At 65.8% G+C, this 57,671-nt stretch carries 45 protein-coding genes and 1 tRNA gene (2 of these 46 only partly in view); 21 read left to right on the forward strand and 25 right to left on the reverse strand.

Features of this window, described 5'->3' with window-relative positions; genetic code table 11:
- Positions 1–494, reverse strand: the start of a protein-coding gene (locus tag AC5RUU_RS03280; protein ID WP_493973785.1) for an AAA family ATPase. The gene continues 634 nt to the left of window position 1, outside the view; only the first 494 of its 1,128 coding nucleotides appear in the window; it begins with the start codon at positions 492–494; its stop codon lies off the left edge, out of view.
- Positions 495–656: 162 nt separating this feature from the next.
- Between AC5RUU_RS03280 and AC5RUU_RS03285 the strand changes: the two genes are divergently transcribed.
- The 5 genes from AC5RUU_RS03285 to AC5RUU_RS03305 all read left to right on the forward strand — a co-directional run bounded on the left by AC5RUU_RS03285 (position 657) and on the right by AC5RUU_RS03305 (position 6,873).
- Positions 657–1,562 (forward strand): TatD family hydrolase, encoded by a 906-nt coding sequence (locus AC5RUU_RS03285; protein ID WP_493973786.1) that lies wholly within the window; start codon positions 657–659, stop codon positions 1,560–1,562.
- 281 nt (positions 1,563–1,843) lie between these two features.
- Positions 1,844–3,013, forward strand: coding sequence for a resuscitation-promoting factor (locus tag AC5RUU_RS03290; RefSeq protein ID WP_493973787.1), 1,170 nt, complete (start codon positions 1,844–1,846; stop codon positions 3,011–3,013).
- Positions 3,014–3,171: 158 nt separating this feature from the next.
- A complete protein-coding gene (rsmA, locus tag AC5RUU_RS03295; RefSeq protein ID WP_493973788.1) occupies positions 3,172–4,044 on the forward strand; it encodes a 16S rRNA (adenine(1518)-N(6)/adenine(1519)-N(6))-dimethyltransferase RsmA in 873 nt (290 codons plus the stop codon).
- Positions 4,041–5,003, forward strand: coding sequence for a 4-(cytidine 5'-diphospho)-2-C-methyl-D-erythritol kinase (locus AC5RUU_RS03300; protein WP_493973789.1), 963 nt, complete (start codon positions 4,041–4,043; stop codon positions 5,001–5,003). Before rsmA ends, AC5RUU_RS03300 begins: the two co-directional genes overlap by 4 nt.
- A 40-nt stretch (positions 5,004–5,043) precedes the next feature.
- The gene (locus tag AC5RUU_RS03305) at positions 5,044–6,873 is read left to right on the forward strand and encodes an ABC-F family ATP-binding cassette domain-containing protein (protein ID WP_493973790.1); all 1,830 of its coding nucleotides are present in this window, start codon (positions 5,044–5,046) and stop codon (positions 6,871–6,873) included.
- 56 nt (positions 6,874–6,929) lie between these two features.
- Here the strand turns inward: AC5RUU_RS03305 and AC5RUU_RS03310 are convergent, their stop codons facing one another.
- A complete protein-coding gene (locus tag AC5RUU_RS03310) occupies positions 6,930–7,556 on the reverse strand; it encodes a TetR/AcrR family transcriptional regulator (RefSeq protein WP_493973791.1) in 627 nt (208 codons plus the stop codon).
- A gap of 134 nt (positions 7,557–7,690) precedes the next feature.
- On the opposite strand from AC5RUU_RS03310, the gene AC5RUU_RS03315 reads away from it, so the two are divergent.
- The 7 genes from AC5RUU_RS03315 to AC5RUU_RS03345 all read left to right on the forward strand — a co-directional run bounded on the left by AC5RUU_RS03315 (position 7,691) and on the right by AC5RUU_RS03345 (position 17,388).
- Positions 7,691–7,762 (forward strand) — tRNA-Gln (locus AC5RUU_RS03315).
- 96 nt (positions 7,763–7,858) lie between these two features.
- Positions 7,859–9,337: a bifunctional UDP-N-acetylglucosamine diphosphorylase/glucosamine-1-phosphate N-acetyltransferase GlmU gene (gene glmU / locus AC5RUU_RS03320; protein WP_493974015.1), complete on the forward strand. Its 1,479-nt coding sequence runs from the start codon at positions 7,859–7,861 to the stop codon at positions 9,335–9,337.
- 2 nt (positions 9,338–9,339) lie between these two features.
- Positions 9,340–10,320 carry a ribose-phosphate diphosphokinase gene (locus tag AC5RUU_RS03325; RefSeq protein ID WP_493973792.1) on the forward strand — a complete coding sequence of 327 codons (981 nt, stop codon included), beginning with the start codon at positions 9,340–9,342 and terminating at the stop codon, positions 10,318–10,320.
- A gap of 269 nt (positions 10,321–10,589) precedes the next feature.
- Positions 10,590–11,183, forward strand: a complete 594-nt coding sequence (locus tag AC5RUU_RS03330; protein ID WP_493973793.1) for a 50S ribosomal protein L25/general stress protein Ctc — start codon at positions 10,590–10,592, stop codon at positions 11,181–11,183.
- A 111-nt stretch (positions 11,184–11,294) separates the two neighbouring features.
- On the forward strand, positions 11,295–11,885 hold the full coding sequence (gene pth, locus AC5RUU_RS03335) for an aminoacyl-tRNA hydrolase (RefSeq protein ID WP_493973794.1): 591 nt from the start codon (positions 11,295–11,297) through the stop codon (positions 11,883–11,885).
- 120 nt (positions 11,886–12,005) lie between these two features.
- Positions 12,006–14,741 (forward strand): helix-turn-helix transcriptional regulator, encoded by a 2,736-nt coding sequence (locus tag AC5RUU_RS03340; protein WP_493973795.1) that lies wholly within the window; start codon positions 12,006–12,008, stop codon positions 14,739–14,741.
- A gap of 106 nt (positions 14,742–14,847) precedes the next feature.
- A complete protein-coding gene (locus AC5RUU_RS03345) occupies positions 14,848–17,388 on the forward strand; it encodes a LuxR C-terminal-related transcriptional regulator (protein ID WP_493974016.1) in 2,541 nt (846 codons plus the stop codon).
- An 80-nt stretch (positions 17,389–17,468) separates the two neighbouring features.
- On the opposite strand, the gene ppgK is transcribed toward AC5RUU_RS03345, so the two are convergent.
- From ppgK to AC5RUU_RS03375, 6 genes are all read right to left on the reverse strand, one after another.
- Entirely contained in the window at positions 17,469–18,266 is a 798-nt protein-coding gene (ppgK, locus tag AC5RUU_RS03350) for a polyphosphate--glucose phosphotransferase (protein ID WP_493973796.1), read from the reverse strand.
- A 74-nt stretch (positions 18,267–18,340) separates the two neighbouring features.
- Complete coding sequence (locus AC5RUU_RS03355; protein WP_493973797.1) at positions 18,341–20,263, reverse strand: family 49 glycosyl hydrolase; 1,923 nt, start codon at positions 20,261–20,263, stop codon at positions 18,341–18,343.
- 106 nt (positions 20,264–20,369) lie between these two features.
- Entirely contained in the window at positions 20,370–22,097 is a 1,728-nt protein-coding gene (locus tag AC5RUU_RS03360) for an alpha-glucosidase (protein WP_493973798.1), read from the reverse strand.
- On the reverse strand, positions 22,094–23,008 hold the full coding sequence (locus AC5RUU_RS03365) for a carbohydrate ABC transporter permease (RefSeq protein WP_493973799.1): 915 nt from the start codon (positions 23,006–23,008) through the stop codon (positions 22,094–22,096). Before AC5RUU_RS03365 ends, AC5RUU_RS03360 begins: the two co-directional genes overlap by 4 nt.
- Entirely contained in the window at positions 23,005–23,979 is a 975-nt protein-coding gene (locus AC5RUU_RS03370; protein ID WP_493973800.1) for a carbohydrate ABC transporter permease, read from the reverse strand. Before AC5RUU_RS03370 ends, AC5RUU_RS03365 begins: the two co-directional genes overlap by 4 nt.
- A 64-nt stretch (positions 23,980–24,043) precedes the next feature.
- On the reverse strand, positions 24,044–25,339 hold the full coding sequence (locus AC5RUU_RS03375) for an ABC transporter substrate-binding protein (protein ID WP_493973801.1): 1,296 nt from the start codon (positions 25,337–25,339) through the stop codon (positions 24,044–24,046).
- A 159-nt stretch (positions 25,340–25,498) separates the two neighbouring features.
- On the opposite strand from AC5RUU_RS03375, the gene AC5RUU_RS03380 reads away from it, so the two are divergent.
- The 3 genes from AC5RUU_RS03380 to sufU all read left to right on the forward strand — a co-directional run bounded on the left by AC5RUU_RS03380 (position 25,499) and on the right by sufU (position 29,369).
- A complete protein-coding gene (locus tag AC5RUU_RS03380; protein ID WP_493973802.1) occupies positions 25,499–26,686 on the forward strand; it encodes an ROK family protein in 1,188 nt (395 codons plus the stop codon).
- Between the two features lie 886 nt (positions 26,687–27,572).
- Positions 27,573–28,898 carry a cysteine desulfurase gene (locus AC5RUU_RS03385; protein ID WP_493973803.1) on the forward strand — a complete coding sequence of 442 codons (1,326 nt, stop codon included), beginning with the start codon at positions 27,573–27,575 and terminating at the stop codon, positions 28,896–28,898.
- 21 nt (positions 28,899–28,919) lie between these two features.
- Entirely contained in the window at positions 28,920–29,369 is a 450-nt protein-coding gene (sufU, locus tag AC5RUU_RS03390) for a Fe-S cluster assembly sulfur transfer protein SufU (RefSeq protein WP_493973804.1), read from the forward strand.
- Between the two features lie 65 nt (positions 29,370–29,434).
- Here sufU and AC5RUU_RS03395 read toward each other — a convergent pair whose 3' ends face one another.
- From AC5RUU_RS03395 to AC5RUU_RS03405, 3 genes are read right to left on the reverse strand one after another with little or no spacing between them, the layout of a single operon-like run.
- Positions 29,435–29,656, reverse strand: a complete 222-nt coding sequence (locus AC5RUU_RS03395) for an SCO4848 family membrane protein (protein WP_493973805.1) — start codon at positions 29,654–29,656, stop codon at positions 29,435–29,437.
- A gap of 4 nt (positions 29,657–29,660) precedes the next feature.
- Positions 29,661–30,158: a DUF2505 domain-containing protein gene (locus tag AC5RUU_RS03400; RefSeq protein ID WP_493973806.1), complete on the reverse strand. Its 498-nt coding sequence runs from the start codon at positions 30,156–30,158 to the stop codon at positions 29,661–29,663.
- Between the two features lie 44 nt (positions 30,159–30,202).
- Positions 30,203–31,708, reverse strand: coding sequence for an SDR family oxidoreductase (locus AC5RUU_RS03405; protein WP_493973807.1), 1,506 nt, complete (start codon positions 31,706–31,708; stop codon positions 30,203–30,205).
- A 206-nt stretch (positions 31,709–31,914) separates the two neighbouring features.
- Here AC5RUU_RS03405 and mfd point away from each other — a divergent pair, with 206 nt between their 5' ends.
- Positions 31,915–35,592: a transcription-repair coupling factor gene (mfd, locus tag AC5RUU_RS03410; RefSeq protein WP_493973808.1), complete on the forward strand. Its 3,678-nt coding sequence runs from the start codon at positions 31,915–31,917 to the stop codon at positions 35,590–35,592.
- A gap of 6 nt (positions 35,593–35,598) precedes the next feature.
- On the forward strand, positions 35,599–36,411 hold the full coding sequence (locus AC5RUU_RS03415) for a metal-dependent hydrolase (RefSeq protein WP_493974017.1): 813 nt from the start codon (positions 35,599–35,601) through the stop codon (positions 36,409–36,411).
- A gap of 55 nt (positions 36,412–36,466) precedes the next feature.
- Here AC5RUU_RS03415 and AC5RUU_RS03420 read toward each other — a convergent pair whose 3' ends face one another.
- The 6 genes from AC5RUU_RS03420 to nirB form a co-directional block, all read right to left on the reverse strand.
- On the reverse strand, positions 36,467–36,727 hold the full coding sequence (locus tag AC5RUU_RS03420) for a hypothetical protein (protein WP_493973809.1): 261 nt from the start codon (positions 36,725–36,727) through the stop codon (positions 36,467–36,469).
- A 55-nt stretch (positions 36,728–36,782) separates the two neighbouring features.
- A complete protein-coding gene (deoC, locus tag AC5RUU_RS03425; protein ID WP_493973810.1) occupies positions 36,783–37,499 on the reverse strand; it encodes a deoxyribose-phosphate aldolase in 717 nt (238 codons plus the stop codon).
- Between the two features lie 111 nt (positions 37,500–37,610).
- Positions 37,611–38,471, reverse strand: coding sequence for an FAD-dependent oxidoreductase (locus AC5RUU_RS03430; protein ID WP_493973811.1), 861 nt, complete (start codon positions 38,469–38,471; stop codon positions 37,611–37,613).
- A gap of 225 nt (positions 38,472–38,696) precedes the next feature.
- On the reverse strand, positions 38,697–39,845 hold the full coding sequence (locus AC5RUU_RS03435; protein WP_493973812.1) for a uroporphyrinogen-III synthase: 1,149 nt from the start codon (positions 39,843–39,845) through the stop codon (positions 38,697–38,699).
- Between the two features lie 14 nt (positions 39,846–39,859).
- Positions 39,860–40,894 carry a uroporphyrinogen-III C-methyltransferase gene (gene cobA / locus AC5RUU_RS03440; protein WP_493973813.1) on the reverse strand — a complete coding sequence of 345 codons (1,035 nt, stop codon included), beginning with the start codon at positions 40,892–40,894 and terminating at the stop codon, positions 39,860–39,862.
- A 2-nt stretch (positions 40,895–40,896) separates the two neighbouring features.
- Positions 40,897–43,542 carry a nitrite reductase large subunit NirB gene (gene nirB, locus AC5RUU_RS03445; RefSeq protein ID WP_493973814.1) on the reverse strand — a complete coding sequence of 882 codons (2,646 nt, stop codon included), beginning with the start codon at positions 43,540–43,542 and terminating at the stop codon, positions 40,897–40,899.
- 268 nt (positions 43,543–43,810) lie between these two features.
- On the opposite strand from nirB, the gene nirD reads away from it, so the two are divergent.
- Entirely contained in the window at positions 43,811–44,197 is a 387-nt protein-coding gene (gene nirD, locus AC5RUU_RS03450; RefSeq protein ID WP_493973815.1) for a nitrite reductase small subunit NirD, read from the forward strand.
- Positions 44,198–44,256: 59 nt separating this feature from the next.
- Here nirD and AC5RUU_RS03455 read toward each other — a convergent pair whose 3' ends face one another.
- Complete coding sequence (locus AC5RUU_RS03455) at positions 44,257–46,008, reverse strand: phospho-sugar mutase (RefSeq protein WP_493973816.1); 1,752 nt, start codon at positions 46,006–46,008, stop codon at positions 44,257–44,259.
- A 91-nt stretch (positions 46,009–46,099) separates the two neighbouring features.
- The gene (locus tag AC5RUU_RS03460) at positions 46,100–46,918 is read right to left on the reverse strand and encodes a purine-nucleoside phosphorylase (RefSeq protein ID WP_493973817.1); all 819 of its coding nucleotides are present in this window, start codon (positions 46,916–46,918) and stop codon (positions 46,100–46,102) included.
- Between the two features lie 103 nt (positions 46,919–47,021).
- Here AC5RUU_RS03460 and AC5RUU_RS03465 point away from each other — a divergent pair, with 103 nt between their 5' ends.
- Together AC5RUU_RS03465 and AC5RUU_RS03470 are read left to right on the forward strand one after the other, a co-directional pair.
- Entirely contained in the window at positions 47,022–48,437 is a 1,416-nt protein-coding gene (locus AC5RUU_RS03465) for an NAD(P)H-quinone dehydrogenase (RefSeq protein ID WP_493973818.1), read from the forward strand.
- Positions 48,438–48,545: 108 nt separating this feature from the next.
- Positions 48,546–48,731, forward strand: a complete 186-nt coding sequence (locus AC5RUU_RS03470; protein WP_493973819.1) for a PspC domain-containing protein — start codon at positions 48,546–48,548, stop codon at positions 48,729–48,731.
- 61 nt (positions 48,732–48,792) lie between these two features.
- On the opposite strand, the gene AC5RUU_RS03475 is transcribed toward AC5RUU_RS03470, so the two are convergent.
- The 3 genes from AC5RUU_RS03475 to AC5RUU_RS03485 are packed head-to-tail and all read right to left on the reverse strand — an operon-like array spanning position 48,793 to position 54,066.
- A complete protein-coding gene (locus tag AC5RUU_RS03475; protein ID WP_493973820.1) occupies positions 48,793–50,355 on the reverse strand; it encodes an FAD-dependent oxidoreductase in 1,563 nt (520 codons plus the stop codon).
- Entirely contained in the window at positions 50,352–52,589 is a 2,238-nt protein-coding gene (locus AC5RUU_RS03480; protein ID WP_493973821.1) for a molybdopterin oxidoreductase family protein, read from the reverse strand. Before AC5RUU_RS03480 ends, AC5RUU_RS03475 begins: the two co-directional genes overlap by 4 nt.
- Position 52,590: 1 nt before the next feature.
- Entirely contained in the window at positions 52,591–54,066 is a 1,476-nt protein-coding gene (locus AC5RUU_RS03485) for an MFS transporter (protein ID WP_493973822.1), read from the reverse strand.
- A gap of 280 nt (positions 54,067–54,346) precedes the next feature.
- Here AC5RUU_RS03485 and AC5RUU_RS03490 point away from each other — a divergent pair, with 280 nt between their 5' ends.
- Positions 54,347–55,759, forward strand: coding sequence for an MFS transporter (locus AC5RUU_RS03490; RefSeq protein ID WP_493973823.1), 1,413 nt, complete (start codon positions 54,347–54,349; stop codon positions 55,757–55,759).
- 147 nt (positions 55,760–55,906) lie between these two features.
- On the opposite strand, the gene AC5RUU_RS03495 is transcribed toward AC5RUU_RS03490, so the two are convergent.
- The 3 genes in view from AC5RUU_RS03495 to AC5RUU_RS03505 are tightly spaced (at most 31 nt apart) and all read right to left on the reverse strand, a layout consistent with a single transcriptional unit that may run on beyond the window.
- Positions 55,907–56,638 (reverse strand): glutamine amidotransferase, encoded by a 732-nt coding sequence (locus AC5RUU_RS03495; RefSeq protein WP_493973824.1) that lies wholly within the window; start codon positions 56,636–56,638, stop codon positions 55,907–55,909.
- A 31-nt stretch (positions 56,639–56,669) separates the two neighbouring features.
- Positions 56,670–57,110, reverse strand: a complete 441-nt coding sequence (locus AC5RUU_RS03500) for a YybH family protein (protein WP_493973825.1) — start codon at positions 57,108–57,110, stop codon at positions 56,670–56,672.
- A 14-nt stretch (positions 57,111–57,124) separates the two neighbouring features.
- A protein-coding gene (locus tag AC5RUU_RS03505) for an acetyl/propionyl/methylcrotonyl-CoA carboxylase subunit alpha (protein WP_493973826.1) crosses the window boundary here: on the reverse strand, positions 57,125–57,671 show its 3' portion. Its footprint extends 1,262 nt past the window's final position; the window shows 547 of its 1,809 coding nt (coding positions 1,263–1,809); the start codon falls outside the window, past its right edge; the stop codon is at positions 57,125–57,127.

Below are 57,671 nucleotides of genomic sequence, written 5' to 3' on the forward strand. Positions count from 1 at the left end.
TGGTGCTCCTCCATGCACTCGAGGAGGGCTGACTGCGTCTTGGCCGAGGCACGGTTGATTTCGTCGCCGATGACGATGTTGGCAAAGACCGCACCGGGCCGGAACTCGAACAGCCTGGAGGCCTGGTTGTAGATGGACACACCGGTGACATCGGAGGGAAGGAGGTCCGGCGTGAACTGGATGCGGTTGACGGTGCAGTCGATTGACCTGGCCAGCGTCTTTGCCAGGAGCGTCTTTCCAACTCCCGGAACGTCCTCCAGCAGCAAGTGGCCCTGCGCCAGCAGGACAGTCAGCGCAAGCCGGGCAGCGTCCGACTTCCCGTCGATCACGGTATTGACTGTTGTCAGGATGCGCTGGCTTGCGGCGTGGAACGACTCGGCGTCCATCGCGGCCGCCTGGCGGTGGCCGTTCAGTTGGCTGACAGGGTCGGCGATGCCCGCGAAATTACCCGTGGCAGTGCTTCCATCAGTGGCAATACGTCGGTGGGGTTCCATCGGCAACCTTTCAGCCCGGGTTTCACCTGGACGTGACAGAAACCTGCCTTCGCCCCTCGGTGGGCGTTCGCATGTGTTCGTACCAGACTACTAACACAACTGCTTCCGCAGACAGAGAGTTCCAACAAAAATGGGGGTACCCTCCGCAGCTAGGCTGGATGGATGTGCAATTCGCTGATTCCCGACGCCTACCGCAGGGCCGCCGCCGAAGATGCCCCGGAAGACGGGGTTGGCCGGGCGCGGGACTTCCCGCCCGCGCCGGAACCGCTGCCGGTGCCCGTCATGGACAACCATACCCACCTTGATTTTCCGGACGGGAAGGCGCCCGTTGGAATCCGGGCCGCCCTGGATGCGGCGGCTGCTGTGGGAGTGCAGGGCGCCGTCCAGGTGGGCTGTGACCTTGAGTCGTCCCGGTTTACGGTCGAGGCAGTGGAGCAGGACGAGCGGCTTCTCGGTGCTGTTGCCCTGCACCCCAACGATGCTCCCCGCTATGCGGCCAGGGGCGAACTGGAGGAAGCACTCGACGAGATTGAGAGGTTGGCCGCCCATCCTCGGATCCGTGCCATCGGTGAAACCGGCCTGGACTTCTTCCGCACCAAAGGGGAGGGGCTGGCCCAGCAGAAGTACTCGTTCCGGCGCCACATAGATATCGCGAAGCGGTTGGACCTCACACTGCAAATCCACGACCGGGACGCGCACAGCGAGGTGGTGCAGGTCCTGCGCGAGGAAGGCGCACCGGAGCGTGTGGTGTTCCACTGCTTTTCCGGCGATGAAGAGCTTGCAAAGGTCTGCAACCGGGAGGGCTGGTGGATGTCCTTTGCCGGAACGTTGACCTTCAAGAATGCGGAAAACCTGCGCGCGGCGCTCGCCGTTGCAGATCCGGGCCTGGTCCTGGTGGAGACTGACGCCCCCTTCCTCACCCCCCACCCGCACCGGGGCCGGCCGAACGCGAGTTACATGGTTCCTTACACCGTGCGCGCGATGGCCCAATTGACAGGATCCGACCTCGCCGGGCTGTGTGCCGGAATCAGCGAAAACACCGTGCGGGCGTACGGATCGTGGGCCTGACAAAGAAGCCGTTCAGTTACAGGCAGCAATACCTGGTATGCAAAATTGTTGGCCCGTTTATAACGCTACGGTTACAGTGGAGAACTGTTAGCCGGGGTCGGGGAAGGCCATCGGGTAATTCACTTCAACTTGCAGCATGAGGCGGCGGGATCTGGTCCCGCCCTGACCGTTGCGCGGAGTGTGGCGGCGCAACGGTGCCCGGACTGCCTGTAATCAAGGCGGTACCGGGCATTTTATTGCGCAATCCCCGTGCCCGGAGGGTCCTAAAGTTACGGGCAAACGTGGTCAAGTTTTTCACAACGGACGGCAAGATCAGCTTTTTCAAGGTTGGCGGCCAGTTGCTGGTGCTCTGCGCGCTGGTGGTGGGGCTCGTGGCCTTCGTCGGCAATAACAAAACCGTCACGCTGAACGTCGACGGCAAGGTCTCTTCCGTGCAGACCTTCGGCGGAACTGTCGGTCAGGTGGTTAAGAGCGCCAACCTCGAGCTCAAGCCCACGGACAGGGTTTCTCCTGCGATTGACGCCACGGTCCAGAACGGTACCGTCATCAATGTGAACCAGGCCAAAGAAGTGAAGGTGAGCCTGGACGGCGCGGAAAAGACCGTTAATACCAATGCACAGGACGTGGAAGACCTGGTAACCGAACTCGGCGTCGCCAGCGCATCGTCGGTTTCCGTTCCCAAGGACGCACAACTGGCGGTCGCCGGTTCCTTTGTTTCCATCTCGACACCCAAGACCGTCAGCATCGTCGCCGACGGCAAGGTGGACACCGCCACCACCACGGCGGCCACTGTGGGGAAGGTGCTGGAAGACGCCGGCCTGACCCTCGGCGCCAATGACCGCACCTCCCAGCCCGCCAACGCCCACGTGGTGAACAACATGGTGATCAAGGTTTCCCGTGTGGACAACACCCAGACCGCCGTGACCACCGAAGATATTCCCTTCGAAACACTGACGTCCGAAAGCGCCGAGCTGCTGAAGGGCGAAAAGGAAGTTACCCAGGCCGGTTCCCCCGGCAAGGTGGAAAAGACCTACAAGCTCGTCCTGGTGGACGGCCGGGAAGCCTCTCGCACCCTGGTGTCCGAGACGGCCACTGTCCAGCCCGTGGCTGAAAAGGTCACCGTAGGCACCAAGCCGAAACCTGTCGCCAAAGCAGCACCGGCAGCTTCCACCGGCAGCAACACCGGCGCTGCCGCCCCGGCCATGATGAACGAGGCCATGTGGGACAAGATCGCCCAATGCGAGTCCGGCGGAAACTGGAGCATCAACACGGGCAACGGATACTACGGCGGCCTGCAGTTCGACATCCAGACCTGGATCGGCGCCGGCGGCGGAGCATATGCCCCGAATGCCAGCCTCGCCACCAAAGCCCAGCAGATCGATATTGCCAACCGTGTTTACGCCCAGCGCGGTCTGCAGCCCTGGGGTTGCGGCTGGGCAGCAAGCAGCTGACCTGTAACGGCCACCAGCACACCTGGCGCATGCGGCCAGGCCCGGACTTTCCGGGCCTGGCCGCAGCCGTTTAACAGCCAGGGACCACCCGTCCAGCAACTCCGGCCTGCCCGTTGGCCTGTCCCGGGCGGATTCCCCACGCGGGATAGGATACCTAGGTGACTGAACCCATCCCCGCCGCGCCCGCACCGTTGTTTGGTGCCTCCGACATACGCCGGCTGGCGGAGGAGATCGGGGTCAGGCCTACCAAGACACTGGGCCAGAACTTCGTCATCGACGGCAACACCATCCGCCGGATTGTGGCGGCAGCCGACGTGAAACCGGACGAGACGGTCCTGGAGGTGGGGCCCGGGCTCGGGTCCCTGACGCTCGGGCTGCTCGACGCCGCTGCCTCCGTGGTCGCCGTCGAAATTGATCCGGTCCTCGCCGCGAAGCTTCCGGAAACCGTGAAGGAATGGCGCCCGTCCGCCGTGGCCGCCTTCCACCTGGTGCAGGCCGACGCCATGAAGGTCACCGGGCTTCCGGTCCAGCCCACCGCGCTGGTGGCCAACCTTCCCTACAATGTGGCGGTGCCCGTTGTGCTGCATCTGCTCGAGCGGTTCCCCACCCTTCAGCATGGGCTGGTCATGGTGCAGGACGAAGTGGCGGACCGCCTGGCGGCAGGGCCGGGGTCGAAGACATACGGTGTCCCGTCCGTAAAGGCCGCCTGGTACAGCCACATGCGCAAGGCCGGTGTTATCGGCATGAACGTTTTCTGGCCCGCGCCAAAGATCCACTCCGGCCTGGTTGCCTTTACCCGCCGGGAGCCGCCGGCCACCACCGCAACCCGCGAGCAGGTGTTCGCCGTCGTGGATGCCGCCTTCGCCCAGCGGCGCAAGACCCTTCGTGCCGCCCTTGCCGGCTGGGCGGGGGGAGCCTCGGAAGCTGAACGCTGCCTGGTTGCGGCCGGCGTCGACCCCACTGCCCGTGGCGAAGTCATCGACATTGCCGCGTTTGCCCGGATCGCCGAAGCCAAGGAGACCGGCGCGTGACCGCCCGGGCGGGCCGGTTCACCACCAGGACCGTCAGGGTCAAGGCGCCTGGCAAAGTCAACGTGTCCCTTGACGTCGGACCGCTCCGGCCCGACGGCTACCACTCCGTGGCCAGCGTCTACCTCGCCGTCTCCCTCTACGAGGAAGTGGCTGCCACCAGCACCGAAACGCCCGGCATCACGGTGAGCATCAGCCCGGACAGCACCTTGGACCTGGAGGACATCGACATCCCCCTGGACGGCAACAACCTGGCCTACAAGGCTGCTGCCATCATGGCGGACGTGTCGGAGCACGCCACCGGCGTGCATCTCGAAATTACCAAGCGGGTGCCGGTCGCCGGTGGCATGGGCGGCGGGTCCGCGGACGCCGCGGCCACCCTCCTGGCCTGCGATGCGCTCTGGAACAGCGGCCTCTCCCGGGAAGAGTTGGCCCACCTGGCCGCCGAACTCGGGGCCGATGTCCCGTTCTCGCTCCTGGGCGGCACCGCCGTGGGCCTGGGCCTGGGCGACAAACTGTCCCCGGCACTGGCAAAGGCACAAACCCACTGGGTCCTGGTAACCGCCGACTACGGCCTGTCCACCCCTGAGGTGTACAGGACGCTGGACCGGCTGCGCGAAGCTGAAGGGGTGGAAGTGGCCGAGCCTACCGGCGTCGATCCCCAAATCCTGACCGCCCTGCGCAGCGGCGACGCAGAAGCGCTGAGCCGTGTCCTGGTCAACGACCTCCAGCGGGCGGCCATCGAACTTTCGCCATCGCTGCGCGATACGCTGGGTGCGGGAGAATCCCACGGGGCGGTTGCCGGCATTGTGTCCGGTTCCGGCCCTACGGTGGCCCTGCTCGCGGATGATTCCGTGGCAGCGGAGGCCCTGGCCGGGGCCCTGCGCCGCTACGGATTGTCCGCCCTGGCTGTCCACGGTCCCGTTCCAGGGGCGCGCATCATTTCCGACACCCTGATCTGACAACTTTTCCATCCGACCCAAGCAGCAGAAAGCAGTTCCCTTGGCACACCTTCTTGGCGGCGAAAACCTCACGGTTTCCTACGCAACCCGCACCGTCCTGGACGGCGTCACCCTGGGACTCGAGGAGGGTGACAGGATCGGCATGGTGGGCCGCAACGGCGACGGGAAGTCCACCCTGATGAGGCTGCTCGCGTTGCGCTCCACGCCGGATTCCGGGCGGGTTACCAAGCGCGGCGACGTCAACATCGGCTACCTGGACCAGAGCGACGTGCTCGACGGCGACCTGACGGTGGGTGCCGCGATCGTGGGGGACCAGGCGGACTATGAGTGGGCACGTAACCCGCGGATCCGCGAAATCATGGGCGGGCTGGTGTCCGACGTCGACTGGCACGCCAACGTCCACGCCCTCTCCGGCGGCCAGAAGCGGCGGGTTGCCCTCGCGAAGCTGCTCATTGAGGACCACGACGTCATCATGCTGGACGAGCCCACCAACCACCTGGACGTCGAGGGCGTCGCCTGGCTGGCCAGGCACCTGAAAACCCGCTGGCGGTCCAACCAGGGCGCCTTCCTGGTGGTGACCCACGACCGCTGGTTCCTCGACGAGGTATGCACCAGCACCTGGGAAGTGCACGATGGTATCGTCGATCCCTTCGAAGGCGGTTACGCCGCCTACGTCCTGGCACGCGCCGAGCGGGACAGGATGGCCGCCGTCGTGGAGAGCAAGCGCCAGCAGCTGGTTAAGAAGGAGCTGGCCTGGCTGCGCCGCGGCGCACCGGCCCGGACATCCAAGCCGAAATTCCGCATCGAAGCAGCCAACGCCCTGATCGAGGACGTCCCGGAGCCCCGCGATTCCATGGCGCTGAACAAAATGGCCACGGCCCGCCTTGGCAAGGATGTGCTGGACCTGGAGCACGTCTCCCTTAACTTCAGGGATGGCGACGACGGCCGGAAGCTTTTCGACAACATCACCCTCCGCCTCGCGCCGGGTGAGCGCCTGGGCCTGGTGGGCGTCAACGGTGCCGGCAAAACCACACTCCTGAAGCTGCTCAACGGAGAGGTCACGCCCGACGCCGGTAAGTTGAAGCGGGGCAAAACCGTGGTCACCGCTGTGCTCACGCAGGAAGTCAAGGAGCTCGACGACGTCGCCGACCTCCGCGTTATTGAGGTGATCGAGCGAGAAAAGCGTTCCTTCAGCGTGGGCGGCAGGGAGTTCACCGCCGGCCAGCTGGTGGAGCAGCTGGGCTTCACCAACCAAAAGCAGTGGACCCCCGTGAAAGACCTGTCCGGCGGTGAACGCCGGCGCCTGCAGCTCCTGCGGCTCCTGGTAGGGGAGCCCAACGTTCTGATGCTCGACGAGCCCACGAACGACCTCGATACAGATACCCTGGCTGCCGTGGAGGACGTGCTGGACGGCTGGCCGGGCACCCTGGTGGTGGTCAGCCACGACCGTTACCTCCTTGAGCGCGTCACGGACCACCAGATGGCACTGCTCGGCGACGGCAAGCTCCGCGGCCTGCCCGGCGGGGTGGACCAGTACCTCGAGCTTCGCGAGGCCGCCCTGGCCGGCTCCACCGTCACCGGGGGCGGCAACCCCGTCACCAGCGCCGGTTCTGCTCCCGCTGCCCCGGCGCAGTCCGGCCCGTCCGAGGCGGAAAAGCGCGAAGCCCGCAAGGCGCTCAACAGGATCGAGCGGCAGCTCAACAAGCTGGAGCAGGCGGAAAAGAAACTCCACGACCAAATGGTCAAAAGCACCGAGAAATCCGACTTCGACGCCCTCGCCGAGCAGAACAGGCAACTCAAGGAACTGGCGGACGAAAAGGACGCCCTCGAACTCGAGTGGCTGGAGGCCTCAGAGCTCCTGGGTGACTAGCTCACCTAAGTCCCGGAGCCGGCCCTTCGCCATCGCTTAGACACGCTGACCACGGCTCACCCTTCGCTCCTGAGTTCCGGGTCCTTCTTGAGGCCGGTCAGGCCGTTCCAGGCAAGGTTTACCAGGTGTGCCGCGACGGTGTGCTTGTCCGGCTGGCGGCTGTCCTGCCACCACTGGCCGGTCATGGCCACCATGCCCACCAGCATCTGGGCGTACATGGCACCGTCTTCGCCGCTGAAGCCGCGGCGGGAGAATTCGTCGGAAAGGATGTGTTCCACGCGGGCGGTGACGTGGGAGAGCAGGGTGGAGAAGGCGCCTTCAGGCTGGGACGGCGGGGCGTCGCGCATGAGGATCCGGAAGCCTTCGGTGCGGTCCTCGATGTAGGTCAGCAGTGCCAGCGCGGCGCGTTCCACCAGGACGCGCGGCTTGGCCTCCTCGGCCAGGGCTGCGCTGATGGCATCCAGCAGGATGTGGAACTCAAAATCCACCACTTCGGTGTAGAGCCCCTCCTTTGAGCCGAAGTGTTCGTAGATGACCGGCTTGGACACTCCCGCGCAGGCGGCAATTTCCTCGATCGTGGTGCCGTCCAGTCCGCGGGCGGCAAAGAGGCCGCGCCCGACGTCGATCAGCTGGCTCCGGCGCTGAAGTCCGGTCATCCGCGTCCGCGGAGGGTTGTTGCTCACATATTCATCATGCCCTACCGCCCAGCGGCGGCTTTCCGGGGCTGCGAAGGGGGCATCGCAGGCCCGTGTCGCGCGGCGCCCCGAACACATGGCAAAATAGGGACTTGTGCCCGGGCCTTGCGCCTGCGGCATGGTCCGCTCTGGTGTAACGGCAGCACCCCGGCCTTTGGAGCCGTGGAGTATAGGTTCGAATCCTATGGGCGGAACTGCTGTGCGAGGAGTTCAGTAGGATGACCACGGTGCCGCGCCGGCAGGCCGGACACCGCAAGCGCCAGCGTAACCCAAGCAAGGAGAGCCCGTACGTGATCCCCGAGAAGGCCGGCCCGGCCGCCGTAATCGTTCTGGCAGCAGGCGCCGGTACGCGGATGAAGTCACGTACCCCCAAGATCCTCCACGAGATCGGTGGCCGGTCAATGGTGGGGCACGCGCTGCTGGCAGCCCGCAGCATCAACCCCCGGCAGCTTGCCATTGTTGTCCGCCATGAACGCGACCTGGTGGCGGCGCACGTCAACCAACTGGATCCGTCGGCCCTGATCGTGGACCAGGATGACATCCCCGGCACTGGCCGCGCGGTGGAGGTGGCCCTGCAGGCCCTGGACGCCGGGCAGCAGCTCGCCGGCACCGTGGTGGTGACCTACGGTGACGTGCCGCTTCTTTCCGGCACCCTGCTGGCTGAACTCGTTGCGACCCACGAGCAGGAAGCCAACGCCGTCACGGTCCTTACCGCCGTGTTGGACGACGCCACCGGCTACGGGCGGATCCTGCGCGGTGATGACGGCACGGTCACCGGAATCAGGGAACACAAAGACTCCAGCGAAGCCGAGCGGCTCATCCGCGAAGTGAATTCCGGCATCTACGCGTTCGACGCCGCGGTGCTGCGTGAAGCGCTTGGCAAGGTCACCACCGAAAACGCACAGGGGGAGAAGTACCTCACGGACGTGCTCGGACTGGCGCGGGAGGCGGGCGGCCGCGTGGCCGCCGTCGTCACCGCGGACCGCTGGCAGGTGGAAGGCGCCAATGACCGTGTCCAGCTCGCCGCACTGGGCGCGGAACTGAACCGCCGAACAGTGGAAGCGTGGATGCGTGCCGGTGTCACCGTTGTGGACCCCTCGACCACCTGGATCGATTCCTCGGTAACCCTCGATGAGGACGTCCGGCTCCTGCCAAACACGCAGCTGCACGGTGCCACCACCGTGGCGAGGGACGCCGTCGTCGGACCCGACACCACCTTGACGGACGTCACCGTGGGTGAAGGTGCCAAGGTGGTCCGCACGCACGGTTCCGGTTCGGTGATCGGCCCAGGTGCCGCCGTCGGACCCTTCACATACCTCCGCCCAGGCACAGTCCTGGGCGAGAACGGCAAGATCGGCGCGTTCTACGAAACCAAGAACGTGACCATCGGCCGCGGCTCCAAGCTGTCCCACCTCGGCTACGCCGGGGACGCCGAAATCGGCGAGGACACCAACATTGGCTGTGGAAACATCACAGCCAACTACGACGGCGAGAAGAAGCACCGGACGGTCATCGGCTCCGGCGTGCGGACAGGTTCCAACACGGTCTTCGTTGCTCCAGTCACCGTGGGGGACGGCGCCTACAGTGGCGCCGGAGCGGTGATCCGCAAGGACGTGCCTGCCGGAGCGCTCGCGTTGAGCATCGCTGCCCAGCGCAACACGGAAGGCTGGGTGCCCGCCAACAGGCCGGGGACCCGCTCCGCCGAATTGGCCCAGGCGGCCGCCAAAGACTCCTCAAGTACCCCGGCATCTACAGAAGAGGGCAAGTAATAATGAGCGAAATTACGGCGCACGGCGAGAAGAGGCTGGTGCTCGCCACCGGGCGGGCCCACCCGGAGCTTGCCCGGGAGATCGCCAAGGAGCTCGGCACCGATCTCCTCCCGGTGGACGCCTACGACTTCGCCAACGGTGAGATCTACGTCCGCGCCGGGGAAAGCGTCCGCGGTACTGACGCTTTCGTCATCCAGGCGCACCCGGCCCCGTTGAACAACCACCTCATGGAACAGCTGATCATGATCGATTCGCTGAAGCGTGCTTCTGCCAAGCGGATCACCGTGGTTTCACCGTTCTACCCGTATTCACGCCAGGACAAGAAGGGCCGCGGCCGCGAGCCCATTTCGGCCCGCCTGGTGGCTGACATGTATAAGACCGCCGGCGCGGACCGCATCATGAGCGTGGACCTGCACACCGCCCAGATCCAGGGCTTCTTTGACGGCCCCGTCGACCACCTGATGGCCATCCCGCTGCTGGCCGACTACATCCGCACCCGGGTGGACGCGGACAACATCACCGTCGTTTCGCCGGATACCGGACGTGTCCGGGTGGCTGAGCAGTGGGCCGAGCGCCTGGGCGGGGCGCCGCTCGCATTCGTGCACAAAAGTCGCGACCTGACAGTCCCCAACCAGGCTGTGTCCAAGACAGTGGTAGGCCAGATCGAGGGGCGCACCTGCGTCCTGATCGACGACATGATCGACACCGGCGGAACCATCTCCGGTGCGGTCCAGGTGTTGAAGAACGCCGGCGCCAAGGACGTCATCATCGCCGCCACCCACGCCGTCTTTTCCGAGCCCGCCGCCCAGCGGCTTTCGGATTCCGGTGCCCGCGAAGTGGTGGTCACCAACACCCTTCCGCTTTCGGCCTCCCAGCGGTTCCCGCAGCTGACCGTGCTGTCCATCGCACCGCTGATTGCGCGCGCCGTCCGTGAAGTGTTCGACGACGGGTCCGTCACCAGCCTGTTCGACGGCAACGCCTGACGCTGGCGGGAGGCCGAGGCCGGCTGGCGGGCCGTTTTCAGAAAACCGGCCCGCCGCTGGTAGGCTTGACCCCGATACCTTGGCGAGGGAGAGCAACCGGATTAGGTGTACGCCTGACACCGGTTTGCAGGTCTCCGTTATCGACTGGGTCTGATCCGCCCTTCCGTGTGAAGGGCGCCTTCTTGAAGAGCGGCCCCGGCTGCCCGGCGTAGAAGGTCGAACCAGACCTCCGCCCTTGCTGAACACCCTTTAGTCTTCAAGGAGATTCCATGTCTGAGCAGAAGCTCGCAGCAGAACTGCGCACCGAATTCGGCAAGGGCTACGCCCGCCGCGCCCGGATGGCCAACCTGATTCCCGCCGTCATCTACGGCCACGGCGCAGAGCCCATCCACATCACCCTCCCGGCCAAGGCCACCACCCTGGCCGTCCGCACCGCCAACGCCCTGCTGTCCCTGGACATCAACGGCGAAAGCCACCTGGCCCTGGTCAAGGACATCCAGCGCGACCCGATCAAGCAGATCATCGAGCACATCGACCTCCTGACCGTCCGCCAGGGCGAGAAGGTCACCGTTGACGTCCCGGTCCACGTTGAGGGTGAGTCCGCTCCCGGCACCGGGCACAACCTCGAACTGACTGTTGTGTCCCTTGAGGCCGAGGCAACCCACCTGCCCACCGCCGTCGAGGTCAGCATCGAAGGCCGGGCTGCGGGCGAGCACATCCACGCATCCGACCTGGTCCTGCCCAAGGGTTCGATCCTGCTGACCGACGCCGAAGCGCTCGTGGTGAACATCTCCGAGGCCGTTGAGGCTGAGGAAGAAGGCGCCGAGGCTGCTTCCGGCGAAGCTCCCGCAGCAGCCGAGTAATCACCGGTATTCCTGGCAGTGGCCGGATCCCCCTGGGGTCCGGCCACTGCCATGTCTGCCGCCTCTGCCTGGCCGCAGTTCACTTCCAACAGCCCACCTTAGGATTGACCCATGACTGACACCTGGCTGATCGTCGGCCTCGGAAACCCCGGAGTCCAGTACCAAGGCAACAGGCACAACGTCGGCCAGATGGTGCTCGATGAACTTGCAGGCCGGGTCGGCGCAGGCTTCAAGACCCACAAGGCGCGGGCCCAGGTGGTGGAAGGCCGGCTCGGGATTGGCGGTCCGCGCGTGGTCCTTGCCAAACCGATGAGCTACATGAATGTTTCCGGCGGGCCGGTCTCCGCGCTGGCCAATTTTTACGGCATCGCACCGGACCATGTTGTGGCCGTCCACGACGAGATCGACATTCCCTTTAATACGGTGAAGCTCAAGATGGGCGGCGGCGAAGGCGGCCACAACGGGCTGCGGGACATCTCGAAGGCGCTGGCAACCAAGGATTACCTGCGGGTCCGCGTGGGAGTTGGGCGGCCTCCCGGCAGGATGGAAACCGCTGACTATGTGCTGCGGGACTTCGGCACCGCGGAACACAAGGAACTGCCGTTTCTGCTGGATGAAGCAGCAGATGCAGTTGAGGCGTTGCTGCGCGAAGGGCTGACGGCAGCCCAGCAAAAATTCCATCCGGCGAAGACCAACCGATAGCAACATAAAACTTAAGCCGTTTCGACCTGTTTCCCTGTGGGTGGCACAAGGTACTCTTCTAGCTATGCGGGGGAAGCAAAGGGGCTACATCCCGCTATCGGGGATGTAGGGGATAAGTTCATGTCAATCGAGCCACTCAGCTGGGGACGTGGGTCAACACCTCACGACAATGGGCTACGCACGCAGGGTTCCGCGGTGCCGGGGCAGCAATGGTCCGCGCCTGCCCGAAGTGCCAATCTTGAAACTATCCGCACGGCGCTGACCAGCGAAAACTCCCTGGGTGCCGTCATAACCGGCAGCCGGGGCGTCGGCAAATCCTCCCTCGCCCGTGCGGCTGTGGCAGATCTCGGGCCGGACGTATGGTCGCTGCAGCTCCGCAGCGGGCCCGCCGGATCCACCACGCCCTACGGCTGCCTTTCGTTCCTGCTGGCCCGGCTTCCACAGGCCTACATGGGATCGCCAACAGCCATCCTCCGCGGCATCACGTCATTGATCCGCAGCGATGCCGCAGGCAGGCCATGCGTCATCACGCTCGATACAGCCGGCAGCATCGACGACATGAGCGCCGGAGTCCTGTTGAACGTACTCCTCACCGGTACCGCCAAAATCATTGCCGTGGCACCCAGCGTCAGCGACCTCCCGGCCGACTTCCACTGGCTGCTGACCGACCGGCGCCTGACAGAGGTCCGGCTCAGCAACCTCAACGAACTGCAGACCCGCCAGGTCCTGCTGTCCCTGCTCGGCCACCGGGTTTCGGCTGCCCTGGTCAACACCTACCACCGCATGGTTGGCGGCAACCCGCTGCTGCTCAAAGCGTTGGTCACCGAACAGCAGTTGTCCGGAAACCTGGTGCTGTCCGATTCCGTCTGGACCCTGCGGGACAAGGTGGTGCTCGATGGTGCAGCCAGCCTTGATGACATCGTCCGGTCCCGCTGGTCGCGGGAAACTCCGGAAACCAAGGAAGTCATCGAGATGCTGTCGTGCGCACGGCGGGTGGAACTGTCCCGGCTGACTTCCATTTACAGCGCAAATGTTGTGGCCGACATGGAAGACGGCGGCCTGCTGGAGATTGACGACTCCGACCACCGTTGGGTGTCGCTGCGTGAAAAATACATCGGCGACGTTGTGCGCACCTGGCTGAGCATTGCCCGGCGCCGGGAACTGCGTGGCGTCCTGCTCGGCGGCCGGGAGCCGGATCCGGCCGGCATGACCGTTGACGAGCTCATGGCATTCGCGGCCTGGACGCACGAGTGCGAGGCCGAGCTGAGCCCCGCCCTCGCCCTGGCAGCCGCAGAGGCGGCCGTCCAGCTGTTCGATCCGAAGTTCGCGCTGACCTACGCCGGCATGTTGAGCAGGACGGACCCGCAGTGGGTGCCCGCCCAGCGGCAGAAAGCCGCGGCATACCTGCAACTGGACATGCCGGTCCAGGCACTCTCAGCCCTCGACGACATCTCGCGGCCGGAACTCGACGCCCTGGACGACGTCGAGGAGTACGCCCACCTGGTGGCCGCAAAGGCCCGCGTCATGATGCGGCTCCCGGAACAGGCAGGCAAGGTGCCCGCCCTCCTCGAGGAAGCCAGGAACCGGCTGTCGACCGCAGGGCATGGTGCGTCCTGGCCAGAACCGGGTGCTGCAGCATTTAACCACATTGCCCTGAGCGAGTTCGAATACCGTGCCTTCATCGGCGACTACGCCGCCCTGATTCCCGCCCTTGAGGCCGCCGCCGACGCCGCAACGAACCCTGACGCGGGGTACCGGATGCACTCGGCCATAATCCTGATGACGGCACTGGCCCTGACCGGGCGGGAAATGGATGCCCTCAGCCTGATGCGGCAGTTGGGCGGCCAGATCAGTGACGCTTCGCATGTCGTCGGACTGCGGGAGCGGTACACACGGGAGGCCTACCTTGTGCTGCTGATGGCAGGGCAGTGGCGGCGGTGCATCGACCTTCTGGGCACCCAAGGCGTTGAGGAACCCTACCGGCTGCCGTATGGCAGTGCTGCAGCAGAACTCGCCACCGGGATCGCCTATGTTTACTCCGGCCGTGGCGCCGCTGCCCTTGATCCGCTGATGTCGGCTGCCGCGCAGCTGGAACTGCAGCCGGTACAGACTGCGCTGAGGTTCGCCTACGCCGCCACGGCCCTGGCTCATGCACAAATTGGAAACGTCGTCCAGGCCCGCAAATACCTCAGCAAACTGCAAAGGATTGCCGGCACCTCCGGGTTCGCTACCGACAGTCTGATCAATTTCTGCGCCCTGGTGGCGGGGCGCTGGCTCAACGACCCCGACGCCGCCACCAGACTGAAGCAGTCGGCGCGCCGCAACGTGGAAGCCGGGCGCTACACCATCGCCGGCGTGGAACTCCTTGCCGCCACCGTGAATGGGAGCGACGCTGATTTCCGGCTCCTGGAGGAGATTGCCGGTCACCGCCAGGGACCCCTTGCGGAGGTCTCACGGTTGATTGCCGCAGGCAGCCGCACCAAGGACGCCAAGACCCTCCTCGCCGGCGGTGAGCTTGCCGCCACCCTGGAACTGGACGCCGTAGAGGCCCGATGCATGGCCCTCGCCGTGGACTTTGCGCGCCAGGACGGAGACTCGATTTCCGCCCGGACGGCGCAGGCCCGCCTGGACATACTGGCCGCCACGGTCACCAACTTGCCGATCGTGCCCAGCAGTGGCAGCCCGCTCCTCACCAGCCGGGAGCGCCAGATTGCGCGCCTGGCTGGCCGCGGGGCGTCAAACCGTGACATTGCCCTGGAAATGGGCGTGTCAGTCCGGACTGTGGAGGGGCATCTGTACCAGGTGTTCACCAAGCTCGGCGTAACTTCCAGGGGTGATCTGACTGGACTCGTCTAATGGACACAAGCCGGCAACGGCGCAGCGGGTGCTGACCGGGCGCCGAGAGCCGCTGGACCGGATTTGCAACATTGTCCGGAACCGCACCAGCCAGGCTGTCTTTGTGATGGCCGGGCCGGGCATTGGCAAGTCGTCTCTCACGGAGGCCGTTGCCGAGCGGCTTGCCGGCGAGCTGAACGTCCTTCACATCCACGGCAGTTCCGCCCTGGCCGCCGTGCCATTTGGCGTCCTTACCCCCTACACGACGGACCTGACGGCAGAGGAATCAGTGTCGCCCGTGGCGGTACTGCGGTCCATGTGGACCTACTTCGAGAAGCTGAAAACCGGGAACGGCAGCTCCGTCCTGCTGTTGGTGGACGATGCGCACCATGTGGACGAGGCCTCCGCCGGCGTGCTTGCGGACCTGATTTCAGCTGGCTGGGCAACCGTTGTGGCGGCGGCCAGGCCGCGGCCTGGGCTTCCGCAACCCCTGGACCAGTTGTGGTACGACGGCCTTGCTGAGCGCGTGGACCTGCGGCCCCTGAACCGGGAGCAGATCGAAGAGGTCCTGGAGCATGTCCTGGATGGAACCGTTCCGGCCGCCACCATTGATGCGGCCTGGAGCGCGTCCGGCGGCAACCCCCGCCTCCTGGACGCGCTTTTGCATGATGCCGCAGAGGCAGGAATCCTTTCCAAACGCAACGGCATCTGGATCCTGCTGGGCTCCCTGCCCTCCGATGGTGCCCGGCTGACGGCTGTGGTGGCCAAGGACCACCTCAGGCGGCGGCCCGAAGAACAGGAAGCCCTCAAACTGGTTGCGCTGGCGGGACCGGTGGGCCGGAAGGTCATCGAAGACATCTGTGGGGCGCCGGTGGTCCGTTCCCTGCTGGACCAGCAAATGGTGGTGGAAACATCGGGTGTCCCGGCTGAACTTTCGCTGTGGAACAGCCTTTTCGCCCACGCCATCAGGAACACCATCTCGGTGTCGCGAAGCCTCCAGCTGCAGGAAAAGATCCGTGCACACCAGGACGGCACCGTGCTCCAGGGGGAAGGCCGGCTGCGGTCTGTGGAATGGGCGCTGGAGTGCGGACTGCGGGTACCTGATACGGACATGCTTGAATCCGCCCGCGAAGCGCTGTCCCGGTACCGCAACCACAGCGCCCGCTCGATCGCGGCCCGGGTGCAGGCCCCGGACATTGCGCCGCTGGCGCGCGCTGTCCAGGCCCGCGCGTTCTACAACGAGGGTGCCTACGCGGACGCCGCCGCCCTGCTCGATGAATGCTGGCTTTCGCTGGCCGGGGATCCCCAGGGACCCGCAGTTCTCCTGCTGCGGATATCGGCGCACCAGGCAGCCGGACAACAGCTGGCCGCCCTTGCCGAGGACGTGCGGGAACACGCGGATCCATCAGCCGGCGGGACGGGGGCTTGGCAGGAGGACATCCTGCAGTTGCTGAGGGCGGGCGCCGAGGTGGACTACCGTGCGCTCACTGCCGCTGTGGAAACCATCAGGAACAGCGCTGCCATGGAAGGCAGCCATCAGCCGGTCACCGCCGTTGGCGAAGCGCTGTTGGCGCATGCGCTGACAGCGGCGGGCCGTCCGCTCGACGGTCTGGACGCGGCGATCCTGGCAGCCTCGGAACTGCCGCCGCTGGAAGACAGCCTGTTCTTTTTCCCGGAGTTTGTGCTGGGGCGGCTGGTCACCAGTTACCTCGCCATGGGCGAATGGGAATCGGCGGAGCGGGAGTTGAACAGCTACGCCGCCGAACACACTGCCGGCGCCAGGACATTCGATGGCAGCCTGCAGCTGCTGCGAGGCTATTCCCTGCTGAGGCAAGGCCGGATGGAGCGTGCGTACCAGCTGCTGCTCCCGGCGGTGGAGGCCCTCAGGCTCAATGACCCCCTCCAGCTGTTCCGCTTTGGATCTTCACTGGGCTTCTACGTTGCGGCGCGGCTGGGAGACGCCGCGCAGGCAAAGCGCCTCGAACAGGATTACAAGGACGCCGTGATGGGAGGGCCGCAGCACGACCTCCTTGCAGGTGCGTACGCCGCCGCGGCCGCCGAATACCTGTCCCGTGACGGCAAGGGCCTCGCCTCGCTGCACACCATGATGACCGCCGCCGAAGCTGCCGGAAGGGCGGGTCACCTGCTGGAGTTTCTGGCCGTGTGCTGGGATCTTGGGGATCCCTCGGTGATTCCCATGGTGCAGGACACTGCCCGCAGCGTCCAGGGACGCTGGGCGGCGTCGATGCTGACCTTGGCCACCAGCTGGGAAGCTGCGGACGGGGACGCCCTGATGGCAACCGCTGCATGGCTGGAGGAGTCCGGCTTCGTCAACCTTGCCCGCGAGGCATACGCCCGCGCCAGCACGGTGCTGGAGCAGGCCGGTGAACGCCGCCGGTCCCGGCAGGCCGTGGCGCAGCGCGAGAAGTGCGACCACGAACTGGGCGAACGGTTCCGGGAAGGCCGTTTTATCGCCGCAGCCCCGGCAGTCCACCTCACCCGCCGGGAACAGGACATCGTGGAGCTGGCAGTCCAGGGCCTCACCGACCGGGAGATAGCGCAACGGCTGATGGTTTCGGTCCGTACGGTCGAAGGGCACCTGTACCGGACCTACGTCAAACTGGGTGTGCGCAGCAGGGACGAACTGGAGTCGGCGCTGCCTAAATAGGCACACCGCCATTCGGCTGCCGCACGCTTGATTTAGGGTGGTGTCGGCCCGGCAGACTGCCAGTCCGGAGCCATAAGCCTTCACGTTGATGCTGCCTGCATGGCGGCACCGACAATGCCTGCTTCGTTTTTCAGCATGGCCGGTACTATCGGGGTCCGCAGGTTGAGGTGGGGCAGGTACTCGTCTGTTCTTTGGGAGATGCCTCCCCCGACGATGATCAGCTCGGGGGAGAAGATGAACTCGAGTTCGGAAAAGTAGCGCTGCAGCCGGGCACTATATTCCTTCCAGGTGAGTCCCTCGCGTTCCCGGGCGACGGCGGACGCTTTTATTTCGGCATCGAAGCCGTCTATGGAAAGGTGACCGAGCTCGGCGTTTGGTACCAGTTGTCCGTCGAAGATCAGGGCTGAGCCGATGCCTGTGCCCAGGGTGATCACAAGGACTGTTCCGTTAATATGTTTGCCGGCGCCGCAGCGGGCTTCTGCCAGGCCGGCGGCATCGGCGTCGTTGATGACGGCAGTTGGCCGACCGAGGCGCTCTGTGAAAAGGGTCTTGATATCAAAGTTGATGAAGCTGCTGTCCATGTTTGCGGCAGACCGGGATATTCCGTGCTGGACGATACCGGGAAAAGTCACCCCTACGGTTGAGGTGTGGTCCAGGGAATCGCTTCGCGCAGCGAGTTCTTGCACGATTTGCGAGATAACCACATTCACCAAGTCCGGGGTGGCGGGCTGGGGTGTTGCGAGGCGAATGCAGCTGCCTTCGAGAATGCCTTTCTCAAGGTTGACGATGCCTCCCTTGATGCCGGTACCGCCGATGTCAATGCCGATGAAGCGGCCGGTCTTGGCGTTGGTGTTGGCCATGCTGTCCCGTTCTTTCATGGTGAAGGAAGCGGGCAGCAGCTTTTACGCTGCTGCCCGCTTTTGTTTCACAAGCTGGTTGCACGTTGCCTTGGTTAAGGGGCGGATTTGAAGGCGTTCCAGCTGTCCCAATTCTCGCCGTCGAAGCCGAGCCGGCCGGGCTGGTAGTCCGCCCAGTTACCGGCGGATTTCTCGATGATTTCGCCGCCGACGGAGTAGTTCTCCAGTGCGAGGCCCTTGCCGTCAGCCACCTCGTTGCCGATGGTGGCCTTCTCGCCTGCAGGGTTGGTGTAGCGCTTGAGATGGCTAACCTGCGAGGTCCAGTCGAGTCCGTTCCAGCTGTCAATCTTGAGATTCTTAATGTTGATGTTCTCCATGTTCGACAGGGCATAGACGCGGATGGCGCAGTTAGTCATGCCCTCTACCGTGAAATTTTCGAACGTCATGTTCTTGACCGTGGTGCCGGGGTCGGCCTTGGTGGTGGAGCCCATATCCTCCCAGTGAGAGGAGGAATTGAAGATGCAGGTGTTGAACTTGACGTCCTTCCAGTACATCCGGTTGTGGATGACCGAGGTGTTGGTGACGTTCACGTTGTCGATGTTCCGTGGAGTCCAGCCCCACTGCACGACTGGCCCGTTCTCGTTCTTCCAGATCACGGTATTATCGATGGTGACGTCGCTGTGGTACATCTTCAGCACGTCGTCGTTGGAATTGAAGAACGTGTTCTTCATGGTGCTGCCGCTGTAAAGCTCAATGCCGTCGGTCTGCCAGTACCAGCTGCCTACCTGCTTGTAGTTCTCCACATTCATCCGGAACCGCTCCACGCCCACCTCTTTTTCTCCTTCGTGTGCGTAGACCACGAAGGAGTGATACGGCGGTTCGTTGATGGTGACGCCCTGCAGGTCCAGCTTCTGTTCGGTGTTTGATGCTTCGAACTGCAGCATTTTCACGCACGTGACGTGGCAGTTGGATGCACCACTGAGAGCGTTGTAGTTGTTGGCAGTGTCCGCCTCGTACACGTACTGCTCGCCGGAGAGGACGCCATAGCCGGTGACCTTGTACTGGCTCTGGTTGTCATGGAAGAACCGGAAGGCTCCCTTCACATAAGCGCCCGGGGCCAGATACACCCACTTCACGTTCGGCGGCAGGACCGCGTGATAGTCCGAACCCATGCTGTACGTGCCGGGCTTGAAGTAGATGATTTCCTCCGTAACGGAGTTGAGGTTGGTCACCTCACCTTCGGTCGGGTAGTGGATACTCCCTGATTCCTCGGTCGGGACCAGGCGCTCCTTTCGTTCGCCGTGCAGTTTCGGTTCGGCGAAGATCATCATGGAGTTCCGGGGCTCGGTGTGAATCGCGCGGTTGCCCTCGGCATTGGTGGTCAGCTTGCCGCTGTTTCCGGACATATCGTTATACGCCGTGTACAGCTGCGGCTCGAACTCCACCGAGAACCGGTACCCGGCGTCAGAGTATGGCACCTTGATTTTCACGGTGTCGGCGTCCACGAGCTTCTTTTCGAAGTTGTAGCTGCTGGGGCGGATCTGGACCTGTTCGGCTGAGGTGATGGTTTGGCCGGTCTTGAGATTGACGTCTACCCAGACGTCCTTTGCGTATTCAAAGCTGGACCAGCTCATGGTCAGGCCGGCCTGGGAGGAGAACTCTGCGCCGTCTTCCTTGGTGTAGCCGACCTTGTCTTTCCCGCTCCGGGGGATGCTCATGTAGGTGAAGGCGTCGTAGGCCTTCTCCGGTTGGTTGGCCGAGGCTACCTGGACGTCGTAGATCGAAGACTGCCGCACCTCGTTGTCCCCGGTGGCACCTTCGGTGTTGAAGACCCCGTTGTCGTGCCACCAGGTGTGCAGGTTCCCGTTGTCCACGGTGCTTACTTCGGCGGCTTTCTTCGGGGCAGCCGGAGCGTTGCCGGCGGCCTGGGCCGGGAGGGCAGTGCCGCTGCACACAAGCATGGTGGCTGCGGCGATGGTGATGGTGTTGGCTAGTAGCCTCAGCCCTGATACGGGCATGATAGTTCCTCTCGTCGATCGGGCGTTCGGCCCGTGGAGACTGCTCCTGTGAGTAGCAGCACACTCCGTTGTGTGGGTACCGGGGTTGGCCGGCCCGTGGGTTACCTCAGCTGAGACGTTTACGGAGGACGATCACCTCCCAGGGCCGCAATTGCTGGGCGAGGTTAGCGTCAGGCTGGTTATTGAGGAGAACTTCCGCGTGCGCCCATCCGGTTTCGATTTCCGCGCCCAGAGAAACAGATCCGGCGGAGCAATTGGCCAGGACCAGCAGGCTAGTGTCCTCGTTGGTGCGGGTGTAGGCGAACAGTTGCGGGTCCTCCGGGTATAGGAGGGTGAAGCGCCCGTCCACAAGGACAGGCTCTTCGTGACGGAGCCGGACCAGCCGGCGGTACCAGGCAAATACGGAGCCGGGGTCGGTCCTCTGGGCTTCGGCATTGAGCCAGGTGTGGTTGGGGTTCACCGGAATCCACGGCTCGCCGGTGGTGAAGCCGGCGTTCGGTGAAGCGTCCCACTGCACGGGCGTCCGTGCGTTGTCTCGGCCGCCCACGGCGATGCCGGCAAGGAGTTCGGCGGCCTTGCTGCCGTCGCTGCCGGCGAGGGCTTCGCGGTAGTAGTTCAGGCTCTCCAAGTCGCGGAAGTCCTCGATGGTGGAAAACGGCATGTTGGTCATGCCCAGCTCTTCGCCCTGGTAGATGTAGGGCGTGCCGCGCATCAGGTGCAGCACCGTGGCCAGCGCGGTTGCGGATTGGTACCAGTAGTCGGTGTCGTTGCCGAAGCGGGAGACGGCGCGGGGCTGGTCGTGGTTGTTCCAGTAGAGGCTGTTCCAGCCGACGTCCGCCAGGGCTTCCTGCCAGCGGGCGAAGGATTGTTTTACGGCTACCAGGTCCAGGGGCTCGCGGGTGAACTTGCCCCCGGTACCGTGATCCAGGCCCACGTGCTCGAACTGGAAAATCATGTCCAGTTCCTGCCGGGCCTGGTCGGTGTAGAGCCGTGCGAGCTCCGGTGTGGCGTCCACCATTTCGCCCACGGTCATCAGGTCCGCGTCCCGGTGGGAGAACACCTCGCGGTGCATCTCCTGGAGGTAGTCGTGGACCCGCGGCCCGGATCCGTAGAACGGCATCCCGTTGCCCCAAGCTGCGCCGTCCTGTACAGCCCCGTCGGGGAGGTCCGGGTGCTTGGAAATGAAGCTGATGACGTCCATGCGGAAGCCGTCGATACCGCGGTCCAGCCACCAATTCATCATCTGGTAGACAGCGGCGCGGACCTCGGGGTTGTCCCAGTTCAGGTCCGGCTGTTTCCGGGAGAAGAGGTGGAGGAAGTATTGACCGGTGTTCTGGTCCAGTTCCCAGGCGGAGCCGGAGAAGAAGGAGCCCCAGTTGTTCGGTTCGCCGCCGTCACGGGGATCGCGCCAAATGTACCAGTCGCGCTTGGCGCTGCTACGGCTGACACGGGATTCCTGGAACCAGGCGTGTTCGTCAGAGGTGTGGTTGACCACGAGGTCCATGACCAGTTTCATGCCGCGGGCGTGGAGTTCGGCGATGAGTTCGTCGAGGTCCTGCAGCGTCCCGAAGGTGGGGTCCACGGCGTAGTAGTCGCTGATGTCGTAGCCGTTGTCATCTTGCGGCGAGGCGTAGACGGGGGAGAGCCAGACGACGTCGATACCAAGGTCGTCCAGGTGGTCCAGGCGGTTGATGATGCCGCGGATGTCGCCGATGCCGTCCCCGTTGGAGTCAGCGAAGCTGCGGGGATAGACCTGGTAGACGACGGCGGCCTTCCACCATTCATCAGTGGGGCGGAGGCTGGGGTGCCGGAGTGCAGGCTGCAGGGTGGTCACTTGATGGCTCCGATGTTTACGCCGCGCATGAGGGTGCGCTGGAAGAGAAGGAAGAAGATCAGGGCTGGCAGGATGCCTGCCATGGATGCTGCGGCCAGTGCCGTGGGGTCGCTGGTGTACTGGCCGCTGAGGGCGCCCAGGGACACGGAGACGGTTTGGTTGGAAGCGCTTGGCAGCAGGACCAGGGGGAGGAAGAAGTCGTTCCAGGTCCAGATGAAGAAGAAGGTCACCAGCACGGCAAGTGTTGGACGGGTGAGGGGCAGGACGATGACCCGGAGGATCTGGAAGCGGCTGGCTCCGTCCAGTCGGGCGGCCTCGAGGACTTCCGTGGGGAAGGACCCCAGTACCGAGGCGAGCATGTAGGTGCCGAAGGCGCTTTGCAGGACGGCCAGGATGATGGTGACGCCGAGCAGGTTGTCGTAGAGGTTAAGTTCCCGCGAGAGAACGAAGAGCGGGTAAACCAGGGCTTCCTGGGGAACGGTGAAGGCGAGCATGAAGACGGCGAGGATCCACACCCTGCCCTTGAGTCGGCCGATGCCAATGGCGAAGGCGCTGAGCAGGCTCAGCGTTGCGGCGATCAGGGCTACGCTGCCAGAGAGGATGACGCTGTTGAGCAGTTTCTGGTTGAAGTTCACACCCATCCAGAAGTCGATGATCGCCGTGAAGTCCAGTTCGGTGGGAATTCCGATGGGGCCGTCAGAGATGTATTCCGTGGAGGGTTTGAACGCGTTGATCAGGGCGAGCCAGAACGGGAAAATCATCAGTGCCGCGGTCACGGCCAAGAGCACGAGGACGGTCCAGCCGGTGATGCCGCGCCGGCTCCTGGCGCTTCGGTTGGTACGGGTTGCCTTTTGCCGCCGCGGCTCGCGCGTTGATTTGGCTGTCTCAGGGGCGGAGGCTGTGGTGGTCACTTTTCGAATCCCTCGGCGTTGCGGGTCTGGTAGCGCAGCAGGACGATCGCGATGATGGTGACGAGCAGCGCCAGGAGTGAGGCAACGGCGGCGCCGTAGCCCACCTGTGTGGTAGTGAAGAAGTTTGAGTACGAGAAGTAGGCCGGGACGATGGTGCTGGTTCCCGGGCCGCCTTTGGTGAGGACGTAGATCGGGGCGAAGACCTTCAGGGCTGCCACGGAGGTGGTAATTAGCACCACGGCGATTTCCGGGCGCAGCTGCGGGATCGTGATGCTCCAGAAACGTTGGAACCAGCCGGCGCCGTCAATCTCCGCCGCCTCGTACAGGGCAGGGTCTACACGGGACAGTCCGGCCATGAACACCACCACGGTGTAGCCGATCTGCAGCCAGATCAGGACGTTCATGACGGCGAGCATTGCGGTATCGGAGTCACCCAGCCAGTTCTGCTGGAGCCCGCCAAGTCCCAGCCCGTCCAGGACGCTGTTGATGATTCCGTACTGGGGCTGGTATAGCCATTTCCATAGAACGCCCGCCACCACGATAGGGAGGATCTGCGGGAGGTAGAACATGGCGCGGAGGATGCTGGCGGCGCGGGTGCCGAACCTGGGGGCGATGTAGTCGAAGAGGACAGCCGCCAGGAAGACTCCCAGGGCGGTGGGGACGACGGCCATGGCTACGATGAAGGCGCCGCTGTGCAGGAAGGATGCCCAGAACGCGGGGTCAGCCACCAGTCGTAGGTAGTTGTCCAGGCCCACGAACTTGGGGGTGCCGACGCCGCGCCAGCTGGTGAGGCTGTAATAGAGGTTCATGCCGAACGGGATGGCAACAATGGCGATGAAGCCGATGGCGCCGGGCAGGAGGTAGATCCAGTAGCCGAGCGGGGTCTCCCGTGCAGCGCGCCGCGGCGTTCCTGTTGTTCGCGGGGACTTCCGGGATGAGGGGGCCGTAGGGGCCGGGGTGACTGCGGTCATGATGTGTCCTTTTGATGTGGCGGCGCGCCGGCGTGGTGCGCCGCCACATATTTGGGGGGCGGGCCTACTTGCTGGGTTTGCCCTGTTCGTATGCTGCCTTGATGGTCTCCACAGCCTTTGCCGGAGTGATGTTGCCCTGGACCAGGTCGCTGGTCTGGGCAACCAGGACGTCGTTGAGTCCCGGGACGGGCCAGTCGGGGTACCAGCCCAGGCCGCCGTCCTTGCTGTTCAGCAGCTCGTTAAACCTCGGGGTGGTGAGCTTGCCGATCGGGGAGGTGATGGCCGCTTCATCGGCGGCGACAGGAACGGCGCCTTCGTTGCCCAGCAGGTTCTGGATTTCCGGGCTCATGGTGATCTCCATGAAGTCATAGGCGAGTTCCTTGTTGCGTGCCTTTTCTGGGACCACCCAGAGGTTGCCGCCGGAGCCGGGGTGCAGGTCTGTGGCGGGGAAGAGGAACTGGTCGAACTGGAAGTCCTTGATGTCATCGGCAAAGCCGCCGGCCCACCAGGTGCCGGAGACGAAGATGGGGTACTGTCCCGCCGCGAAGGCGTTGCCGGCGTCCTGGGCGCTGACGCCGGTGGAGTCCTTGCTAATGTAACCGCGGTTGGTCCAGTCCTGCACGGTTTGAGCGGCCTTTTCCCAGGCGCTCCAGTCAACCTCGCCTTCGAACTGCTGGTAGGCGGACCAGGCGTCCTTGTCCATGTTGGCCAGTGCCAGTTCGTACAGCAGGTGGGTGCCGGGGTAGTCCTGGGAACCCAAGGCCAGCGGGGTGATCCCTGCGCCGACGAATTTGTCCATCGCCCGTTCCAGCTCTGGCAGCGAGGTGGGCACCTGCAGGTTCTGCTGGGCGAAGAGGTCCTTGTTGTACCAGACCGAAACATACTCGCCATAATTCGTGATGCCGTACCGCTGGCCGGAACCCATGACGCCGTTTTCGTAGAGTCCGACGTCCTGGGCAGTGCTGTCCAGGTCCCAGTTGCGTTCCTTGGCCACGTCCGTGAGGTCAGTCAGCAGCCCTGCCTGCGAAACAACCCCTGCTGTGGCATTGCCCTTCAGGTACTCCAGCACGTCGGGCGCGTCATTGGAATCCAGCAGGAGCTGACCTGACTGCTGCATCTGCTCATAGGTCTTGAGTTCGAACTCGACCTTTACGTCGGGGTGCTTCTCTTCAAAGAGCTCAATGGCACGGTTCCAGCCGGTGGAGAGAGCACTGTCATCGTTCTCCCACCACCAGACCTTGAGGGTTCTGGCCTCGGAAGTCCCTTGCGGGGCAGAACAACCCGACAGGGCCAGTGCGGCGGCCGCAGATGTGGCCAGAGCCGCGAAGGCCCGCCGCGAGAGTTTGTTTTGGATGAACATCGGTGAACTCCGTTGGTCTAAGAGTATGAAAACCCGTCTGCGGGTCTGGTTAAATATTTTGTTCCAAAACTATTAGACGTGTCAACAGTCACTTTTCTGCGTACTCTAGGGGTAGAAAAGTTTACTGACGGAACGAATGCCTCGTGGCAGGATAGTCATGTGAACCCTCAGTCAATGTGGTCCGCGCCGGACGCCTCGCTTCCCGTAGCGATCGAGGTCCTGCGCAGGGGGCCGATTTCCAGGGCCGCGATCGCCCGCCGGCTCCAACTCTCCCCAGGTTCGTTGACACGGCTGAGCACGCCGCTGATCGAGGAAGGCCTGCTCAGAGAGGTGGGGGAGCACAACGACGGCCGGGTAGGCCGACCCACGCGCCTTCTCGACGTCGACGCTGACTCCAGACGTTTCATCGGAATGAAGATCCGAGAAAGCGAGATCATCGCTGCCCAGACGAACCTCCGCGGTGAGATCAGAAGCCACCAAACCGAAGAAATCAAGGATCGAGACCCGGCTGCGGTCATCCAGCAAATCGCAGGGTTAACCCAGCGTTTGGGGCTGGAGAAAGAGATCAGCGGCATCGGTATTGGCATCGGCGGTCTGATTCGAGACCGGAAGTTCGTCATCGACGCCAGGTTCCTCGGATGGAGCAACCTGGACCTGGCGGACATGGTCACTGCAGCAACAGGAATACCGACCTTGATCGACAACGACCTCGTTGCGTTTACCGAATATGAACACTGGTTCGGCGAGGGGAAGGAAGATGACCGCTTCGCCGTGGTCACACTTGGCATCGGAACAGGGTTCGGCCTCGTAGCCAACGGCGCCCTTGTCACGGGGGACGATTACGGTATCGGCCTCGTAGGACACTGGCCGCTGGACCCCACGGGACCCCTTTGTTTTGCTGGCCATCGGGGTTGCGCAACCAGCGTTTTGAATTCTGACTCCATAGCCCGGCATGTTTCCAACGCCCTGGCGCGTGAGGTGGACTACGAACAGGCCCTGGATTTGGCCGAACAGGGCAATCCTGCTGCGAGGCGGGTCGTTGACGACGCTGGACGTGGGCTGGGCAGACTCATCGCGGCCATCTGCAACCTGACACTGCCACAGCGCATCATCATCGCCGGAGAAGGAGTCCGACTCGCCGCAGTTGCGCGCCCTGCCCTCGACGCGGGGATTGCATTGGACCGTGACCCCCGGGCCACCACGCCCCCCATCGTCCTGGCGTCAAAAGATAACGTGCAATGGTGCCGCGGGGCCGCTGTCCTTGCCATACAAGCATTCGTCCACGGGACCCTGCCAGCAACCTCCACCCCTCCCCAGCGACAGTCGAAAAGCGTCGGGATACCATAAATGTCCTGACGCGGGAGTCTCCGGGAAGCTGCGGCTTCTTTGCGTCGAGGACTGCCAGTAAAGCAGCCTTCAGTTGAACGAGGCCGGCCCCAACGGGCCGTCCTCACCTTTCAACACTGGACGAATTTCAAACACTGCACAAAAGGACCTCGCTGTGCCCGGACTGTAGAAGTGTTTTTCCTGTCGTTTTGCTACTGTCCTTCGGATCGTACGTGCGCGCTCCACCGGGCAACCGGTCCTGCGGACGGCTACACCGGATGCCTGGCGTCGGCGCTTCGACCATGACCTCCATAATCCATCCGCTGCTTTCCCTTTGGGTTGCCCCGGCTCCGTCGAACGAAGCTACGCGTTGCTCCGCCAGCGGGCAAAAACAACGTCGGAGAGGCAAGCTGGCCTGCTATCCAAACCACCCCCGCCCGCTGGTAGGAACACAACCATGGGCGAAAAGAAGTCCCGCGCCCTACTCGGGAACGCCGAACGAGAGGGCCCCCCAAACGCCCGCAGGAGTCCGTTGCCAACCTCATGGAGTTCTTAGGTAGCTTCCTAGGTAGTCCCCTCCGGCGGAAATCGAGTACACCCTACTCGTGTACAGGAGGGGGCCGCAGGATTTACTTAAGGAGGCAAAGGAAGCGGCACGCAGGACGCCGCAGAAGTTGCCGTCAGGACATCAAGGCCTCTTTCAACTTCCGGTCCCCAGGGACCGGGCCGAGACGGGGCCGGCGGCGTCAGAGTCTTCTGAGACCGAGACTCTCCCCCCAGCCGTCGCCGGCCCTCCGCTCCGCGGGCTGAAGCCCGGAGCGGCTGTGGCGGCTGCCCCTTCGGGCGGCCGCCACAGCCGTGTGTGGGACAATTGAGTGTCATCCGTTGGCATCTCAAGGAGATCGTTTTGGCCGTAGTATCAACGCCAGCCACCCTGGAGCAGGCGCTCCCGGTCATGGATAATGCCGAGGTGCTGCGCATCCGCAACGACTTTCCGGTCCTGGACCAGCTCGTCAACGGACGTCCCTTGGTCTACCTGGATTCCGGCGCCACTTCGCAGAACCCCCAGAGCGTCATGGAAGCCGAGCAGGAATTCTATGAGCAACGGAACGCGGCGGTTCACCGGGGCGCCCACCACCTTGCGGTAGAGGCCACCGAGGCGTTCGAAGACGCCCGCCAGACGGTGGCAGATTTTGTTGGCGCTGATTATTCCGAGACCATCTGGACGTCCAACGCCACTGAAGGCCTCAACCTGGTCGCCTACACGCTGTCCACCGCCGGGCTGTGGGCTGCCCAGGGACGGGGCGACGCCGGGCTGAAGGACCTCGCGCTGGGCCCCGGTGACGAGATTGTGGTCACCGAGATGGAGCACCACGCGAACCTCATACCATGGCAGGAGCTGGCATTCCGCACCGGCGCTACCCTGCGGCACATCCCCATCGATGATGCCGGAAGCCTCCGGATGGACCAGGCCGCGGAAATCATTGGAAGCCGGACCAAGGTGGTTGCGTTCACCCACGCCTCCAACGTCCTGGGCACCATCAACCCGGTCCGTGAACTGGTGGCACTGGCCCGGGCTGCAGGCGCGCTGGTGGTCCTGGACGCGTGCCAGTCCGCACCCCACATGCCGCTCGACGTCAAGGAACTGGACGTTGACTTCGCCGTCTTCTCCGGGCACAAGATGCTGGCCCCCACCGGCATCGGCGTCCTCTACGGCAAACAGGAACTCCTGGACATCCTGCCGCCCTTCCTGACCGGCGGCTCCATGATCACCACAGTCACCATGGAGCGTGCCGAGTACCTGCCCGCGCCCCAGCGTTTCGAGGCCGGGACCCAGCGGATCTCCCAGGCAGTGGCTTTGGCCGCCGCCGTCAACTACCTCACGGAAACCGGACTGGACCGGATCCACCGGTGGGAGGCGGAACTCGGTGAACGGATGGTGGCCGGCCTCGAATCCCTCCCCGGCATCCGCGTCCTTGGCCCGGAAGCAGGAAGGGAACGCATTGGACTTGCCGCGTTCGACGTCGAGGGAGTCCATGCCCATGACGTGGGGCAGTTCCTGGACTCCCGCGGAATCGCCGTGCGGGTGGGCCATCACTGTGCCCAGCCGCTGCACCGCCGGCTGGGCCTGACGGCCACCACCCGGGCAAGTGCCTACCTGTACAACACCACCGACGACGTGGACCAGTTCCTGGATGCCGTGTCCGGCGTGCGGGCCTACTTCGGTGCCTAGCCGGACGATTGAAGGTAACCAATGAGCCTTGACCAGCTGTACCAGCAGATCATCCTCGACCATTCCAAGGCGCGCCACGGCAGCGGCCTGGCCGGGACCGAAGCCCCCGCAGGGGCTTCCACCGGGCAATCCCACCAGCTCAATCCCGTGTGCGGGGATGAAGTGACCCTGCGCCTGGCAGTGGAGGACGGAAGGATTGCCCAGGTTGCCTGGGACGGGGCCGGGTGCTCGATATCCATGGCCTCGGCCTCGGTGCTCACCGAGCTGGCAGAGGGCATGACCGTGGCAGAGCTGCACGACGTCATTGACAGTTTCCGGGAAGTCCTCCGCTCGCGCGGCAAGGTCCACGCCGACCCGGAACTCCTGGGCGACGCCGCCGCCTTCGAAGGGGTTGCCCGCTACGCTGCCCGGGTCAAATGCGCAATGATCTCCTGGGTGGCCGCGGAGGACGCGCTGAACCAGGCCGCCTGACCGCCTGCCCGCAACGGAGAAAGGCTCTCCTCCCGCCGGGAGGAGAGCCTTTCTGACACACGGAACTATCCGAACAGCCCCATGAAGCCGATGACCGCCGTGGCCGCCCCCAGCACCATGGATACGCTCACCAGCACCACATGGACGGTGAGGAACCTGGTTGCCTTGCCTGCTGCGTCCCGGGCACGGGGATCTTTCATCACCCGGCGCAGGAATTGCGGCCAGACCACCAGCGACCAGACGCCGGCCACGATCAGGACCAGGGCGGCAAAAACGGGCAGCTCCACCGACTTAGTGGCTTTCCAGCCAGGCCTGGGCCTGCTTTGCCTGAAGGTTCAGCGCCTTGGCCACCATGGGCTCGGCAGCGTCAGCGATCTTGCCGCCCAGGAAGGGCACCGAGGACTTGACCTCGCCTTCGAGCTCAACGCGGGTTCCGCTGGCCTCGGCCACCAGGCGCTGGACGGCGGTGACGTCCACCGGTGCGCCGGCGATCTTGAGGGAGATGTTGCTCTGCCGTGAGCCGTCGGCGGCGGGGGCGTTCCAGGTTTCCACCTGCGTCACCTTCAGGTGCTCACCCACGAATTTGCGTGCGATCTCGGGCAGGCGGGTGGTGGGCAGGGTCCGGACGGACGTGGCACTGAACGCCCCGGCGACGTCACCGTCAACGGTGAAGGACTCAAGGTTACCGCCCACCAGCTGGCTGACATGGCGCTGGAAGTCCTCATTCACCAGGACAGCTGCGACGCTGTCGACGGAGTGGGGCAGGGAAGTGGTTGCGCTCAGGGCCATGGGTCCTCCTGGGACATTGGGGAACGGATTTAACTCAAAACATCCTACGGGGTCCCGGCCGGCCGTTCCGCATCGATGAGCTTCTGTGCCGCTCCGGTGACGTTCCTGGCCATTGCCGGGAAGATCAGGCTGTGGAACGGCAGGACTGCCAGCCAGTACAGGCGGCCGCTCAGGCCCTTGGGGAAGAAGATGGCCCGCTGCCGGTAGAGGCTGCCCGTGCCGTCGGGTTCCACAGACAGCTCCAGCCACGCCCGGCCGGGCGCCCGCATCTCGGCGCGCAGCCGCAGCAGCCTTCCCCGGTCGACCCGTTCCACCCGCCACCAGTCCACAACTTCTCCGGCGGCCAGCGTCTTGGGGTGCCGGCGCCCGCGCAACAGTCCGGCACCGCCGGTCAGCTTGTCCAGCCACCCGCGCACCTGCCAGGCCACCGGCAGCGAGTACCAGCCGTTCCGGCCGCCGATTCCTTCAATGATGGTCCACACGTGCCCCGGATCCGCTTCCCCGTGGAAGGTCCGTTCGTCGATATAGACCGTATGGCCGGCCCAGTCCGGGTCGCTCGGCAGGGGATCGGACGCCGCGCCCGCGTTGGCCCAGGTGGTTTCCACCTGCCCGTCCCGTTCCTTGCCCAGCGCCAGGGCGACGGCAGCCCGGTAAGTCGTCAACCCGCCGTCGGGCTGGGGAATGTACTGGTCAATGTCATGCTCGTTGGACACGGCGTCGTGCTGCAGGGACTGGACCAGCGGGAAGGCCATGGACAGCGGGATGGGTGTGGTCAGGGCCACCCACATTCCGGCGAGCTTCGGCGCAGGGACCGGCAGGGCCAGCACCACCCGGTAGGGAAGGCCGGCTTCGGCGGCATACTCCTTCATCATCCGGGCGTAGCTGAGCACCTGGCGGCAGCCCACGTCGAAGGTCCGGTTGATCGGCCCGTGCAAGGACGCGGCGGCCACCAGGTAGTAGAGCACGTCCCGTACCGCAATCGCTTCAATCCGGTTCCGCACCCAGCTCGGCGCAGGCATCAGGGGCAGCGTTTCGGACAGGTGCCGGATCATCTCGAAGGACGCCGAGCCGGAGCCGATCACCACGCCTGCCTGGAAAACAATGGCGTCCACCTGGCCGTCCAGGAACACCTGCCCCACCGCCTCCCGTGAGCGCATGTGGGTGGACAGCTCCACATTCCTTGGATGGAGGCCGCCCAGGTACACGATCCTGCCCACCCCGGCGTCAGCAGCAGCCTGGGCCGCGATGCCCGCCATCGCCTTTTCCTTGGCCTCGAAGCCGGCGCCGGCAGCCATGGAATGCACCAGGTAGTAGAGGACGTCGACGCCGGCCAGTGCTTTCCGCAGCGCGTCGCCGTCGTCCAGGCTGCTTTCCACGACCTCCACCTCGTCCCGCCAGGGCACCTGGGCGATCTTGTCCGGGGAACGCACCAGCACCTTGACGGCGTGGCCGGCCTCGAGGAGCCTGGGCACCAGCCGGCCGCCGATGTAACCGGTGGCTCCCGTCACCAGGACTGTCTTGGGGAAACGCGGTGCATTCGTTCCGGTCATGCTGGCTCCTGTTCGTCCTCAGCGGTTCGGAGCGGCAGGCTGCGCGGACGGGCCGCCCCGGCACAACTGTGGTGGCCCTGCCAGCCTAAAGCACCGGCCCGGGATGTCGCCGGTGCGGGGTAGGCTGGAGGTTACCCGGGATTCGCAGCGAATTTCGGGTTTTCGCGTTGCCCGCGATCCTCATGAACACCACAGGAGCTTCTGCCATGAGCCTTCCCGGCCCCGCCGCCGCCGGCCAGTCCACCGCAGGCCCGTCGCTGGATGGCCTGCGCCGCGTCCTCGCCGCGGACCAAACTTTCGCCCGTGTCCGGGCGGAGGCCGCAAGGGGATTCCCCGCCCGGGGCCAGGATTACCAGATCAGCGCCCCTGCGGGGCTGCGTCCGGTGCTGCTGGCGGAGATGGCTGACGGGCTGACCGCGTCATCCGACGGCGGGGACCCGGGTGTGGTGCTCGCCGTCACCGCCACCGGGCGGGAGGCAGAGGACCTGGCCGCGGCACTGCGCGCGTACCTGCCGGCCGGCGCCGTGGCGGAGTTCCCCAGCTGGGAGACCCTGCCCCACGAGCGCCTCTCGCCACGCTCGGACACGGTGGGACGGCGGCTGGCGGTCCTGCGCCGGCTGGCCCACCCGGAAAGTTCGACGGTGGGGCGGCTCCAGGTAGTGGTGGCTCCCGTCCGGGCAGTGGTCCAGCCCGTCGTTTCCGGGCTGGGCGACCTGGTGCCGGTCACCCTGAAGGTGGGCCAGGACATTCCGTTCACGGAAGTGGTGCGCAGCCTCGCCGATGCCGCCTACGCCCGCGTGGACATGGTGACGCACCGGGGCGAGTTCGCGGTCCGCGGCGGCATCATCGACGTCTTCCCGCCCACCGAGGACCACCCCGTCCGGGTGGAGTTCTTCGGCGACGAGGTGGACCAGATGCGCTGGTTCGCCGTGGCAGACCAGCGCTCGCTGTCCGCCCCCGGAATCCATCACCCCACGGAGCTGCACGCGCCGCCCTGCCGCGAAATCCTCATCACCCCGTCCGTGATGTCCCGCGCCGTCACGCTCAAGGCACAGCTTCCGGCCGCCGCTGACATGCTTGAGAAGATCGCCGGGGGCATCGCGGTGGAAGGCATGGAATCCCTGGCGCCGGTGCTGGTGGACTCCATGGTCCCGTTCGTGGAGCAGCTTCCCGCCGACTCCATTGCCGTGGTCATCGAACCCGAAAAGGTCCGTACCCGCGCCCACGATCTCGCAGCCACCAACGAGGAGTTCCTGGAGGCGGCCTGGTCCACGGCGTCCGACGGCGGGACGGCGCCTTTGGATCTCAGCTCCCAGGCGACGGCCGCACTGCATTCCGCAAGCTTCCGTTCGCTGGCCGATACCCGCACGTCCTCGCTTGAGCACGGGGTTTCGTGGTGGTCCATCACCTCGCTGGCCCAGGACGAGGAGTTGCTCCCGGAAATCGACGTCCTGAACCTGCACGCCCGGGAGCCCCGGGGCTACCAGGGCGACGTGGCGGAGATGATGGACTTCATTGGCTCCCACGTCCGGGACCAGTGGCGGATCGTGGTCGCCACCGAGGGACCGGGACCAGCCCAGCGCCTTGCCGAACTGTTCCACGACGCCGACATCCCCTGCGCCCGGGTGGACAGCCTGGACCACGAACCGCAGCCGGGCATTATTGAAGTGACTACTGCCGCCGTCGGCCGCGGTTTCGTGCTGGACGGACTGAAACTGGGACTGCTCACGGAAGCTGACCTGCTGGGCCGGACCTCCGCCGCGTCCACCAAGGACATGCGCCGGATGCCTTCCAAGCGGCGCAACGCCGTCGATCCCCTGCAGCTGGTGGCGGGGGACCACGTGGTCCACGAGCAGCACGGCATCGGCAGGTTCGTCGAACTGATCCAGCGCAAGGTGGCCGGCGGGGCCGACGGCGTGCGCGAATACCTGGTGCTGGAGTATGCGCCGTCCAAGCGCGGCGCGCCGGGGGACCGGCTGTTCGTGCCCACGGACCAGCTGGACCAGGTCACCCGCTATGTGGGCGGCGATACCCCTGTCCTGAGCAAGATGGGCGGCGCGGACTGGGCCAGCACCAAGTCCAAGGCCCGGAAGGCCGTCAAGGAGATCGCCGGCGAACTGATCCGGCTGTATTCGGCCCGGATGGCCTCCCGCGGGCATGCCTTCGGCCCGGACACACCGTGGCAGCGCGAACTGGAGGAAGCCTTCCCGTACGTGGAGACTCCCGACCAGCTGACCACCATCAACGAGGTCAAGGCGGACATGGAGCGGGAGATCCCGATGGACCGCCTGGTGTCCGGTGACGTGGGCTACGGCAAAACCGAGATTGCCGTGCGTGCTGCCTTCAAAGCCGTGCAGGACGGCAAGCAGGTCGCCGTGCTGGTACCCACCACGCTCCTGGCACAGCAGCACTACGAAACCTTCACCGAACGGTTTTCCGGCTTCCCCCTGCGGGTCAAGCCGCTCTCCCGATTCCAGGGTGCCAAAGAGGCGAAGGAAACGGCGGAGGGCGTCAAGAACGGCACGGTGGACGTGGTGATCGGCACGCACCGACTGCTGTCCAAGGACTTCGAGTTCAAGGACCTCGGCCTGGTGATCGTGGACGAGGAGCAGCGCTTCGGCGTGGAGCACAAGGAAGCGCTGAAGAAGATGCGCACCAACGTGGACGTGCTGGCCATGAGTGCCACCCCCATTCCCCGGACCCTGGAGATGTCCCTGACCGGCATCCGGGAAACCTCCACCCTGGCCACGCCGCCGGAGGAACGCCACCCCGTCCTGACTTATGTAGGCCCCTACACGGACAAGCAGACCTCAGCCGCGATACGCCGTGAGCTGATGCGCGAAGGCCAGGTGTTCCTGGTCCACAACCGGGTGTCCACCATCGAACGGACCGCGGCGAAAATCCGGGAACTGGTTCCGGAAGCCAGCGTGGAGGTGGCGCATGGCAAGATGTCCGAAAGCCGCCTGGAACAGATCATCGTGGACTTCTGGGAGCGGCGCTTTGATGTCCTGGTGTGCACCACCATCATTGAGACGGGCCTCGATATCTCCAACGCGAACACCCTCATTGTGGACGGCGCGGACAAATACGGCCTGTCCCAGCTCCACCAGCTCCGCGGGCGCGTGGGCCGCGGCCGCGAACGCGCCTATGCCTACTTCCTGTACCCGTCAGAGAAACCTCTCGGAGAGGTGGCGCTGGAACGCCTCAAGGCCGTGGCCGCCCACAATGAACTGGGCGCGGGCATGCAGCTGGCCATGAAGGACCTGGAAATCCGCGGCGCCGGCAACCTGCTGGGCGGCGAACAATCCGGCCATATCCAGGGCGTCGGCTTCGACCTCTACATCCGGCTGGTGGGGGAGGCCGTGGCGGACTTCCGCGGCGAGGCCGAGGAGAAGGCGGCGGAGATGAAGATCGAGCTGCCCGTCAATGCGCACCTGCCGCACGACTACGTTCCCGGCGAACGCCTGCGCCTCGAGGCCTACCGCAAACTGGCGGCAGCCCTCACCAACGAGGCGATCGACGAAGTCCACGCCGAACTGGTGGACCGCTACGGCGAACTTCCGCTGCCGGCACAGAACCTTGTGGCGGTGGCCCGGTTCCGGGTCGCTGCCCGCGAGGCAGGGCTTTCCGACATTGCCCTGCAGGGCAACTTCATCAAGTTCTCCCCGGCCCAGCTGCCCGAATCCAGGATCATGCGCCTGACCCGGATGTATCCGGGATCGCAGTCCAAGCCGGCACTGGACGCGGTGCTGATTCCCAAACCGAAGACGGCACGGATCGGTGGCCGGGATCTACAGGACGCGGAAATCCTGGAATGGGCGGACGGCGTTATCCGCAACATCTTCTCCGACCAGCCTGTTCCTGTCCCGTCGACGGGATCCTGACGGATGATGGGAGGACACCACGCCGCGTCTGGAGCTGCGGCGTGGGTAGCTGTCGCGTCCACCGGCCCCTACACGCTGGGCTGGTACCCGCTTGATCCCGCGGGCATCCTGATCGGCGGGCTTGCCACCGCGGGTACGGCCCTGGTCTGCGACTGGGACCACCGGTCCAGTACGGTGGCGCATTCCCTCCCGCCGCTGTCCAATGCGATTGCCAGGGGGATTGAGAACGCCAGCGGCGGGCACCGGCAGGGCACGCATTCAATCCTGGGTGCCGGGGTCTTCGTCCTCCTGGCCGGGCTGGCGTCCCAGTTCCAGGTGGAGACGCCCTGGGGGCTCCTGTCCGTGGGGGCCGGGCTGCTGTGCATGTTCCTGATCAACATCGCGGCCAAGGCCCTGAAGCTCTTTCCCAAGAGCGGGTTCCTGACCAACTGGGTCTTCGCACTGGCCATGGCCGGTGTGGTCACCGTGTACGCACCCGAACAGTGGACCTGGCTGCCCATGTCCATGCTCATCGGCGTCGTGGTGCACATCGTGGGTGACCTGGTCACCACCGGGGGAGTGCCTCTGCTGTGGCCGCTGGTGATCCGGCCCCCAAAAGTGCTGCGCAGGGTTCCGCTGCTGCGGAATGTGTGGCGGCCCAACGGGGCGCTGTCCTTGCCACTGCTGGGCCGGGCCGGTTCCAAGCGCGAGTGGCTGGTGCTGATTCCGGTGAGCGCTTACGCGATGGTGGGAATGACGGTGGCGGGGTGGTCCATCGCCCATGCCCAGTGGACGCGGGTGGCGGACGCCGCCGTGGCCTGGACCAGGCTCTGGCTTTAACGCGCGCAGGAAGGCCCCTCAGAGTCTCCGGGGGCCTTCCTGCTTGACGGAATTCCTAGTGCTCGCCTGCGGAGTCCGAGCGGCCCCAGATGGTCTGCGGGATCCAGAATGCCAGTGCAAACAGCACCAGGCAGACGGCCATCGGCCATGGGTTGCCGAGTGTGAGGAAGGACAGGGAGTAGATAGCGCCGAAGAACAGCGCCATGATGATCACGAACAGCACGACGCTGCCGGCGAGCTTGTTCTCATTCTGCGGGGTCCGGACAGTGCGCTGGTCCGATGAGTCCTGGCCGGACGCTGTAATCTTGCTGGACAATTTCGTTCCTCCTCGGCCCCGCGGGGCTCAATCTCTGGCGGCGTACGGCTTGCCGTCAGTAGGCGGATGAACCCTGTTCACCCTTGACGATGGCAATGCCGGAGCTGGCACCAATACGTGTTGCACCTGCAGCAATCATAGCCTGCGCGTCGGCCAGGGAACGCACGCCGCCGGAGGCCTTGACCCCCAGATCCGGGCCCACAGTCCGTCGCATGAGGGTGACATCCTCAACCGTGGCACCGCCACCGTTGAACCCTGTGGAGGTCTTCACGAAATCCGCGCCGGCTTCAACGGCTGCTTCGCAGGCCAGGACCTTCTGGGTGTCCGTGAGCAGGGCGGTTTCAATGATCACCTTCAGGACGGCCCCGCTGGCATGCACCGCCTCCGCCACCGCCGTGATGTCCTCGGTGAGCGCGCCTTTGTCTTCGGCACGGGCGGCGGCAATGTTGATCACCATGTCCACCTCGTCAGCGCCGTCGAGCACGGCGCCCCGGGCCTCGAACGTCTTCACGTCCGTGGGCGTGGCACCCAGCGGGAAGCCCACCACGGAGCAGGTGAGGACACCGGAGCCCTTCAAGGCATTCTTGACGGTCTTGATCCAAATGGGGTTGACGCACACGGACTTGAAGCCGTACTCGGCAGCCTCCGCGCAGACCTTCAGGACGTCGGCCTCGGAGGCCTCCGGCTTCAGCAGCGTGTGGTCGATGTAGGAAGCGATGCTGCCGGCATCAGCGGAAGCTGGCTGAACGGAAGGGGTGGCTTCGTTGCTCATGGTGGTCCTTTCCGGGGGCCTTGTGGGCCCCGGCACGTCCTGGAACTCGGTTCGGGAACCATCTTGTCACAGCCGGGGCAGGGGCCAGGGCCGCGGAACCGGTGCCGGTGATCAGGCTGCTTCCTGCAGGACCGGCCCGGCTGCGGCGGCCGTCAGAAGCTGCGTGGCGCAGGCCCCCGCAGCGGACGCTGCCGCCACCAGCAGACCCAATCGGACGCCGTCGAACGCTGCTGCGTCCCCGATTGCCCAGATGCCGGGGACGGACGTGCGGAAGTCCTGGCTGATGACAATCCCGCCGCTGGCTGCGGTCCGCAGGCCGGCGCTGGCGGCAAGGCCGTCCCGCGCCACCCGCTCTTCGGCCAGAACCACCAGGTCGCCGCTCATGCTGCTGCCGTCTTCGAAGACCACGGCGGAGGCGGCGAGCCCGGAAGCGGACCGTCCGGGAACGACGGCGGCCGGGCGGGCGGTGGTGCGGATGGGCCGAACGCCACGGGCACGCAGGACAGCTTCAGCCTGGCCGGCGGCAGCCCCGTTGCCCACAAGGATCCCCAGCGGGCGCCTGCCCAGCTCCCGGGTCACTTCGCCCACTGCCTCGGCGATGCGGGCGGCGTCGTCGATGGTGGAATAGCTCAGGCACTGCTCTGCCCCCTCTACGGGGTGGGCGACAGGTGCCGAACCCGTGGCGATCACCAGGTGGTCGTAGGCGAACTCCATGCCGTCAGCCGTGGCAACGGTCCGGTTCACGGCGTCAATGTGGCTGGCCGGCTGGCCGAACCGGACGGAGACCTGGGGGAGCAACGCAAGCTCGAGCAGTTCCTCCGGCGTGTCATCGCGGTTGCTGAGCACCGTGACGGTGCCGGTGAACCGGGCGCGGTCCAACTGCGAGACCAGGGCCTGCGCGGCGGGGCCGGCACCGGCAATGACGATGCGGGCGGCTGCCGGGGTGGATGGGGAGGGTGCCGGAGCGGACATGTGCTGGCCCTTTCGCTGGCGGCCGTTGAACGGCCGGAAGTTCGTGATGGAACCCAGCGTAGGGGGACGCTTTTACCGCTGTGTTTCCCGTCCGTTGCCATGAGGGAAGGGCCCGTTCGCCAGTTTTTACCGGCCGGTAACAGAACGCGTGACGCGGCTCTCATCCGGCCGGCAACGGACACATACCACCTGTCAGCGGCAGCGGCTGTGCGGTATTGCTGGACGCTAGACGCGGATCCGGTACCCCCGTTTGACGACGGTTTCCACCAGGCGTCCATCAGGCAGTGACGACCGCAGCCGGCTCACGGTCATGTCCAGCGCGTGCACGGATCCGCGCAGTTCCAGCAGCTCAGAGAGCGACTCCCGGGAAAGGACAGCACCGCCGGCGCCCAGCAGTGCCCGCAGGAGGAGCAGTGGTGCAGGTGCCAGTTCCACGAGTTGCCCGTCAATGCGAAGGCTCCGGCCCCGGAGTTCAATGTTGCCGGACCTGGTGTCCAGCCGGCGGACGTGGTTCAGGGCCAGGTGCTCGCAGACCAGCCGGATGAGCGCACCCATCCGGAAGCGTTCCGGGATCAGGGGGGTTACGCCGGCGTCCAGCAGCGGCTGGGCGGTCACGGGCCCCACCACTGCGGTGGTGACGTTGGTCTTCAAGCTGTCGATCAGCTGCTTGTAGACGCCCATCTCGTGGGCAGTGCTCCACAGCGCATCGACGGCGGGCGCGCTGGTGAAGGTGAGGACATCCAGGTTCCCGCTGCAGGCGGCCTCGATCAGGCGCGGAAGCCTGTCCTCGCCGTCGGGCTTGACCCAGCGGTAGGGCGTAACCGTCAGGACGGTGGCGCCGGACATGCGCAGGCGCTCCAGCTGTCGGACGTCGGTGTAACCATGCAGCTGCACGGCCACGGTCTTGCCGCGGACGCCTTCGGCGAGCAGCATGTCCACGAGCGTGGCCGTGGTTTCGTCACTGCTGATTCCGACGTCGGCAAGGCCGGCCGCGCGCACGGCGCCGCGGGCTTTGGGTCCACGGACGAACATCCGGCATGCGCCCAGCGTCTCCAAGAGTTCGTCCCCGATGCCGAAGGAGTCCGCAGCTTCGCACCAGCGGCGCATCCCGTACGCGGTGGTGGCGATGCACAGGTCCGGCTTCGCGGCGATGACGGCCCGGGTGTCCTCGATGAGGCGCATGTCCTCCTGCACGGGGGCGATCTTCAGTGCCGGAGCGTGCAGCACTTCGGCGCCGCGGCGTTCCAGGGCCTCGATGAGGTCCCGGGAGCGCCGGTGGGAGGTCACTCCAATGCGGAAACCCTCAAGCGGTGACTCTGCGGCGTCGGTTGCCTCTTCCGCGGGGGATGCTTCGGCCGGTGCTAGTGCAGTCATGGGGGTCAATCCTTTCACGAACCCAGCAGCGAGGCCGCCAGCCTGTCCAGGTCGGCGGCGGCCTCAGCATGCCCACGGTTGGCTTCCGCCACGCGAACCACCTCGCCAATGACCAGCACGGCCGGGTTGCTGCAGCCGGCAGCGGCCGAGGCAATGGTGCCCAGGTCCGCGATGGTGGTCCGCTGCCCGGGCCGGTAGCCGCGCTCAACGACGGCCATCGGCATGTCCGGGCGCATCCCGGCCTTGCGGAGGCCGGCCACCAGTTGGTGAAGCGTGCCGATGCCCATCAGGACGACTATGGTTCCGCCCAGGCCGGCCAGGTGCCGGTGTTCCTTTTCGGTGAGCGGCGCGTGCCCGGAGACCACTGTGAACATGTGGCTGACTTCGCGGTGTGTTACCGGGATGCCTGCTGCTGCCGGCACGGAGATGGCGCTGGTGACGCCGGAAACGACCTGGACCTTGACGCCGGCGGCCACGCAGGCGGCCACTTCTTCGCCGCCGCGGCCGAAGACGTACGGGTCGCCGCCCTTGAGCCGGACCACGTTGTTTCCGGCCAGGGCGCTCTCCACCATGAGCTTTTCGATGCCGGCCTGGCTTACCTTGTGGTGCCCGGGCTTCTTGCCCACGTCCACCAGTTCGGCGGAGGTCAGGGACGGCAGCTCCTGGTAGGGGGCCAGGCGGTCGTAGAACACCACATCCGCGTCCCGGAGCGCCTTGATGGCGGCGACGGTGAGGAGTTCGGTGGTGCCTGGTCCGCCGCCTACCAGGGTGACATGGCCCGGGGCGCCGGCTGCGGGTTCGGCGGCCACGGGAATTCCGGCTTCCCGGCAGCGGCCCAGAAGGGCGTCCCAGCCAGGCTGCCCGTCGTCCACTGCGGCCACGAGGAAGGGCCGCTCGGGAAGCGGGCCGTCATGTCCGGCGCCGTGCGGGGTGCTCAGGCGGTAGACGACGGCGCCCGCGGCCTCGTAGCGGCGGACCGCCTGCCGCGCTGCGGAGTCGGTGCCCGTGACCAGGACCTCGCGTCCGGTGAGGTCGATGCTGAGCTGCATGCCTATGCCTCGTTCCCGTTGCTGGAGCGGACGGCGATGGATGCGCCGAGGAGGACCGGCTGCTGGGCGGCTTGCGCCTTCTCCTCCGGGGTGGCGGGGCGCATCTGGCCGCGCTCATCCGGGACGAAGGTGATGGACTCGTCCTTCTGGTCCGGCGCATTCACGAAGGAGCGGAATCGGCGGAGGCGCTCGGGGTCCTTGAGGGTGTCGGCCCACTCGTCAATGTAGGTGTCCACGTGCTTGGCCATGGCGGCTTCGAGGTCCGCGGCGATGCCCAGGGTGTCATTGACCACCACGTCTTCCACGTGCTTGATGCCGCCGTCGAGCTCTTCCTGCCAGCGGGCTGTGCGCTGCAGGCGGTCCGCGGTGCGGATGTAGTACATGAAGTAACGGTCGATGTACTTGATCAGTGTTTCGTCGTCGAGGTCCTTGGCGAGCAGCTGGGCGTGCGCGGGGGTGGCTCCGCCGTTTCCGCCGACGTACAGGTTCCAGCCGTCCGCCGTGGCGATCACACCCACGTCCTTGCCGCGGGCCTCTGCACACTCGCGGGCGCAGCCGGAGACGCCCATCTTGAGCTTATGGGGGCTGCGCAAACCGCGGTAGCGCAGTTCCAGCTTGATGGCCATGGCCACCGAGTCCTGGACGCCGAACCGGCACCAGGTGGAACCGACGCAGGATTTCACCGTGCGCAGGCTCTTGCCGTACGCCTGGCCGGATTCGAAGCCGGCGTCCACCAGTTCCTTCCAGATTTCGGGGAGCTGCTCCAGCCGGGCACCGAACATGTCGATCCGCTGGCCGCCGGTGATCTTCGTGTACAGGTTGTACTTCTCCGCCACCGCCGCGATGACGCCGAGCTTCTTGGGCGTGATCTCGCCGCCGGCGATCCGCGGCACCACCGAGTAGGTGCCGTCCTTCTGCATGTTGGCCAGGGCACGGTCGTTGGTGTCCTGGAGGGTCCCGCGGCCGGCGTCCAGGACGTAGGCGCTGTTCTGGCTGGCCAGGATATTGGCGATGGTGGGCTTGCAGATGTCGCAGCCCGCGCCCGTGCCGTACTTGGCCATGATCTCTTCGAAGGAGGTCAGTTCCAGGACGCGGATGGCGTCGAACAGCTCCTGGCGGGACAGCTCGATGTGCTCGCAGAGGGCCTTGGACACCTCGACGCCGGACTTGGTCAGTTCGGTTTCGAGCAGCTTCTTCAGCATCGGAACGCAGGAACCGCACTGGGTACCGGCGCGGGTGCAGCCCTTCAGCTCACCGAGTTCCTGGACGGGGGCGTTGCCCTCACAGGCGCCGCAGCCGTTTATGGCGTCGCGGATGCTGCCGGCGGTGACGTTGTTGCAGGAGCAGAGGGTGGCGTCGTCGGGCAGTTCCGTTTCGGGCGCGTCGCCGCCGCCGGCCGCGCTGAGGAACGCGCCGGGCTCGGCGGGAAGTTCACGGCCCAGCAGCGGACGCAGGCTCATGTACGGTGAGGCGTCGCCGACGAAGATGCCGCCCAGCAGGGTCTTGGCATCGTCGGTGGTGACGATCTTCTGGTAAACGCCGCGGGCAGGGTCGGCATAGACAATCTCGAGGGCGTGCTCCGTCTTGGCGAACGCGTCACCGAAGCTGGCCACGTCCACACCGGAGAGCTTCAGCTTGGTGGCGGTGTCGAAACCGGGGAAGGTGGCATCTCCACCGTGAAGCCGGTCGGCCACGATCTCTGCCATGGTGTTCGCGGGAGCCACCAGGCCCAAGCACATCCCGCCGAAGTTGGCCACCTCGCCGATGGCCCAGATGCCCGGCACTTCGGTGGCGCAGTAGTCGTTGATGACCACGCCGCCGCGGGGACCCAGGCTGAATACCTGTTCTTCGCCCTCGCCGGCGCGGAAGAGTTCATCGCGGGGCCGGACGCCGATGGCGACGATGACCATGTCCGCATCGATGACACGGCCGTCAGCCATAAGGACGCCGGTGACCTGTCCGTCGTCGTCGGACAGGACTTCCGACGGGAAAACGCCGCCGTGGACTTCGAAGCCCTTGGCTTTGATGAGCCGGCCCATTGCCTGGCCCGCACCTTCGTCGAGCTGGGTTGCCATCAGCCACTGCGATCCGTCGATGACTATGGGATTGGCGCCGAGCTGTTCCGTGCCGGCGGCCGATTCGAGCCCGAGCAGGCCGCCGCCGATGGTGACGGCGTTAACCTTCCGGCCGAGCTTTTCGGTGAGTTCGGTGATGGCCTTGTTAATGGTCCAGACGTCTTCGAGCGTGCGGTAGACGTGGGTAAGCTCATTGCCGGGGATGGGCAGGCGTGCGGCATTCGAGCCGGTGGCCACCACCAGTTCGTCGTACGGGTAGCTGTTGCCGGTGGATGTCTCCACGGTCTTCGCGCCGGGGTTGATCTTCACAACGCGCTCGCCGGTCTTCAGCTCCAGGGCAGGGTGGTCCCACATCGACGCCGATCCCAGGGTCAGGTCAACGCCGGTGTCCGTCAGGGCCTTGGAGAGTGCGACGCGGTCGTAGGGAAGGTGCGCTTCTTCAGTGAGGACCGTGACATGCCAGCCATCGAGGCCACGGGCATGCATCGCGTCCGCAAAACGGTGGGCCGCGGGGCCGCCGCCGGCGACGACGATGCGGCGCGGAGTCTCGGTGTTTGAAGTCTGTTCGGTCACTGTGGGCCTTTCGCATGGGCCGCAGGCGGTGCTCCGCGACCTTCTCTGACGAGTGTCCATCCAGACTAGGTAGAGGCAGTTTCGCTTCAGTTTCCCAATTGTTTCGCCAACTTAACTTCTGCATCACGAACGCATTTCCGGCCGGGTTAGGTGTCTTTTACGCGCCGGACACATTTGCTGCACCCCGACGAAACACCCCGCGCCTAGCGTGGAACCCGGCCGCACAGGCAGCCACAACCGACAACAAGCACAGGGAAAGGAGCCGGACATGACGGCAACACTGGAACTTGGGGCACTCGACACCGGAACCGCCCAGGCCGAAGCGGCCACTGCTGCCGGGTGGCACCGCGTCTGCCCTCTTGAGGACCTGGAACTCTCCTGGGGCGAGGCGGCCCTCGTTGCCGGCCGCCAGGTGGCCCTCTTCCGCACCGGACCTGGTGAGGTCTACGCGGTGGCCCACGAGGACCCGGCCACCGGCGCACACGTCATGGCAAGGGGAATCATTGGCTCCCGGGGTGCCCGCCCCACCATTGCCTCACCCCTGCACAAAGAGGTTTATGACCTGGAAACCGGGGAATGCTTCAGCACCCCCGGCCTGAAGCTGGCAGCGTTCAGCAGCAGGATCGTGGACGGCTTCGTTGAAGTGGAGCTGTGACTAGGGCCAACACCCACCACCCAGGAACAGGGGCGCCCGGCAGGCGCCCCTTTCGGGGTTTAAAGCCCCAGCGCCTCGCTGACGTCGCGGAGCACCGCATCCAGTGACGCCCGTGCCGCTTGCCGGGCGGCGGGCAGTTCCGCAGCCGAGGCCGCGTGGTGGATGACTTCCAGGTAGCACTTGAGCTTGGGCTCGGTGCCGCTGGGCCGGATGATTACGCGGGTCAGGTCCCGCGTCACGTACAGCAGCCCGTCGGTCGGCGGCAGCTGGTCCGTGCCCTCGGCCAGGTCCGTGAAGGCCTCCACCGCGGATGAGCCAAAGGATTCCGGCGGCGACACCCTGAGCCGGTTCATCATGGCGTCCAGCAGCCCCAGGTCCGCCACCCTGATGCTGAGCTGGTCGCTGGCGTGCAGGCCATGCTTCAGATACAGCTCGTCCAGCGTGTCGAAAATGGTTCTCCCGTCCGCCTTTGCCGCCGCCGCAAGCTCTGCAATGAGGACGGCTGCGGAAATGCCGTCCTTGTCCTTCACGAGGTCCGGTGCCACGCAGTAGCCGAGGGCCTCCTCGTAGCCGTAGACCAGCCCGGGCACCCGGGAGATCCATTTGAATCCGGTGAGGGTCTCCTCATGGGCGTAGCCGGCGGCCGTGGCAATCCTGGCCAGCAGCCGCGAGGACACGATCGAATTGGCGAAAACTCCGGAAGGGCCCGCTGCTTCGCCGTCCGGAGCGCCGGCAGCCAGCCGGGCCGCCACGTGTGCACCCAGCAGCGCTCCCACTTCGTCGCCCCGCAGCATCCGCCAGGTGCCGGTGTCCGGGTCCTTGGCGGCAACCGCGGCCCGGTCCGCGTCGGGATCGTTGGCGATCACAATGTCGGCATCCAGGCGTTCGGCCGTTTCCAGGGCGAGGTCCAGGGCTCCCGGCTCTTCCGGGTTGGGGAAACTGACGGTGGGGAAGCCGGGGTCCGGCTCTGCCTGTTCCGCCACCAGCGTGACGTCAGAGAAACCGGCGGCGTTCAGTACGGCCACCGCTGTCCCGCCCCCCACGCCGTGCATGGGGGTAAGGACGACGCGCAGGTCCCGCGCTGGAAAGTGGTCCCGCAGGGCGAGTGCGGCCGTGGCACGCTGGTAGTCCCCGGCGATTGACCCGTCCAGGGCCGTCCAGCCCGCCGGTGCCAGCGTGATGGATTCGAGGGATCCCACGGCGCTGATCCGGGCCGCAATTTCGGCGTCGTAGGGGGCCACGATCTGGGCGCCGTTGCCGCTGTCCGGGACGGCGTGGCGGCCCAGGTAGACCTTGTAGCCGTTGTCCTGCGGAGGGTTGTGGCTGGCAGTGACCATCACGCCGCCGTCGCACTCCAATGCCCGTACGGCGTAGGCCAGCAGGGGAGTGGGCAGCGCCGCCGGCATCAGGAAGGTCTGGATCCCGGCGGCGGTGAAGATGGCGGCGGTCTCGGCGGCAAAGACATCCGAGTTGTAGCGGGCGTCATAGCCGACGACGGCGCGGGGCCGCGTTCCCGGAGCTGCCTTGCCGACCGCGTCGGCCAGGAATGCCGCCAATCCTGCGGCTGCGCGCCGCACCACCACACGGTTCATCCGGTTGGGGCCGGGGCCAAGCGCTGCACGCAGCCCGGCAGTGCCGAACTGCAGGGTGCCGCGGAAGCTGTCTTCGAGTTCCTGCCGGGCGGCGGGGTCACCGGTCTCGACCGACCTGACGAGCTCACGGAGGGACGCCGACGTCGCGGGATCCGGGTCTTGGGAAGCCCAGGCGCGGGCTTCGTCGAGCAGGCGGAAATCGGCATCGGAGGACGTCATGGGCATAACGCTATCGTCATTGCTCCTTGAGTCGACGCAAGGCAGGGTCAGTTGAACCCTGCAGAGCGCGCCGCAGTTGACCCGGCGATTTTCAGAGTTTGGCGATGATGTCCGCGAGGAGCCGGCTGATCCGCGGGCCTGCTGCCTGTCCGGATTCGATGACTTCCTGGTGGCTGAGCGGCTGCGGGCTGATGCCGGCCGCGAGGTTGGTGACCAGGGAAATGCCGAACACCTCCATGCCGGCGTGCCGCCCCGCGATGGCCTCCAGCGCCGTCGACATGCCCACCAGGTCCGCACCGATCCGCTTGGCGTACTGAACCTCTGCCGGGGTCTCGTAATGCGGCCCCGTGAACTGCGCGTACACCCCCTCGTCGAGGGACGGGTCCACTTCGCGGGCCAGGCCGCGGATCCGGGACGAGTAAAGATCTGTCAGGTCCACGAAGGTGGCACCCTCCAGCGGGGATGCCGCGGTGAGGTTGATGTGATCTTTGATGAGTACCGGCGTGCCGGGAGCCCAGTCCTCGTTGAGCCCGCCGCAGCCGTTGGTGAGGACAAGCGTGCTGCACCCGGCCGCGGCGGCGGTGCGGATGCCGTGCACAACGGCGCGCACCCCCTTGCCCTCGTAATAGTGCGTCCTGGCGCCCAGGACCAGGGCACGTTTGCCGTCCCCGGCCAGCACCGAACGGATGGTGCCCACATGCCCTTCCACCGCCGGGGCGTGGAAGCCGGGTACTTCCTCGGCGGAAAGGGTGGCGGTGGTTTCGCCGATCAGGTCCGCTGCAGCACCCCAGCCGGAGCCGAGCACCAGCGCGACGTCGTGGCGGTCCACGCCTGTTTCTTCGGCGATGTAATCGGCAGCGGCACGGGCTGCGGCGAAGGGATCCGTGGTCAGGAAGTCTGTTGTACTCACCAGAACAAGTTATCCTGCCGCTCCTGTTGCGCCCACCACAGGAGGCCGCGGCAAGGCGCTGGTTTCTTGGTGCTGCGGCGGTGATGGGCGAGAATGATTGATTGTGACTACGCATCCAGATTTCAGTTCGCCCCGGATCGCAATCCTGGGAGGTGGTCCTGGCGGATACGAGGCCGCCATGGTGGCCGCCTCGCTGGGGGCGCAGGTCACCATCGTCGAACGCGCCGGCCTGGGCGGATCCGCGGTGCTCACGGACGTTGTGCCATCCAAGACCCTGATCGCCACCGCGGATTTGATGACCCGCGTTGCCGAGGCGGGGGAGCTGGGAGTGAAGTTCGACGTCGACGGCGGCGACTTCGTGCCGGTGATGCGCGCGGACCTGAAGCACATCAACGACCGCCTGCTCAACCTGGCCCGCAGCCAGTCAAAGGACATCCACGACGGCCTCGAAAGCCAGGGCGTGCGCATCCTCACCGGTTCCGGCCGGCTGCTGGACAACCACACCATCGAGGTCCTCACGGCGGACGGCACGGAGATCGTGGAGGCGGACACCATCCTGCTGGCCGTCGGCGCACATCCGCGCGAACTGCCCACGGCACGGCCCGACGGCGAACGCATCCTCAACTGGACGCAGATCTACAACCTGGATGAGCTGCCCGAGGATTTGATCGTGGTTGGTTCCGGTGTCACCGGTGCCGAATTTGCGTCGGCCTACAACGGCCTCGGTTCAAGGGTCACGCTCGTGTCCAGCCGGGACCGCGTCCTGCCCGGGTCCGACGTGGACGCGGCCGTGGTCCTGGAGGAAGTGTTCGAACGCCGCGGCGTCCGGGTGCTGTCCCGTTCCCGTGCGGAATCCGTGGAACGCACGGAGGACGGTGTGGTGGTCACCCTCAGCGACGGCACCAAGGTCACCGGCAGCCACTGCCTGCTGTGCCTGGGCTCGATTCCCAACACCGCGGGGATCGGGCTGGAGGAAGCGGGCGTGGCGCTCGGCGACAGCGGGCATATCAAGGTCGACGGCGTCTCCCGGACCAGCGCGCCCAACATTTATGCCGCCGGCGACTGCACCGGAGTCCTGCCGCTGGCCTCCGTCGCGGCGATGCAGGGCCGCATCGCGGTGGCCCACTTCATGGGTGACGTGGTGACCCCCCTCAAGCTGCACCAGGTGGCCTCCAACATCTTCACGTCCCCCGAAATCGCCAATGTGGGGGTCTCGGAAGCGGACATCGATTCCGGAAAGTACCAGGGCGACGTCGTGAAACTCTCGTTGCGCAGCAATGCGCGTGCCAAGATGCGCAACGCCAGGGACGGGTTCGTGAAAATCTTCGCCCGGAAGGGTTCCGGCACGGTGATCGGCGGCGTCGTGGTGGGCCCCAACGCCTCGGAGCTGATCTTCCCCATCTCCATCGCCGTGAAGCAGAAGCTGCACGTGGACGATGTGGCCAGCACGTTCACGGTCTACCCGTCGCTGACCGGATCCATTTCAGAGGCGGCACGCCGCCTGCACGTGCATTTGTAGCAGCGCGCCGGCAGGGGAACGGGAAAGTCTGGACCCTGCCGCTGCTGCCTGCGTAGACTCCTCCAAGGACCCTGCACCAGCCACCCACGCAAGGAGAAGTGACAGGCCATGTCAACAGCCCTGGTTCGGCCCCGCCGCGGCAGAATGATAGGTGGCGTCTGCGCCGCGCTCTCGGCCCGGTTTGGACTCCCGAAGTTCCTGGTGCGGCTGGGATTCGTAATCTTTGGCCTGGTGGGGATCGGCGAGCTGGTCTACATCGCGCTGTGGATCATTATTCCCAAAGAGCCGGTTTAAGGAGGACAGAAGCCGGTTTGGCCCCGGACACGCGCGGGGCCAAACCCGGCCGGATCAGCGCTCAGGCGGCGGAGACCGCCTGGAAATGTTTTTCGATGAGCCCCTTGATGTCTTCGTGGCATCCGCCGCAGCCGGTTCCGGCGCGGGTGGCCTTGGAGACTTCGGCAACCGTGGAGCAGCCCTCCGCGACGGCATCCTGGATGACAGCACCGGTGACGCCGGCGCAGCGGCATACGGTGCCTGCGGGATCGGCCGCCCCGGCGCCGGGCAGCTGGTCCGGCCCGTCAAGGCGCAACAGCAGCGACCTGTCTGCCGGCAGCTCGGCAGAACGCTCAAACAGGCCAACCAGTTCGGCGGCGGTGCGGGGCATGCCCACAGCCACCAGCCCTTCCAGCACTCCTCCCCGGGTGGTCATCTTCACGTAGCGGCCGTGCTCCGGATCCGCCCACTGGGCAACCTGGAGTTGCGGGCGCCCGTTCACGGCACCGGCGGCGAGGGCTTCTTCGTCCCAGGGATCGGCGCTGTTCTCGCCTGCAACGGCCAGGTTCATGCCGCGCGCCTTGAGGACAATCACAGCGGGCTGCTCAGCCGGCAGTTCCGGCAGCAATTCGGCATCATCCGCCGTGCCGGCGGCGAGCAGGGCCAGGTACTCTGCCAGCCATTCGGCCTGCCGCCAGCCGGGACCCACCAGGCCGGACGGACCCTTGGCGTTGCGGCAGGCCGCGCAGTCCGGGTCCGGGCAGCGGACCTCCGCGCAATCGCCAATGGCGAAGATGTGCGGTTCATGGTGCGCCCGGAGCCGGTGGTCGACGAGTATCCCTGCAGCGGTGGAGAGCCCGCAGCCTTCGGCCAGCTCGGTGCGGGGACGGACGCCGCACGAGATGACCAGGAGGTCCCCGTCAATCGCCGAACCGTCATCGAGCAGCAGCGCCGAGAAACCGCCGTCGGGAGCGTTGTGCTCAACCCCGGTGGAGCGTGCGTTTCCGGCCATCCGCACACCGCACCGGCGCAGCCCTGCCGCCAGAACGGCGCCGCCGCCCCGGTCGATGTTGCGGCCCAGCGGGTGCGGGCCGTTATGGACCACCGTGACGGTGGCTCCCTCCTCGGCCGCGGCGAGGGCCGTCTCCAGGCCCAGGACGCCGCCGCCCAGGACCACCACGCGCTTGCCGCCGTCCACGGCCTGCCGGAGCACTCCAGCGTCCCGAAGGTCACGCAGGGCCGTCACGCCCGCCGGAAGGACAGGGGAAGTGGGGTCCGGGTTGATACCCGTCAGGTTGGGGATGACCGGACGGGAACCGGTGGCGAAGACCAGCCGGTCGTAGTGGACCGCGGCGCCGCCGGACAGCAGGACCTGCTGCCGGGCGCGGTCCACGCGCCGGACGCGGACACCCAGGCGGACGTCCACCCCTTCACCCACGAGGGCGGCGGCGTCGGACAGGGCCAGGGCCTCGGCGGTGGTGCGTCCCACCCCGAGGTCGGCCACCAGGACGCGGTTGTACGCGGCTTCAGGTTCCTCGCCCACCACAGTCAGCTGAACGTGCCCGGCGCGCACGGCGGGAAGGAGCTCGTCAACCAGCCGGGCCGCCACCGGGCCAAATCCAACAATGACTATCTGCTCGCTCATGAGGCCTCCGATGTTTGAAGCACTTTGTTGGAAAGGGGCGCGGCCACAGCCCGCACCCAAACCTTGTTGAACTTGAACTCCGGCATCCCGGACGTGGGGTCCGTGGCGGCTTCCGTCAGGCGGTTGGCGCTCCCAAGCCCCGGGAAGTGGAAGGGCAGGAAGACGGTATCGGGCCGGATGGCCGTGCTGAGTTCGGCCTTGCACTCCACCTCGCCGCGTTCATTGGCCACGGACACCAGGGATCCGGCAGTGATGCCCATGGCTTCGGCAGCCGCCGGGTGGATTTGCACCTTGGCCTCCGGCTGGGACGCCAGCAGCTCGGACACGCGCCGCGTCTGGGCACCGGACTGGTAGTGCTCCAGGAGCCGGCCGGTGATGAGCGTCATGGTTTTGGCGGCCGGGTCGGGGCTGGCGGCGGGAGTACGACGGCGGCGCGGCGTCACCGGGGTCATCACGGCTTTGCCGTCCGGGTGGGCGAAGCCGTCCCGGAACAGCCTCGGCGTGCCGGTGCTGCCGGCCGGGTAGGGCCAGTAGGCGGCCTCGCCCCGGTCAAGCATGGCGTAGTTGATGCCGGAGTAGTCGGCAAGGCCCCCTGCGGAGGCAAGGCGAAGTTCCTCGAAGACCGTCTCCGGGTCCTCGCTGTACGTGGAGGGTGCCTCCAGCCGTTCAGCCAGCTGCGCCATGATCCACAGTTCGCTGCGGGCACCGGCCGGCGGAGCCAGCGCGCGGCGGCGGCGGAGGACACGCCCTTCGAGGTTGGTCAGGGTTCCTTCCTCCTCGGCCCATTGGAGCACCGGCAGGATAAGGTCCGCCTCGGCGGCTGTCTCGGACATGAAGAAATCGCAGACCACCAGGAAGTCCAGGCTTCGCAGACCGGCCGTCACGGCGTTCGCATCGGGGGAGGCGACCACGACGTTGGAGGCATGGACGAAAAGGCACCGGACGCCGTCGGGCTGTCCCAGCGATTTCAACAGCTGGACGGCGGGAAGTCCGGGACCGGGAATGGCTTCCTCCGGAACGCCCCATACCCGGGCCATGTGGGCACGGGCCGCGGGATCGGTGATCTTGCGGTAGCCGGGCAGCTGGTCGGCCTTCTGGCCGTGTTCGCGGCCGCCCTGGCCGTTGCCTTGGCCGGTGAGCGTGCCGTAGCCGCTGCGTGCTGAGCCCGGCAGGCCCAGCAGGAGGCTGAGGTTGATGGCAGCGGTGGCGGTGTCCGTGCCGTCCGTGTGCTGTTCCACGCCGCGGCCGGTGAGGACGTAGCTGCCTCCCTGGCGTGCTCCGGCGGCGAGCCGGCGCGCGGTTTCCCGAATGAGGTCGGCGGGGACGCCGGTGAGGGACTGGACGCGTTCGGGCCAGAAGGAATTGACGGTCCTGACTACGGCGCTGTAGCCAGAGGTGCGCTCTTCGATGAAGTCGGTGTCCACGAGGCCTTCGTGGATGACAACGTGGGAAATACCCAGCAGGAGCGGAAGGTCGGTGCCCGGCAGGGGCTGGAGGTGGATGCCGCCACCATCGGCCGTGAAGGCGGCCGTGGCTGAGCGGCGCGGATCCACCACAATCAGCCCGCCGGCGTCGCGCGCTCCCTTGAGGTGCTGGACGAAGGGCGGCATCGTCTCGGCCACGTTGGAGCCGAGCATCAGGATGGTGCTGGCGGTGTCCAGTGCTTCCAGCGGGAACGGCAGGCCGCGGTCCACACCAAAGGCGCGCATTCCCGCAGCGGCTGCGGAGGACATGCAAAAGCGGCCGTTGTAGTCGATGCGTGACGTGCCCAAGGCAAGGCGGGCGAATTTGCCCAGCATGTACGCCTTTTCGTTGGTGAGCCCGCCGCCGCCGAACACGCCGACGGCGTCAGCACCGTGGCGTGCGCGGGTGTCCCTGACGGCGGACGCGGCAAGGTCCAGGGCCTGGTCCCAGCTGATGGGACGGTGCACGCCGTCGAGACCTTTGAGGAGGGGCTCGGTAATCCTGCCCGGGTGGTTCAGGAGCGTCGCCGATGTCCAGCCCTTGCGGCAAAGGCCGCCCCGGTTGGTGGGGAAATCGCGTCCGCTGACCTCGAGGGAGGGCCCGGTGGGTGCCGCGGCAGGGGTTGCCGGGACGGGGTGCTGCAGGGTGGGCAGGAGCGGCACGGGGACTGGCCCCGGCTGGGGAGCCGGGGCCAGTTCCGCTGGAGACGTGAGCGTCATGGCGCACTGCAGGGCGCAGTAGGGGCAGTGCGTGTCGGCGCTTTTGGTCATGTTAGACGTGTCCCATCGCATTTCGGTTGGCGTTGCGGATGTAGCAGAACCAGCAGACCGCCAGCATCAGGGCGTAAGCAGCCACGAAGCCGTAGAACGCCGGGGTGTAGGAACCGCTGGCCGTGTTGGAGGCGTTCAGCACCTGCGGGATAACGAATCCGCCGTAGGCGCCGATTGCGGAGATCAGGCCGAGGGCCGCGGAAGCCAGGCGTTGGGTGGCCACCGAGTTCGCCCCCGATTTTGCTGCCCTGCTGGAGGTGGCGAAGATGACGGGGATCATCCGGTAGGTGGCGCCGTTTCCGAAGCCGCTGGCCGTGAAGAGCATCAGGAACAGGGCCAGGAAGAGCCAGAAGTTCTTCAGCGGCAGGGTCCAGATCATGGTCAGGGTGATGACGGCCATCGAGGCAAAGGCGGTGACGGTCATCCGGGCGCCGCCCATGCGGTCGGCCATCCGCCCGCCGTAGGGGCGGGCCAGGGAGCCCACCAGGGGGCCGAGGAAGGACAGCGACAGGGCGACGGTTCCGACCCCGATGGAGGAAAACTCCGGGAAGTAGTCCTTGATGAGCTTGGGGAACACGCCGGCAAAGCCGATGAAGGAGCCGAAGGTGCCGATGTACAGCAGCGCCATGATCCACAGGTGCGGTTCCTTGAGCGCCGCGATTGAGCCTGCCACGTCGCCCTTGGCGCTGGTGAGGTTGTCCATGTACTTCCAGGCGCCGAAGGCAGCGAGCAGGATGAACGGGACCCACATCCAGCCCGCGAGGGGCAGGTTGACGGTGCCGGCGGCCAGGATGGTGATGGCGATGGGCACGGCGAGCTGTGCGACGGCGGCGCCGACGTTTCCGCCCGCGGCGTTCAGTCCCAGCGCCCAGCCCTTTTCACGGGCCGGGTAGAAGAAGGTGATGTTTGCCATGGAGCTGGCGAAGTTGCCGCCGCCGAAACCGGCCAGCGCCGCGATTAGCAGCATCACGCCGAACGGCGTCTCGGGGTTGGAGACGCACAACGCCAGGCCGATGGAGGGGATCAGGAGAAGCAGGGCGGAGACAATAGTCCAGTTTCGGCCGCCGAAGCGGGGAACCATGAACGTGTAGGGGATGCGGAGCGTGGCGCCCACCAGGCTGGGCATTGAGATGAGCCAGAAGATTTCGGAGGTGGAGAACGTGAAGCCTGCGGCGGGGAGCTGGACCACCACGATGGACCACAGCTGCCACACGACGAAGCCGAGGAACTCGGCGAAGATGGACCAGTTCAGGTTGCGGCGGGCGATGGAGCGGCCGGCGGATTCCCACTGCTCCTTGTTCTCGGCATCCCAGTTGGCAATCCAGCGGCCGGGGCGGAACTCAAGGGCGGGAGCGTCAGCGGTGCGGGTAGTGCCGGGCTGTGCGCTGGCGGATGCGGCAACGGCTGCTGGCTCTTTTGCATCGTCAAGGTCCAGGGTATTGCCGGTGCCGGCATCAGCGGTGCGGTCGACAGTCACGGGTTACCTCCTTCGGGGGAAATGTTGTTCCTCCAAGGTAGGTACGGCGCGTTTCGCGGACCGACGCCGGATGTTAACGCGCTGTGACATTTGCCTATCGGCGCGCGGCCGCCGTCGTTAGGCCGCCGCGGCGCACCGGAAAATGAGACGGATGGCACAGGTCCATACTGTGGACCTTTCGTCCATTGACTGGACTGATGGAACTAATATTGAACTCTAACTATTTCGAGCCGGGGGCTATCCGTGCCTCCGGCCGGTTCTCACGAAAGCGCTTACTCCTATGTCTTCCACCGATACGTCCACGGTGCCGGGTCCGCCCCAGCCGGTGAACTCGCGCGGCCGCGTGATCGTCGCCAGCCTGATCGGCACCACGGTTGAGTTCTACGACTTCTACGTCTACGCCACCGCCGCGGTGCTCGTGTTCCCGCAACTGTTCTTCCCCAGCGCCAACGAGACCACGCAGCTCCTGAGCTCCTTCGCGGTGTTCGGCGTCGCGTTTATCGCCCGGCCGCTGGGTTCAATCGTCTTCGGGCACTTCGGCGACAAGTTCGGCCGCAAGGGCACCCTGGTTGCGTCCCTGCTCACCATGGGTATCGCCACCTTCCTGATCGGCTGCCTGCCCACGGCGATGGTACCGGGCTGGGAATTCTGGGCTCCGGCCCTGCTGGTGGTCATGCGGTTCGCGCAGGGACTGGCCCTGGGCGGCGAATGGAGCGGTGCCGCCCTGCTGGCCACCGAGAACGCACCGGCCAACAAGCGCGCCATCTACGGAACCTTCCCGCAGCTGGGGGCGCCGATCGGGTTCATCATCGCGAACGTCATCTTCCTGGTGTTCAGCTATGCACTGTCCCCGGCTGACTTCATGGCGTGGGGCTGGCGTGTACCGTTCCTGCTCAGCGCCGTCATGGTGATCATCGGCCTTTACGTCCGCCTCAAGCTGATCGAGACCCCCGCCTTCACCAAGGTGATCGAGTCCAACGAGGTAGCCAAGCTGCCCCTGGGCCGCGTATTCAAGACCAGCTGGCGCCAGCTGATCCTGGGCACGTTCATCATGCTTGCCACCTACGTGCTCTTCTACCTGATGACCACCTTCACCCTGACGTACGGCACCCGGCCGTCCAGCCTTGAGGCTGCCCGTGCGGCCGCCGAAAAAGCCGGTAAACCGATGTCTGAAGCGGCAGCCGCTGCGTTCGTTCCCGGCCTGGGCTACACCCGTAACGACTTCCTGTGGATGCTGATCGCCGGCGTCGTGTTCTTCGGCATCTTCACCCTGGTCTCCGGACCGCTGGCGGAGAAGTACGGCCGCCGCAAAATGCTCATTACCGTCACCGCAGGCATCTTTGCCTTCGGCCTGCTGTTCGTTCCGCTCTTCGGCGGCGGGTTTGTCGGCACCATGGCGCTGCTGGTCATCGGCTTCTCCCTGATGGGCCTCACATTCGGCCCCATGGGTGCGCTGCTGCCCGAGCTGTTCCCCACCAACGTCCGCTACACAGGTTCAGCCGTCAGCTACAACTTCTCCAGCATCCTCGGTGCAGCGGTGGCCCCGTTCATCGCCGTCGCCCTGTGGGAAGCCGCGGACGGCAGCCCCGTGCTGGTAGGTGTGTACCTGACCGCGATGGCGGTGCTCACCCTGATCGCACTGTTCGTGAGCAAGGAAACCCGCGACGTGGATTACGAGAACAACGTGGCCTGATCAGTCCGTGCGTTTCAGCCCGGTTGCTGGCTGAGGTGCCCGGCATGATCCTGCAACTGCGGGAGCATGCCGGGCATTTTTCTGTTCCGCATGCGGAGCAACTGGCTAGGAAGGCTCGACGGCGGGCCGCGTCGACGGGGCGAAGGATTACGCGGCGTAGCGGGCCACGAAGTTCCGCAGGATGTTCATCGGTTCGGTGACGGTGAACTGCCGGGCATTTTCCATCAGCTCCTCCGCCGATTCCGGCGGGAAGTAGCCGGCGTGCCGGTAGATGTCGATCCGGGTGACCAGGCCGTCCACGTCCAGCTCGGGGTGGAACTGGGTGGCGTAGAGGTTGTTCCGGATCCGGAACATCTGCACCGGGCAGGCCGCTGACCGCGCCAGGAGCACCGCGTGCGGCGGCAGGGTGGTGCAGGCCTCCTTGTGTCCGGTGAAGGCCGTAAAAGTTCGGGGCATACCTTTGAGGACCGGGTCCGCCAGGCCGGCCTCCGTCAATTCGATCTCGACCCCGCCCAGCGGTTCACCGTAGGTCCGGTCAATGACCGCGCCCTGATGGGTGCCGAGTGTTCCCACGCCGTAACAGGCGCCCAAAAACGGGAAGTCCCGCGCCACCAGCTGGTCCAGGAGCCCGGACAGTTCCCGCTCTACCCGGCGCTGCACTTCGGTTTTTTCCGCCGGCGGATCGCTGGATGTGAAGGGACTGCCGCCCACGATCACCCCGGAGTAGCCGGAGAGCTCAAGATCAGGCATCGGCGCCGCCTCCAGCCGGACCCGGTGCAGTTCCTGCGGCTCCAGTCCGCCGTACCGGAGGTAGGCGGCGTACTCGTCTTCGGCGGCGGCGTCCTCGGCCCTGGACGCGAGCAGCAGGAAAGGCAACATCTGATAAGTGTGCCCTGCGGCGCCGCTGCTGTCAGCTGTTGGCGGGCTGGCTCAGCGAACGGCGGGACTGGGGACGGGCCGCAGGATCGGCGTGCCGGTGCACCACCTTCCAGTAGCCTTCCTCCCGGCGGAAGACACTGGTCACCCTGAGCGCGAATTCCTCAGCGACAGCGGCCCCGTCCAACCGGGCACGGAAGTGTTCGGTCTCCACCAGGTACGCGGTGTCCCGGGCAGTGTAGGAGGTGATGGTGTCAAAGCCAAGCATCTCGCCGTCCTGGAACTGCCGGGCCGCCTGGTCGAGCCGGGCCTCCACCTGCGCCCAGCCCCTGGCGATGCCGCCGAAGGGATTCGCCAGGGTGACGTCATCAAGCCGAGAGTACAGCTCTTTGATGGGTTCGGGGTTGCCCCGGGCGATTTCGGGGACCGCGGCGTGGTAGCGGTCCACTTCTTCCTGAAAGCTTGGTGCGAGCATGGGTGCCTCCGGGGCTAGTCTTCGATGGTGGCGATCACGGCGCCGGCGGTCACAGTCTCGCCGGCCGCTGCCTTGAGGCCTGTGACGGTGCCGGAACGGTGCGCGGTCAGGGGCTGTTCCATCTTCATCGCCTCAAGGACCACCACGAGGTCGCCCTCGGCCACCACGTCGCCGTCTGCAACGGCCACCTTGACGATGGTGCCCTGCATGGGGGAGGTCAGCGCATTGCCGGAGGCGGCTGCCGGGCCGCCCGAGCGGGCACGCTTTTTGGACTTGGCCGGCTTGGCGGCGGCCGCGGATCCGCTTCCCAGCGAGCCAAGGGACGCCGGCAGCACCACTTCCAGGCGCTTGCCGCCCACCTCCACCACCACGCGCTGGCGGTCCTCGGCGTCGTCCGTGTCAGCGGCGCCATCGGGGGTCCATGCGGGAAGGTTGTTGCTGAACTCGGTTTCGATCCAGCGGGTATGCACCGTGAAGGGACCCTCTGCGGGAGCAAAGGCAGGATCGGACACCACTGCCAGGTCGAACGGAATAACGGTGGGGATGCCCTCGACCACCATC

The organism is Arthrobacter sp. K4-10C, assembly GCF_059090085.1.

What these genes read in the sequence shown, in the direction of transcription:
- AC5RUU_RS03285 (WP_493973786.1), top strand. Translation starts at nt 657, where the DNA reads ATGTGCAATTCGCTGATTCCCGACGCCTACCGCAGGGCCGCCGCCGAA.
- AC5RUU_RS03325 (WP_493973792.1), top strand. Translation starts at nt 9,340, where the DNA reads ATGAGCGAAATTACGGCGCACGGCGAGAAGAGGCTGGTGCTCGCCACC.
- AC5RUU_RS03330 (WP_493973793.1), top strand. Translation starts at nt 10,590, where the DNA reads ATGTCTGAGCAGAAGCTCGCAGCAGAACTGCGCACCGAATTCGGCAAG.
- pth (WP_493973794.1), top strand. Translation starts at nt 11,295, where the DNA reads ATGACTGACACCTGGCTGATCGTCGGCCTCGGAAACCCCGGAGTCCAG.
- AC5RUU_RS03340 (WP_493973795.1), top strand. Translation starts at nt 12,006, where the DNA reads ATGTCAATCGAGCCACTCAGCTGGGGACGTGGGTCAACACCTCACGAC.
- AC5RUU_RS03345 (WP_493974016.1), top strand. Translation starts at nt 14,848, where the DNA reads ATGGCCGGGCCGGGCATTGGCAAGTCGTCTCTCACGGAGGCCGTTGCC.
- ppgK (WP_493973796.1), bottom strand. Translation starts at nt 18,266, where the DNA reads ATGAAAGAACGGGACAGCATGGCCAACACCAACGCCAAGACCGGCCGC.
- AC5RUU_RS03355 (WP_493973797.1), bottom strand. Translation starts at nt 20,263, where the DNA reads ATGCCCGTATCAGGGCTGAGGCTACTAGCCAACACCATCACCATCGCC.
- AC5RUU_RS03370 (WP_493973800.1), bottom strand. Translation starts at nt 23,979, where the DNA reads ATGACCGCAGTCACCCCGGCCCCTACGGCCCCCTCATCCCGGAAGTCC.
- AC5RUU_RS03375 (WP_493973801.1), bottom strand. Translation starts at nt 25,339, where the DNA reads ATGTTCATCCAAAACAAACTCTCGCGGCGGGCCTTCGCGGCTCTGGCC.
- sufU (WP_493973804.1), top strand. Translation starts at nt 28,920, where the DNA reads ATGAGCCTTGACCAGCTGTACCAGCAGATCATCCTCGACCATTCCAAG.
- AC5RUU_RS03400 (WP_493973806.1), bottom strand. Translation starts at nt 30,158, where the DNA reads ATGGCCCTGAGCGCAACCACTTCCCTGCCCCACTCCGTCGACAGCGTC.
- AC5RUU_RS03405 (WP_493973807.1), bottom strand. Translation starts at nt 31,708, where the DNA reads ATGACCGGAACGAATGCACCGCGTTTCCCCAAGACAGTCCTGGTGACG.
- mfd (WP_493973808.1), top strand. Translation starts at nt 31,915, where the DNA reads ATGAGCCTTCCCGGCCCCGCCGCCGCCGGCCAGTCCACCGCAGGCCCG.
- AC5RUU_RS03415 (WP_493974017.1), top strand. Translation starts at nt 35,599, where the DNA reads ATGGGAGGACACCACGCCGCGTCTGGAGCTGCGGCGTGGGTAGCTGTC.
- deoC (WP_493973810.1), bottom strand. Translation starts at nt 37,499, where the DNA reads ATGAGCAACGAAGCCACCCCTTCCGTTCAGCCAGCTTCCGCTGATGCC.
- AC5RUU_RS03430 (WP_493973811.1), bottom strand. Translation starts at nt 38,471, where the DNA reads ATGTCCGCTCCGGCACCCTCCCCATCCACCCCGGCAGCCGCCCGCATC.
- AC5RUU_RS03435 (WP_493973812.1), bottom strand. Translation starts at nt 39,845, where the DNA reads ATGACTGCACTAGCACCGGCCGAAGCATCCCCCGCGGAAGAGGCAACC.
- cobA (WP_493973813.1), bottom strand. Translation starts at nt 40,894, where the DNA reads ATGCAGCTCAGCATCGACCTCACCGGACGCGAGGTCCTGGTCACGGGC.
- nirD (WP_493973815.1), top strand. Translation starts at nt 43,811, where the DNA reads ATGACGGCAACACTGGAACTTGGGGCACTCGACACCGGAACCGCCCAG.
- AC5RUU_RS03455 (WP_493973816.1), bottom strand. Translation starts at nt 46,008, where the DNA reads ATGACGTCCTCCGATGCCGATTTCCGCCTGCTCGACGAAGCCCGCGCC.
- AC5RUU_RS03470 (WP_493973819.1), top strand. Translation starts at nt 48,546, where the DNA reads ATGTCAACAGCCCTGGTTCGGCCCCGCCGCGGCAGAATGATAGGTGGC.
- AC5RUU_RS03475 (WP_493973820.1), bottom strand. Translation starts at nt 50,355, where the DNA reads ATGAGCGAGCAGATAGTCATTGTTGGATTTGGCCCGGTGGCGGCCCGG.
- AC5RUU_RS03480 (WP_493973821.1), bottom strand. Translation starts at nt 52,589, where the DNA reads ATGACCAAAAGCGCCGACACGCACTGCCCCTACTGCGCCCTGCAGTGC.
- AC5RUU_RS03490 (WP_493973823.1), top strand. Translation starts at nt 54,347, where the DNA reads ATGTCTTCCACCGATACGTCCACGGTGCCGGGTCCGCCCCAGCCGGTG.
- AC5RUU_RS03495 (WP_493973824.1), bottom strand. Translation starts at nt 56,638, where the DNA reads ATGTTGCCTTTCCTGCTGCTCGCGTCCAGGGCCGAGGACGCCGCCGCC.
- AC5RUU_RS03500 (WP_493973825.1), bottom strand. Translation starts at nt 57,110, where the DNA reads ATGCTCGCACCAAGCTTTCAGGAAGAAGTGGACCGCTACCACGCCGCG.